Origin of the sequence: Falsibacillus pallidus, from assembly GCF_003350505.1 — a bacterium.
Classification (GTDB): domain Bacteria; phylum Bacillota; class Bacilli; order Bacillales; family DSM-25281; genus Falsibacillus; species Falsibacillus pallidus.
Genome location: NZ_QQAY01000001.1, coordinates 57672 through 115342 on the forward strand (window position 1 = coordinate 57672; position 57671 = coordinate 115342).

At 41.6% G+C, this 57671-nt stretch carries 59 protein-coding genes (2 of these 59 cut by a window edge); all 59 read right to left on the minus strand.

Features of this window, described 5'->3' with window-relative positions; genetic code table 11:
• A protein-coding gene (locus DFR59_RS00265; RefSeq protein WP_114743623.1) for a ribonuclease J crosses the window boundary here: on the minus strand, positions 1–1244 show its 5' portion. Its footprint begins 424 nt before the window's first position; only the first 1244 of its 1668 coding nucleotides appear in the window; the start codon lies at positions 1242–1244; its stop codon lies off the left edge, out of view.
• A gap of 141 nt (positions 1245–1385) precedes the next feature.
• Positions 1386–2261, minus strand: coding sequence for a 4-hydroxy-tetrahydrodipicolinate synthase (gene dapA, locus DFR59_RS00270; protein WP_114743624.1), 876 nt, complete (start codon positions 2259–2261; stop codon positions 1386–1388).
• A 26-nt stretch (positions 2262–2287) separates the two neighbouring features.
• A complete protein-coding gene (gene dapG, locus DFR59_RS00275) occupies positions 2288–3532 on the minus strand; it encodes an aspartate kinase (RefSeq protein WP_114743625.1) in 1245 nt (414 codons plus the stop codon).
• 192 nt (positions 3533–3724) lie between these two features.
• A complete protein-coding gene (asd, locus tag DFR59_RS00280; RefSeq protein ID WP_114743626.1) occupies positions 3725–4771 on the minus strand; it encodes an aspartate-semialdehyde dehydrogenase in 1047 nt (348 codons plus the stop codon).
• Between the two features lie 123 nt (positions 4772–4894).
• Positions 4895–5494 (minus strand): dipicolinate synthase subunit B, encoded by a 600-nt coding sequence (gene dpaB, locus DFR59_RS00285; RefSeq protein WP_114743627.1) that lies wholly within the window; start codon positions 5492–5494, stop codon positions 4895–4897.
• Positions 5495–5497: 3 nt separating this feature from the next.
• Positions 5498–6394, minus strand: coding sequence for a dipicolinic acid synthetase subunit A (dpaA, locus tag DFR59_RS00290; RefSeq protein ID WP_114743628.1), 897 nt, complete (start codon positions 6392–6394; stop codon positions 5498–5500).
• A gap of 159 nt (positions 6395–6553) precedes the next feature.
• Complete coding sequence (locus DFR59_RS00295; protein WP_114743629.1) at positions 6554–6790, minus strand: YlmC/YmxH family sporulation protein; 237 nt, start codon at positions 6788–6790, stop codon at positions 6554–6556.
• Between the two features lie 131 nt (positions 6791–6921).
• Positions 6922–8154, minus strand: coding sequence for a M16 family metallopeptidase (locus DFR59_RS00300; RefSeq protein WP_114743630.1), 1233 nt, complete (start codon positions 8152–8154; stop codon positions 6922–6924).
• A gap of 41 nt (positions 8155–8195) precedes the next feature.
• A complete protein-coding gene (locus DFR59_RS00305; RefSeq protein WP_114743631.1) occupies positions 8196–9182 on the minus strand; it encodes a polysaccharide deacetylase family protein in 987 nt (328 codons plus the stop codon).
• A gap of 473 nt (positions 9183–9655) precedes the next feature.
• Positions 9656–11782: a polyribonucleotide nucleotidyltransferase gene (gene pnp, locus DFR59_RS00310; protein WP_114743632.1), complete on the minus strand. Its 2127-nt coding sequence runs from the start codon at positions 11780–11782 to the stop codon at positions 9656–9658.
• 192 nt (positions 11783–11974) lie between these two features.
• The gene (rpsO, locus tag DFR59_RS00315) at positions 11975–12244 is read right to left on the minus strand and encodes a 30S ribosomal protein S15 (protein ID WP_114743633.1); all 270 of its coding nucleotides are present in this window, start codon (positions 12242–12244) and stop codon (positions 11975–11977) included.
• A gap of 143 nt (positions 12245–12387) precedes the next feature.
• Positions 12388–13341, minus strand: a complete 954-nt coding sequence (ribF, locus tag DFR59_RS00320; RefSeq protein ID WP_114743634.1) for a bifunctional riboflavin kinase/FAD synthetase — start codon at positions 13339–13341, stop codon at positions 12388–12390.
• 19 nt (positions 13342–13360) lie between these two features.
• Positions 13361–14266: a tRNA pseudouridine(55) synthase TruB gene (truB, locus tag DFR59_RS00325; protein WP_114743635.1), complete on the minus strand. Its 906-nt coding sequence runs from the start codon at positions 14264–14266 to the stop codon at positions 13361–13363.
• Between the two features lie 112 nt (positions 14267–14378).
• On the minus strand, positions 14379–14738 hold the full coding sequence (gene rbfA, locus DFR59_RS00330; RefSeq protein WP_114743636.1) for a 30S ribosome-binding factor RbfA: 360 nt from the start codon (positions 14736–14738) through the stop codon (positions 14379–14381).
• A gap of 15 nt (positions 14739–14753) precedes the next feature.
• Complete coding sequence (locus tag DFR59_RS00335; protein ID WP_114743637.1) at positions 14754–15032, minus strand: DUF503 domain-containing protein; 279 nt, start codon at positions 15030–15032, stop codon at positions 14754–14756.
• The gene (gene infB, locus DFR59_RS00340) at positions 15032–17248 is read right to left on the minus strand and encodes a translation initiation factor IF-2 (protein ID WP_114743638.1); all 2217 of its coding nucleotides are present in this window, start codon (positions 17246–17248) and stop codon (positions 15032–15034) included. Before infB ends, DFR59_RS00335 begins: the two co-directional genes overlap by 1 nt.
• Before the next feature lie 4 nt (positions 17249–17252).
• A complete protein-coding gene (locus DFR59_RS00345; RefSeq protein ID WP_114744222.1) occupies positions 17253–17570 on the minus strand; it encodes a YlxQ family RNA-binding protein in 318 nt (105 codons plus the stop codon).
• 7 nt (positions 17571–17577) lie between these two features.
• Positions 17578–17853, minus strand: coding sequence for an RNase P modulator RnpM (rnpM, locus tag DFR59_RS00350; protein ID WP_114743639.1), 276 nt, complete (start codon positions 17851–17853; stop codon positions 17578–17580).
• 28 nt (positions 17854–17881) lie between these two features.
• Positions 17882–19006 carry a transcription termination factor NusA gene (nusA, locus tag DFR59_RS00355; RefSeq protein ID WP_114743640.1) on the minus strand — a complete coding sequence of 375 codons (1125 nt, stop codon included), beginning with the start codon at positions 19004–19006 and terminating at the stop codon, positions 17882–17884.
• Positions 19007–19043: 37 nt separating this feature from the next.
• Positions 19044–19511, minus strand: coding sequence for a ribosome maturation factor RimP (rimP, locus tag DFR59_RS00360; RefSeq protein ID WP_114743641.1), 468 nt, complete (start codon positions 19509–19511; stop codon positions 19044–19046).
• A 295-nt stretch (positions 19512–19806) separates the two neighbouring features.
• Positions 19807–24126 (minus strand): PolC-type DNA polymerase III, encoded by a 4320-nt coding sequence (locus DFR59_RS00365; RefSeq protein WP_114743642.1) that lies wholly within the window; start codon positions 24124–24126, stop codon positions 19807–19809.
• Between the two features lie 145 nt (positions 24127–24271).
• The gene (locus DFR59_RS00370; RefSeq protein ID WP_114743643.1) at positions 24272–25966 is read right to left on the minus strand and encodes a proline--tRNA ligase; all 1695 of its coding nucleotides are present in this window, start codon (positions 25964–25966) and stop codon (positions 24272–24274) included.
• A 38-nt stretch (positions 25967–26004) separates the two neighbouring features.
• Positions 26005–27267: an RIP metalloprotease RseP gene (gene rseP / locus DFR59_RS00375; protein ID WP_114743644.1), complete on the minus strand. Its 1263-nt coding sequence runs from the start codon at positions 27265–27267 to the stop codon at positions 26005–26007.
• Positions 27268–27394: 127 nt separating this feature from the next.
• Positions 27395–28543 (minus strand): 1-deoxy-D-xylulose-5-phosphate reductoisomerase, encoded by a 1149-nt coding sequence (locus DFR59_RS00380; protein ID WP_114743645.1) that lies wholly within the window; start codon positions 28541–28543, stop codon positions 27395–27397.
• A 39-nt stretch (positions 28544–28582) separates the two neighbouring features.
• The gene (locus DFR59_RS00385) at positions 28583–29377 is read right to left on the minus strand and encodes a phosphatidate cytidylyltransferase (RefSeq protein ID WP_114743646.1); all 795 of its coding nucleotides are present in this window, start codon (positions 29375–29377) and stop codon (positions 28583–28585) included.
• Between the two features lie 3 nt (positions 29378–29380).
• A complete protein-coding gene (locus tag DFR59_RS00390) occupies positions 29381–30172 on the minus strand; it encodes an undecaprenyl pyrophosphate synthase (protein WP_114743647.1) in 792 nt (263 codons plus the stop codon).
• Between the two features lie 281 nt (positions 30173–30453).
• A complete protein-coding gene (frr, locus tag DFR59_RS00400) occupies positions 30454–31011 on the minus strand; it encodes a ribosome recycling factor (protein ID WP_114743649.1) in 558 nt (185 codons plus the stop codon).
• Complete coding sequence (pyrH, locus tag DFR59_RS00405; RefSeq protein ID WP_114743650.1) at positions 31011–31736, minus strand: UMP kinase; 726 nt, start codon at positions 31734–31736, stop codon at positions 31011–31013. Before pyrH ends, frr begins: the two co-directional genes overlap by 1 nt.
• Before the next feature lie 297 nt (positions 31737–32033).
• On the minus strand, positions 32034–32918 hold the full coding sequence (gene tsf, locus DFR59_RS00410) for a translation elongation factor Ts (RefSeq protein ID WP_114743651.1): 885 nt from the start codon (positions 32916–32918) through the stop codon (positions 32034–32036).
• Positions 32919–33042: 124 nt separating this feature from the next.
• Positions 33043–33750, minus strand: a complete 708-nt coding sequence (gene rpsB, locus DFR59_RS00415) for a 30S ribosomal protein S2 (RefSeq protein WP_114743652.1) — start codon at positions 33748–33750, stop codon at positions 33043–33045.
• Positions 33751–33902: 152 nt separating this feature from the next.
• Entirely contained in the window at positions 33903–34442 is a 540-nt protein-coding gene (locus DFR59_RS00420; protein WP_114743653.1) for a hypothetical protein, read from the minus strand.
• Positions 34443–34451: 9 nt separating this feature from the next.
• Positions 34452–34754: a hypothetical protein gene (locus tag DFR59_RS00425; RefSeq protein WP_114743654.1), complete on the minus strand. Its 303-nt coding sequence runs from the start codon at positions 34752–34754 to the stop codon at positions 34452–34454.
• Positions 34755–34819: 65 nt separating this feature from the next.
• A complete protein-coding gene (locus DFR59_RS00430; protein WP_114743655.1) occupies positions 34820–35587 on the minus strand; it encodes a FliA/WhiG family RNA polymerase sigma factor in 768 nt (255 codons plus the stop codon).
• Between the two features lie 177 nt (positions 35588–35764).
• On the minus strand, positions 35765–36073 hold the full coding sequence (locus tag DFR59_RS00435) for a hypothetical protein (RefSeq protein ID WP_114743656.1): 309 nt from the start codon (positions 36071–36073) through the stop codon (positions 35765–35767).
• A complete protein-coding gene (locus tag DFR59_RS00440) occupies positions 36073–36573 on the minus strand; it encodes a chemotaxis protein CheD (RefSeq protein ID WP_114743657.1) in 501 nt (166 codons plus the stop codon). Before DFR59_RS00440 ends, DFR59_RS00435 begins: the two co-directional genes overlap by 1 nt.
• Positions 36566–37207 carry a chemotaxis protein CheC gene (locus DFR59_RS00445; RefSeq protein WP_114743658.1) on the minus strand — a complete coding sequence of 214 codons (642 nt, stop codon included), beginning with the start codon at positions 37205–37207 and terminating at the stop codon, positions 36566–36568. Before DFR59_RS00445 ends, DFR59_RS00440 begins: the two co-directional genes overlap by 8 nt.
• Before the next feature lie 12 nt (positions 37208–37219).
• Positions 37220–37681, minus strand: a complete 462-nt coding sequence (locus DFR59_RS00450; RefSeq protein ID WP_114743659.1) for a chemotaxis protein CheW — start codon at positions 37679–37681, stop codon at positions 37220–37222.
• Positions 37682–37690: 9 nt separating this feature from the next.
• Positions 37691–39727 (minus strand): chemotaxis protein CheA, encoded by a 2037-nt coding sequence (locus tag DFR59_RS00455; protein WP_114743660.1) that lies wholly within the window; start codon positions 39725–39727, stop codon positions 37691–37693.
• Positions 39728–39743: 16 nt separating this feature from the next.
• Positions 39744–40850, minus strand: a complete 1107-nt coding sequence (locus tag DFR59_RS00460; RefSeq protein WP_114743661.1) for a protein-glutamate methylesterase/protein-glutamine glutaminase — start codon at positions 40848–40850, stop codon at positions 39744–39746.
• Positions 40847–41731 (minus strand): MinD/ParA family protein, encoded by an 885-nt coding sequence (locus DFR59_RS00465; RefSeq protein ID WP_114743662.1) that lies wholly within the window; start codon positions 41729–41731, stop codon positions 40847–40849. The genes DFR59_RS00460 and DFR59_RS00465 overlap by 4 nt, the downstream gene beginning before the upstream one ends.
• On the minus strand, positions 41728–42873 hold the full coding sequence (gene flhF / locus DFR59_RS00470; RefSeq protein WP_114743663.1) for a flagellar biosynthesis GTPase FlhF: 1146 nt from the start codon (positions 42871–42873) through the stop codon (positions 41728–41730). Before flhF ends, DFR59_RS00465 begins: the two co-directional genes overlap by 4 nt.
• Entirely contained in the window at positions 42870–44906 is a 2037-nt protein-coding gene (gene flhA, locus DFR59_RS00475; protein WP_114743664.1) for a flagellar biosynthesis protein FlhA, read from the minus strand. The genes flhF and flhA overlap by 4 nt, the downstream gene beginning before the upstream one ends.
• Before the next feature lie 35 nt (positions 44907–44941).
• A complete protein-coding gene (gene flhB, locus DFR59_RS00480) occupies positions 44942–46024 on the minus strand; it encodes a flagellar biosynthesis protein FlhB (protein WP_114743665.1) in 1083 nt (360 codons plus the stop codon).
• Positions 46021–46800, minus strand: coding sequence for a flagellar biosynthetic protein FliR (fliR, locus tag DFR59_RS00485; protein ID WP_114743666.1), 780 nt, complete (start codon positions 46798–46800; stop codon positions 46021–46023). Before fliR ends, flhB begins: the two co-directional genes overlap by 4 nt.
• A gap of 4 nt (positions 46801–46804) precedes the next feature.
• Positions 46805–47074, minus strand: coding sequence for a flagellar biosynthesis protein FliQ (gene fliQ, locus DFR59_RS00490; RefSeq protein ID WP_114743667.1), 270 nt, complete (start codon positions 47072–47074; stop codon positions 46805–46807).
• A gap of 17 nt (positions 47075–47091) precedes the next feature.
• Positions 47092–47757, minus strand: coding sequence for a flagellar type III secretion system pore protein FliP (fliP, locus tag DFR59_RS00495; protein ID WP_114743668.1), 666 nt, complete (start codon positions 47755–47757; stop codon positions 47092–47094).
• Positions 47758–48423: a flagellar biosynthetic protein FliO gene (locus DFR59_RS00500; RefSeq protein ID WP_114743669.1), complete on the minus strand. Its 666-nt coding sequence runs from the start codon at positions 48421–48423 to the stop codon at positions 47758–47760.
• A gap of 103 nt (positions 48424–48526) precedes the next feature.
• Complete coding sequence (gene cheY / locus DFR59_RS00505) at positions 48527–48889, minus strand: chemotaxis protein CheY (protein ID WP_114743670.1); 363 nt, start codon at positions 48887–48889, stop codon at positions 48527–48529.
• Between the two features lie 23 nt (positions 48890–48912).
• Positions 48913–50148 carry a flagellar motor switch phosphatase FliY gene (gene fliY / locus DFR59_RS00510; RefSeq protein WP_114743671.1) on the minus strand — a complete coding sequence of 412 codons (1236 nt, stop codon included), beginning with the start codon at positions 50146–50148 and terminating at the stop codon, positions 48913–48915.
• Complete coding sequence (gene fliM, locus DFR59_RS00515) at positions 50138–51136, minus strand: flagellar motor switch protein FliM (protein ID WP_114743672.1); 999 nt, start codon at positions 51134–51136, stop codon at positions 50138–50140. Before fliM ends, fliY begins: the two co-directional genes overlap by 11 nt.
• Before the next feature lie 44 nt (positions 51137–51180).
• Positions 51181–51609, minus strand: coding sequence for a flagellar basal body-associated protein FliL (gene fliL, locus DFR59_RS00520; RefSeq protein ID WP_114743673.1), 429 nt, complete (start codon positions 51607–51609; stop codon positions 51181–51183).
• Positions 51596–51817, minus strand: coding sequence for a flagellar FlbD family protein (locus DFR59_RS00525; RefSeq protein WP_114743674.1), 222 nt, complete (start codon positions 51815–51817; stop codon positions 51596–51598). Before DFR59_RS00525 ends, fliL begins: the two co-directional genes overlap by 14 nt.
• A gap of 49 nt (positions 51818–51866) precedes the next feature.
• Positions 51867–53069: a flagellar hook protein FlgE gene (locus DFR59_RS00530; protein WP_114743675.1), complete on the minus strand. Its 1203-nt coding sequence runs from the start codon at positions 53067–53069 to the stop codon at positions 51867–51869.
• A 72-nt stretch (positions 53070–53141) separates the two neighbouring features.
• Positions 53142–53534 (minus strand): TIGR02530 family flagellar biosynthesis protein, encoded by a 393-nt coding sequence (locus tag DFR59_RS00535; protein ID WP_114743676.1) that lies wholly within the window; start codon positions 53532–53534, stop codon positions 53142–53144.
• Positions 53535–53549: 15 nt separating this feature from the next.
• On the minus strand, positions 53550–54185 hold the full coding sequence (flgD, locus tag DFR59_RS00540) for a flagellar hook assembly protein FlgD (RefSeq protein ID WP_114743677.1): 636 nt from the start codon (positions 54183–54185) through the stop codon (positions 53550–53552).
• Between the two features lie 9 nt (positions 54186–54194).
• Positions 54195–55484 carry a flagellar hook-length control protein FliK gene (locus DFR59_RS00545; RefSeq protein WP_114743678.1) on the minus strand — a complete coding sequence of 430 codons (1290 nt, stop codon included), beginning with the start codon at positions 55482–55484 and terminating at the stop codon, positions 54195–54197.
• A gap of 29 nt (positions 55485–55513) precedes the next feature.
• Positions 55514–56119, minus strand: coding sequence for a MotE family protein (locus tag DFR59_RS00550; RefSeq protein WP_114743679.1), 606 nt, complete (start codon positions 56117–56119; stop codon positions 55514–55516).
• 5 nt (positions 56120–56124) lie between these two features.
• A complete protein-coding gene (fliJ, locus tag DFR59_RS00555; RefSeq protein ID WP_114743680.1) occupies positions 56125–56574 on the minus strand; it encodes a flagellar export protein FliJ in 450 nt (149 codons plus the stop codon).
• Positions 56571–57671, minus strand: partial view of a flagellar protein export ATPase FliI gene (fliI, locus tag DFR59_RS00560; protein ID WP_114743681.1) — the 3' portion only. It continues 225 nt past the right edge of the window; the window shows 1101 of its 1326 coding nt (coding positions 226–1326); its start codon lies beyond the right edge, outside the window — the gene reads right to left on this strand; its stop codon occupies positions 56571–56573. The genes fliJ and fliI overlap by 4 nt, the downstream gene beginning before the upstream one ends.

Here is a 57671-nt window from a genome sequence, read left to right on the forward strand (position 1 = left end):
ATGATCACTTGATTCTCTTTCATGCCCATAGAATAGGCCAATTTAGCATGAGCAACCAGCATCCGGTATTCGCCCTGAATTGGGATCAAATACTTTGGCTTCATCAAGTTCAGCATCAACTTCAATTCTTCCTGGCTTCCATGTCCGGAAACATGCACTTTTTTATAGCCGGAAAAAACGGAAGCTCCAGCACGGAAAAGCATGTCGATGGTTTTATACATCAAGATTTCAATGCCTGGAGTTGGTGTCGCTGCTATGAAAACGGTATCTCCCTTTTGAATATTAATCAGCTTATGCGCCTGCTTGGCCATTTTCTGAAGAGCCTCGATTGGTTCTCCTTGGATGCCGGTTGCTAAGATGACTACTTCTTTATCTTGATGCTTCTTTACATCCCCGATAGGAATGATTTGGTCCGGATCTACATTTAAATACCCAAGGGATACTGCCACATCCAGAACTCGTTGTATACTCTTTCCAACGACCGCTACTTTTCTTCCGTTTTCTTTTGCAGCATTAAAAACTTGCTGTATTCTAATAAGATTGGATGCAAAGCAAGCTATGATGATTCTGCCTGAAGCTTCGTGGAAGGCATCTGACATCTGGCGGGCAACCAACTCTTCTGATGTGGAATAGCCCGGACGTTCAGCTTCGGTGCTGTCTGACAAAAGGCAAAGAACTCCTTCATCTCCGATTGTCGCCATCTTTCCCATCTCAGGCTTGTACATTTCCGGTGCAGTGTGATCAAACTTAAAATCGCCGGTATGTACAATATTTCCTTCTGAAGTGTGTATGCAAATGCCAACTGAATCAGGTATTGTGTGAGTTGTTTTAAAGAAAGAAATGTCAGCGGTTTCGAATGAAAGCCTTGAATCAGAATGTATGGTGACAAACTTTGCCTTCCCTCTGAAATCATGTTCCTTCAGCTTTTCATTTGCAAGTGCTACTGTAAGCTTTGTTCCGTATACAGGCACGTTGATTTTTTTTAATACATACGGCAGGCTTCCAATTGCATCCTCATGACCATGTGTCAAGAATATACCTTGAATTCGGTCTTTATTCTCTACAAGATAAGTGATGTCTGGAATGACAATATCAATGCCAAGCATTTCGTTTTCAGGAAACATCAATCCTGCATCAATGACGAACATATCCTGATCTACTTCGATTACATACATGTTTTTCCCGGTTTCTCCAACACCGCCAAGTGCGGCAACTTTAATATTCTGCGTCTCTCTATTTAACAATTTCGTATCCTCCCATGTTGATTTTCCCGATCATTAATCAGTTATTTTCATTATACTTGATGATAAATTGGCATTACAACAAAATTCAACCAGTCAATCCATATTAAAAGGCTGGATCGTTTTGATCCAGCCTCATTTTTATCATGATATTGATTTTAGTAATTCCGCAACTTTTGAACGTTCCTGTTCAGTGAGAGGGATTAATGGAAGCCTCACAGAACCTACATCCAGGCCTTTCAGCTGCAATGCTGTCTTGACTGGTGTAGGGCTCGGTGCTGCAAAAAGCCCTCTCATCAATGGCAGTAATTTTTGGTGCAGAAGCGCCGCTTCTTTTAGTTCACCGTTAAAGAAAGCGTTAATCATTTCTTGCATCTCATTGCCCGCAACATGTGATGCCACTGAAACAATTCCAGTTCCCCCAACTGATAGCACCGGCAATGTTAATCCATCATCACCGCTGTAAAGGGCAAAATCATCGGCAGTATTGGCAATGATTTCAGTCATAGCATCTAAATCGCCGCTTGCTTCTTTCACCGCTACAATATTCGGGATTTTAGATAGCTTGACCACCGTATCTGGACTGATGCCAACTGCTGTCCGGCCAGGCACATTATATGCCATGATAGGCAGGTTGGTGGAATCTGCAATCGCCTTAAAATGCTGGTAAATTCCTTCCTGGCTCGGTTTATTGTAATAAGGGGCTACAATCATTACTGCATCTACACCAGCAGCCTCAGCCTTTTTCGTCAGCTCAATGGAAGCATGGGTGTTATTACTCCCTGTACCTGCAATAACAGGCACCCTTCCGTCTACCACCTTAACAACATGCTTAAACAGAGCAACCTTTTCTTCACTTGAGAGTGTCGGAGATTCACCGGTTGTTCCTGCGACCACTAGTGAATCCGTCCCATTGTCAATTAAGTAATTGACAAGAGAAGCCGTCTTTTCAAAATCTACATTCCCTTTACTGTCAAATGGTGTGACCATTGCTGTAGAAATCCGTCCAAAGTTAATCATTAGAAAACCCTCCATGTACAAAAAAATTAAAAATCCGTTGCTTCATATTCAAAAATGTCTTTTTGGAGTTCAAATGCATCATGAAGTGCATTTACTGCCTTAACCAAGTCGGCTTCTTTCACGAGGACCCAGATGGTTGTATGGCTGTCGGCAGATTGAAGGATCCTAATGCCTTCATCAGACAACGCAGTGACGATTTTGGATGTCACTCCTGGAACACCCGTGATCCCTGCTCCGACGACCGAAACTTTGGCACAGCCTTCTTCAACCTGAGGTTCATACCCAAGATTCTTTAATACTACGATTGCGCGCTCAAGTACATCCTGGGATACCGTATAAACTACGCCTGTTGGAGAAATATTGATGAAATCAACACTGATCTGTTCCCTGGCCATTGCACTGAATACTTCAGACTGCAAATTATACTGGTCTTTCTTAGCAAAGACCTTTATCTGGGCAACGTTGCCTACATGGGCGATTCCTGTAACCAGCCTCTCCCTAATATCAGATCCCTTATTCTGTTTGTTGACAGAAGTGACCAATGTCCCCAATCCATCTGAATAGGTTGAGCGGATTCTAATCGGGACCTTTGAGCCCATTGCAATTTCAACGGCCCTCGGATGAATGACTTTGGCACCTTGATAAGCCATATTGCAAACTTCGTTATATGTTACCACTTCGAGTGGACGCGCTTTTTCGGCTATGCGTGGATCTGCAGTCATGATCCCTTCAACGTCCGTAAAAATATCAATCCATTCAGCATTCAATGCAGCTCCTAAGGCAGCAGCTGAAGTATCGCTTCCTCCACGCCCAATGGTCGTGATATCCCCATTTTTAGCTGCACCTTGAAATCCTGCAACAACTACCACATCATGATGCTGGAGTTCACGAAGGATCCTGTCGCATTTCATTTCCATAATCTTAGCGTTTGTATGATCACTGTTGGTCCTAAAGCCAGCCTGCGCTCCTGTCAAAGCAGTAGCATTGATTCCAGATTCAAGCAGCATATTAGTAAAGACAACGCTGGAGATAATCTCTCCACAAGACAATAGAAGGTCTTGTTCTCTTTTTGAAATGGAAGAAGAAATGCCTCCTGCAAGTGAAAGCAGAGTATCCGTAGCGTATGGATCCCCTTTTCTGCCCATCGCAGAGACTACCACTACGACTTTATATCCTTCATTTAATCCTTTTTCTATCTGTCTTTTTGCCTGCTTGCGGCTTTCTTGATCCTTCACAGACGTACCGCCGAATTTCTGCACGATCAACTTCATTTGTTACACCTCTAAAATGATCTGGACCTGGATAGTCGCAGATTGATTGTTGTTAAATTCTTCGCTGTTTGTAAATCAGGCTGTTGAAATACTCCCAAAAATATACGGGAGGTGCCGGATGGCGCCCTGCTTTTATCGTATATTTACAGGGTATTCAATCAGCCTGGGATGTTTATCATACGTTAGTATATGTTATTTTACGATTTCGAGTTTCACTAGGCTCTCGGCAATCTGAACTGAGTTCCATGCTGCTCCCTTAAGGAGATTATCAGAGACAATCCACATATGGAAGCCTTTTTCTTCATCGAGATCTTTTCGAATCCTTCCGACAAATACCTCGTTCTTTCCAACTGCATAGGCAGGCATAGGATATACCTGTTCTTCCGGACTGTCTTGAAGGACTACTCCCGGAGCCTGCGCCATTAAGTCCTTGATGTCTGCAGCTGAAACTCCTTCTTTTTCCACTTCGATGTATACAGATTCTGAATGCCCGGTTTCCACAGGCAGGCGCACGCAAGTGGCAGCTACTTTTAAGTCAGGCATATGCATGATTTTCTTTGTTTCATTGATCATCTTCATTTCTTCGTATGTGTATCCATTTTCTTCGAATTTATCAATTTGAGGGATTGCATTGAAGGCAATTTGATAATGTTTTTCATCCGATTTTACCGGAAGGATAGTCGGATTTGCTTCTTTGCCATCCAATAGTTCCTGAGATTGCGTCCGCAGTTCATCGATTGCCGCTGCACCCGCACCTGAAACGGCCTGATATGTTGATACAACCACTTTGCTCAAACCACAATTTTGGCGAATAGGTTCAAGAGCCGCTACCATTTGAATGGTAGAACAGTTTGGATTCGCAATGATGCCTTTTTGCAGATGAAGATCCTGTTCATTTACTTCAGGAACCACAAGAGGCACTTCAGGATCCATTCTGAATGCACTTGTATTATCTACCACAATCGCACCTCTTTTAACCGCTTCTGGTGCAAATTCCTTTGAAACGCTGCCGCCTGCACTGAATAGAGCGATGTCCACTCCTTCAAAGCTCTCCGGTTTTGCTTCTTGGACAATGATATCTTGCCCTTTATATTTAACAGTAGTTCCTGCTGAACGAGCAGAAGATAATAATGTAAGTTTCTGTATAGGAAAATCGCGTTTTTCTAAAGTTTGTACCATTTGTTGTCCGACGGCGCCGGTTGCACCGACTACCGCAACATGAAAACCTCTTGATGACATGAGATATTCCCCTTCCGATTCTTTCGAAATTTAGTGTATTAATAAGTAATATCGTATATTTTAACACATTACGAATAGTTGCCCTATTATTTTATTAAGAATCCGGAAAAAGTTGAAGGGGAATTATTCCCCATCTAAAAATCGTTCTACAATAACCGGCTGGATCTGCTTTCCTTCCAATGCTGCCAGTATCGTTGGCTGAAGCATACTCATTCGTGCCACCATTGATTTTGGCTTCTTTTCAGGATCATCCTGGCCAAAAGGAATGAAGAAAATATCTTTGGCTCCCATTAGGGTCATTAGATTCACGCCATTCAGCCCCAGTGCATCATTTGTTGAGATGCCAAGGACCACTGGCCGATGATTTCTTATTGTGGCTTTAGCAGCCATTAAGACAGGACTGTCGGTAAGCGCATTTGCGAACTTGCTCATGGAATTGCCTGTCAACGGGGCTATGACCATGCAATCCAATGGATATTTGGGGCCGAGGGGTTCTGCCTTTACGATGGAATCGATAGCCTTATTTCCTGTCACCTCTTCTATCCTTTGAATCCAATCCTCACCTGCTCCAAATCGTGTTTCCGTATTTTGAACAGTAAAGGTAACGACCGGTACGACTTCTGCTCCTGCTTCAACCAGCTTTTTAATTTCAGGGAACACAGCATCGTAAGTACAATGGGAACCTGTTAATCCGAATCCAATTCTTTTTCCAGCTAAACTCATGTTTCAGGGCTCCTTCCTTTTTAAGAAATCCTCTTCCAGTAATTGAGCCAGTACTCCCGCTAATATCTGGCCAGCTGTTTTAGGGGCTACTATCCCAGGCAGTCCTGGTGCAAGCAGTGCTTTGATTCCCCGTTTTTCCGCATACCGAAAATCTGTGCCGCCAGGTTTGGAAGCCAAATCTATGATGAGTGTCTGCGAAGGCATCTTAGAAATGACATTTGCTGTGACGATCGGATATGGGATGGTATTGATGCAGATATCGACATCTGACACTTCCTTCGGCAAATCATTTAAATGGAATGGAGTCAATCCCATTTCTGTGATTCTCGCAATATGTTCTGATTTCCTTGCACCTACTTTGACTTTTGCTCCAAGGTGGGCGAACGCCCGGGCTACACTCATTCCGACCCTTCCAAGACCGAGTACGGCAACTTTAGATCCATGGATTGTAAAGTCCGTATGCTGAATCGCCATCATCATGGTACCTTCTACCGTTGGGATGGAGTTATAGATAGCGACATCATCACGCTCAAATAATTGCACCAAGCGCCGGTTTGTTTTCGTTGTAATGCCATCTAAATATGGATTACTTATTCCTGAATACACTGTACAGTGAGCGGGAGTCTTCATAAGGATATCTTCAGTAAGCAATACATTTTCATTTGAGAAGATGGTTTCTACCTTGCCCTCTCCGTTGGTCCCAGGCACTGGGAGGATGATGGCATCCATCACCGAGAAATCCACTTCATCGAGCTTTTCTTTCACTGCTCCTGTAAATGCATGGTCCAGCTGTTCAAATCCGATGAGCGAAATTTTCGCATCCAGTTCTGTCAGCCTTCGAATGATTTCCAGTTGACGAGCATCTCCGCCGATCACTGTGATCTGCATTCCGGTCAACATCAATGCATTCACCTTCTTTGTCCTTTATCATCTATCACATATAACCATTAATTCGTATTCACTTCCTCAGTTTATGAGTCATCGTTTCAATCGGTGAGTCATCCAACTAAAAAAGACTGCCGCAGGTAATCTGCAGCAGCCGATATTATTTATGGACAATTACTCTGGTACTTCTAAAATCATCATATCACTGCCAATGGTCCTGATATGATTCCAAGGAACCCTTATCTCCGCTCCACGCCCTCTGCTTCCAAACCATTTGCCTGTAGGGATGATAAGGGAAGATATCTCACCTGTCCGGACATCGATTTCCAAATCAGTATGCCCCAATATACCCAGTCTTTCCGCTTTCCGATAATCCACAATTTCTTTTCCGCTCAATTCACTCAGCCTCATTAGATCACCTCTGCATAATACCTATTACTACAATGTATAAGGAGTTGGCCCATTTTAGAAGCAAGTATTTAGTTTATAGGAATAAAAAAAAGGACCAGCAGCTTTTTTTCTGCAGGTCCCTTTCCTATTCATTATTGGCTAGGAAGATCATCATTCGGTCCGATCAAAGCAACCGAATATTCATCCTTAAAGATTTTATTGGCGAGTTCATTCACTCCTGAAATCGTTACACTGTCGACTTCATCGACAATTTCATCAAGGGTGCGATGCCTGCCCAAGAGCAATTCATTCTTCCCGTTGCGGCTCATGCGGCTATTAGTACTTTCAAGACTGAGCATCAAGTTTCCTTTTAATTGCTCCTTGCTGTTGTTCAGCTCTTTTTCTGTAATCCCTGTTTTCTTAAGCGCCGCCAGCGTCTCTTGAATGGTTTCAAATAGCTGATTCATTTGCTTGGAGCCTGTTCCACCATAAACTGTAACCATTCCACTATCTTTATAGGACGTATGATAAGAAAAAACAGAGTAGGCTAAACCGCGCTGTTCACGCACCTCTTGAAACAGTCTTGATGACATGCTTCCGCCCAGAATATTATTGAGAGTTATCAGGCTGTATACATCTTCATGTCCGATAGGAAGACCTTCGTAGCCAAGACATAAATGAGCCTGCTCCGTATCCTTTTTACGTGTTAATCGATTAGTGTGGAATGAAGGTTTTGTCTCCTCATTGCTTCTTTTTCCACCTTCATATGTACCGAAGCGTTCCTCAATTTTTTTAATGAATGATTCTTTAATATTTCCTGCAATCGAAATGACTACTTTATCAGGTGTGTACATATTATGCATGTACTCTTTTAATGTATTTTGATTGAAGGTTGAAAGTGTTTCCTCTGTACCCAGGATAGGATATCCAAGAGAATGTGTTTCATAAGCAGCTTTACTTAGCAGGTCATGGACAATATCATCGGGAGTATCTTCATACATCTTGATTTCTTCATAAACCACGTTTTTCTCTTTTTTCAGTTCTTCTTCGTCAAAAGTAGAGTTGAAAAACATATCCGCTAAAATGTCCAGAGCCATTTCAGAATGGGTATCAAGAACCTTTGCATAATAGCATGTGTACTCTTTTGATGTAAACGCGTTTACCTGTCCGCCTATGGAATCGAATGCTTCTGCAATTTCACGGGCTCCCCTGTTTTCTGTCCCTTTAAAGAACATGTGCTCTAGAAAATGTGAGATGCCGTTGTTCACGGGAGTCTCATCTCTCGAACCAGTTCCGATCCAGACGCCCAGAGCAACGGATCTGACTGTCGGTATTTCTTCTAGTACAATTCGTACACCGTTTTGGCAAGTATATTTCTTTATCAATTGTGTTCCTCCTGTTCTAGATGATCAAACCTAGTTTGTTTTTATTGTTTTTCGGAAAGTGGTGACGGCAGCTTAATGATCCGTTCTTCATTTACTAAATCAGAAACGGTCCCGAAACGCAATTGCTTCTTTTTGATTTCTTTAATCAAGGCATCAAGTGCTTGTGAAGAAGATTCAGTCGGGTGCATTAATATCATGGCACCAGGATGGACTTTTGATGTAACCCTCTGTAATAAAACCTGTGGAGATGGCTTTTGCCAATCTATCGTATCGACACTCCACATTATGGTGCCAAGATGTAGTCCAGATGCGATATTTACGACTTCTTCCCTGTAGCTGCCGCTTGGCGGTGCAAACCACTTTACTTTTTCCCCAGTTGTTGCCTCAATGACATCGTTGGTCTTTTGCAGTTCTTCCGTTATACGTCCGTTCGTCAATTTTTTCATATCAGGATGTGAATAGGAGTGATTCCCAACTTCATTTCCTGCTTCGACGATCATCTTTGCAAGGTTGGGGTTTTCTTTTACCCATCGCCCTTCAAGGAAAAACGTTGCCTTTACATCATTTTTCTTCAGGGTCGCAAGCATATCCGGCAAGTATTCATTTCCCCATGCGACATTTATCAGTAATGAAACCATAGGTTTGTCCGGATTGCCCTTATAAATGGGAGAAGGCGGCAAATCCTTCAAATGGACGGAAGGAGGTATTTGTTTAAAAATTAATTTTTGTTCATTGAATTTTTTTGATTTCTTCATTTTTTCATAAGAAGCCTTGATATCAACTTCCAGCCCATTATAACCCGGTATGGTTTTCCACACTTTATCAATTTTAGCATTTTGCGGCGGAATTGAAAATTGTTGAGCTGCTTTTTCTATATCTGAATAAAGCTGATTTTGAGAAACAGCCACCTCAAGCGCAGCATCCTTAAGCCCATATACATACTGTGATGACAAAGGATTCTGAATAACCGCTGCAGCGATCACCACAATCAGTCCAACCTCAACCAAACGTCTCTTATCCACGTCCATTCCTCCTTCAATAAAAAATATGAGAAAAAGGGACAAGGTAGAACGAAAAGCGGAAGCGGCTTGAAAGCCCCGACCAGCATAAGACGGAGCTCGAAGGAAATCCTGATTTCCGTAGAGGTACGGCTTATGACTCGAGGGGCTAGCCGCTGGAGCTGGACAATCGAAAAGCTCCACTGGCTGCCCAGAGGCGCCGAGGTTGGACTGAAGCGCTGCGAGATAAAGGAATCACGATGAGCTTTAGCGAATCGATGATGACTTATCGTAAGTGTGCTGAGCGAAGTCTCCCAGCCTCTAGGAGGCGGAGCTGGATTGAGAAAAGCGGAAGCGGCTTGAAAGCCCCGACCTGCATAAGACGGAAAACTTGGTGAGCAAAATAGGATTTCTTGATAAAAAAAGGCTGACTCCAAAAAAGCCGGCCTCTCTTCAAAATAGAAGAGAGAAATTGCTTTTTTCTTATGAGTCAGCCCTCTCGATTATTTCTGTTCTTGCTGTTCCTCTTTTTCGCGTTGTTCTTTAAGAACCACTTTTCTTGAAAGATTTACGCGGCCTTGATTGTCAATATCGATGACTTTCACCAATACTTCATCACCAAGCGCCAATACATCTTCCACTTTGCGAACACGTTCTTCAGCCAATTCAGAAATATGGACAAGTCCATCTTTACCGCTGAAGATTTCAACAAATGCACCGAATTTTTCAATGCGTTTGACTTTACCAAGGTAAATTTGTCCAACTTCTACTTCACGGACAATATCTTCAATGATTTTCTTGGCCTTTTTATTCATTTCCTCATCTATAGAAGAAATGAATACTGTACCATCTTGTTCAATATCAATCTTAACACCGGTTTCTTCAATGATTTTATTGATTTGTTTTCCGCTCGGTCCAATAACATCACGGATTTTATCAGGATTGATCGTCATTGTCAAAATCTTAGGCGCGTATTGAGACAGCGACTCACGCGGCTCGGAAATAGTGGAAAGCATGCTGTCCAATATCTGCATGCGGCCTTTTTTAGCCTGCTGCAATGCTTCTTCAAGGATTTCACGGGACAACCCATCAATCTTGATATCCATTTGAAGAGCAGTGACGCCTTTATCAGTACCTGCCACTTTAAAGTCCATGTCTCCAAGATGATCTTCCATGCCTTGGATATCGGTCAAAATCGTGTAATGTTCACCTGATTTAACAAGTCCCATTGCAATTCCCGCTACAGGTGCTTTGATTGGCACCCCGGCATCCATCATTGCAAGTGTGCTAGCGCAGATGCTTGCTTGTGATGTAGACCCATTTGATTCAAGCACCTCGGAAACAAGGCGAATCGTATATGGGAAATCCTTTTCGTTCGGGATGATTGGCTCAAGGGCACGTTCACCAAGTGCTCCATGACCGATTTCACGGCGGCCAGGACCACGCATTGGACCAGTTTCCCCTACACTGAATAATGGGAAATTATAATGATGCATGAAGCGTTTTGATTCTTCAAGTCCAAGACCATCAAGGATTTGAACATCTCCAAGAGCTCCTAGTGTACATACGCTCAATGCTTGAGTTTGTCCACGTGTAAATAAACCTGAACCATGGGTCCTTGCAAGAATTCCGACCATTGAAGAAAGCGGACGGATCTCAGCTACTCCACGCCCGTCAGGACGTACTTTATCCTCTGTAATTAAGCGGCGGACTTCACCTTTGACAAGCTTATCCAACACTTTTTTCACTTGTTTGATTGTCTCATCAGTAATGTCTTCACGCTCTTCGTAAGATGCCAGAACCTCATCTTTTACTTCCTTAATGGCAGCTTCACGTGCATGTTTTTCCTGCACTTGGATAGCTGGAATCAATTTGGATTCACACATAGCGCGGACTTCTGCTTCAATATCTGAATCAACGACAGAAAGCTCAACCGTCATCTTTTCTTTGCCGACCTTTGCTACAATCTCTTCTTGGAAAGCAATCAGTTTTTTGATTTCTTCATGCCCGAACATAATTGCTTCAAGCATAGTTTCTTCCGGAATTTCCTCAGCTCCGGCTTCAACCATGTTGATTGCATCTTTTGTACCTGCAACGGTTAAATGCATTTTGCTCTTCTCCAATTGTTCAACAGTCGGATTAATGACAAATTGATCATCAACCAATCCAACGATGACACCGGCAATCGGGCCATCAAAAGGAATGTCCGATACAGAAAGAGCCAAAGAAGAACCAAACATTGCTGCCATTTCTGATGGGCAGTCTTGATCCACACTCATGACCATACTGATTACTTGTACTTCGTTGCGGAAACCATCCGCAAATAATGGCCTGATCGGTCTGTCAATCAAACGGCTTGTCAAAACGGCTTTTTCGCTTGGTCGGCCTTCACGTTTGATGAATCCACCCGGGATTTTCCCAACTGCATAAAGACGTTCTTCGTAGTTTACAGTCAATGGGAAAAAGTCCAGATTTTTTGGTTCCTTTGATGCAGTTGATGTACTTAATACTGCAGTATCACCATAGCGGATAAGAACCGCTCCATTTGCTTGTTTTGCTAATTGTCCAACTTCTACTGTCAAATTACGGCCAGCCCAGTCGGTGGAAAAGATCTGTTTATCTTGTTCCATATGTTAACCCCTCTCTGATTAAAACTTTTCAATGTATATTGTTTCATTTTATCATAAAGCACATAGTGCTGATATAATCATTAAGTATAGACATTATGTATTTTAGTCAATATTCTCATTAGTAAGTCATAATTCTTAAAAGTTTTTTAAGCTAATAAAAAAGCGGGAAAAATCCCGCTTCTTTTACATGACTTATCGACGTAAACCAAGTTTGTTGATCAATTCACGGTAACGCTGAACGTCACTGTTACGCAAATAAGTTAACAAGTTACGACGTTTACCTACCATTTTAAGAAGACCGCGACGAGAGTGGTGGTCTTTCTTATGAGTACGCAAGTGATCATTCAAATTGTTGATTGATTCCGTAAGGACAGCAATTTGAACTTCTGGAGATCCAGTATCTGTGTCATGGATTTTATACTCATTGATAAGTTCATTTTTACGCTCTTGAGTGATAGCCATCCTGTTCACCTCCTATGTTAAATTAAAAGGAAATAAATCCTTTTTAATCCCCTGTTACTGAGCAAGCGTCGGAGACTCGACTTGCCAAGCAAAGGTTCATTTCACCTTTATTAGGATACTACTATCAGATTGAAATTGCAAGTCTAAAAAAGATCTTTCGCAAAGTATTCCTTTGCGGTCTCTTTATCTTTCGCAATCTGCTCGATCAATTGATCGATTCCACTGAATTTCATTTCATCCCGGATTCTTTTATGCCATTCTACCAAAACTTCCTCACCGTAGATAGAACGATCGAAATCTAATATATGGACTTCTATTGACATGGAATATTCATCGGGATTTTTAAATGTCGGCTTAAATCCAATGTTGCAAACACCATCATGCCATGTATTGTTTACATGGAGCCTGACAGCATAAACACCTTTTAAAGGTACAAGGAAATCATCATTGAATTCAATATTGGCTGTAGGAAAGCCGATCTTGCGGCCGCGTTTATCTCCATGAATGACAGTCCCTGCGGTCGTGTACCAGCGTCCAAGTAAACTAGGAATCTGTTCAACCTTCCCCGTATTAATCTTTTCACGGATCAATGTAGAACTTACTTTTTCTCCAAATTCATTAACCAGCTTTTCCACTGTAGTTTGAGAAAATAAATCACGGGAATGGAATGGCATCGTTTCCATTTTTCCTTCACCAAGTTTTCCATAGCTGTAGTCAAATCCGGCTACAACATGCTTTACATTCAGCCCAATCACATACTGATCAATGAACTCCTGAGGTGAAAGGCTTGCGAATGCAGAAGTGAAGCGGACTACAAAAACGTAGTCTATCCCTATTTCTTCAATCTGTTTCACTTTTTCCTTTAAAGGTGTAATGTATTGCAGATGTTTATGCTTATGTCCCAAAACCACTGACGGATGTGGATCAAATGTCATTACGGCACTCTTTATCCCTTTTTCCCTGGCAATTTCAAGGGCTGTATTCATGACTTTTTTGTGTCCAAGATGTACTCCATCAAAATAGCCAAGGGCCATAACTAGAGGAGGAAAGTCCTCGTTATTATAAGAATGTGGATGATGGATCATTATTTTCTTCAAGATTCCTCACCTATTTTCTCTATTCGATGCGGAGAACTTTCACCGGCTTGATCATGCCAGCCTTTGTAGGATGGGGTTGATAGATAGCCAATGCTTGGCCATGTTCTGTAAACACCCACTCATGTGCATCCGGTAAATCAGCCGTGCTTTCTAATACTGCTCCGTTTTTCACTTTCTCTGCTAATGTATCACTAATTTCCCTTATCGGCAAATGAGAAATACCTCTTTCCAAAGGGTATATTGCTTCTTCCACTATCCCTTTTTCAGTCATTTCTTTAAGCTGTTCAAGAGTAATACAATCTTCTTCTGTAAATGACCCCGAAGAGGTTCTCATTAAGTCAGACATGTGCGCGGGATAACCCAGCAGTTCTCCGATTGTCACCGCCAAGGTCCTTATGTATGTCCCTTTACTGCATGAAACGTTAAAGCGGAAACGGACAGTTTCCTCTTCCTGTTGAATCGGACCTATTAATTCAAGGCTGTATACATGAACGGTCCTGGTCGGACGCTCCACCTCGATGCCTGCCCGAGCATATTCATATAATTTTTTCCCATTTACCTTTACGGCAGAATACATAGGGGGTGTCTGTTGGATTTCCCCAGTCAGCTGCGATAGAACCCCTAGGACGGATTCCTTGGAAATTTTTTCATTAACAGTTCTTGAATCAACGATTTCTCCGGAGGCATCTTCCGTTGTTGTTGAGAATCCAAGGGTAACTTCGCCCTCATATGTTTTTCCTGCATTCATGATATAGTCAGAAAGCTTCGTCGCCCGTCCAAGGCAGATCGGGAGTACTCCGGTCACATCTGGATCCAAAGTGCCCGTATGGCCAACTTTTTTCATTCCAAGAATTTTCCTCACCTTAAATACACAATCGTGGGAGGTCATCCCTTTAGTCTTCCATAACGGTAAAATACCATCCATAATCTGTTCACCCTTTATCATCCAAGCAGCCATTCATTATTACCCAGAAGAGCCGGCCGCCCATGGTTTTGTCCATAAAAAAGGGATAGACATATTCGTCTATCCTATCCACTTATTCATTATCCCCATTGGTATCTTCTTGTATTCCTCTTAAAAGGTTCTCAATCCGATTACCATAGTCGATTGATTCGTCAAATTCAAAAATCAATTCAGGCGTTTTGCGGAGGCGGATTCTTTGTCCGATTTCAGAACGAATGAACCCCTTTGCTTTGGCTAAACCTTTAAGCGTATTCTCTTTCTGCTCTTCATCTCCAAGAACAGTAATGAATACTTTCGCCTGCTGCAGATCACCGGAGACTTCAACATCCGTAACGGTTACAAAACCGATGCGGGGATCTTTGATTTTCTTCCCGATGATATCGCCTAATTCTTTCTTCATTTGTTCGCCTACACGATTCATACGGTGGGCCATGATGATTCACCCCTTTTACAACCACTCAAAAGTTGTCTGTCCTCTTTCCCATTCTGGGAAGGAGTCCATGAATTTTAATGCACGCTCCAATTCCCTTTCAGAAGCTTCTTTAGATGAAGATACTGTGACAATTGCAATCTTAGTGCGCTGCCACATATCCTGATAATCCACTTCAGAGACCGAGACGTTATATTTTTGTTTGAGCCGCGTCAACACACGTTGAAGCACGGCTCTTTTTTCTTTAAGTGAATGGGCATCAAATATAAAACACTCACATTCAGCATAACCGATCATTAGCGAGCGATTTCCTCCATGATGTATGCTTCAATGATGTCTCCTTCTTTTAAATCGTTGAAGTTTTTGATTGTAATACCGCATTCATAACCACGGTTTACTTCTTTTGCATCATCTTTAAAGCGCTTCAATACATCGACTTCGCCTTCAAAGATGACTACTCCGTCACGAATCAAGCGGATTCCGCTGTCACGGGTAATCTTTCCTTCGGTAACGAAGCTTCCGGCAATTGTACCGACTTTTGAAACTTTAAATGTCTGGCGCACTTCTGCCTGGCCGATGATTTTTTCTTGGAATTCAGGATCAAGCATCCCTTTCATTCCAGCCTCGATTTCCTCGATTACCTTATAGATGATTCTGTGTAATCGGATGTCGACGCCTTCTGCGTCAGCAGCGCGCTTCGCATTGACATCTGGACGCACATTGAATCCGATGACAATAGCATTTGATGCTGCAGCAAGAGTAATGTCAGATTCATTAAGGGCACCGACGCCAGTATGAATGATTTTAACATTTACACCCTCAACTTCAATTTTTTGAAGGGCAGCTGCAACTGCTTCAACAGATCCTTGAACATCTGCTTTCAGGACGATATTCAAGTCTTTCATCTCGCCTTGTTTCATTTGTTCGAATAATGTATCCAGGGTAACCCTGCTCTTTTCTCCTCGGGAGGCCTGCAAAGCTTGCTGTGCTCTGTTTTCTCCAATTTGACGAGCAGTTTTCTCATCTTCAAAGACAACAAAACGGTCACCTGCATGCGGCACATCACTTAAACCAGTGATTTCAACCGGAGTTGAAGGGCCTGCTTCTTTGACACGGCGTCCAAGGTCGTTGACCATTGCACGTACGCGTCCAAAAGTATTACCAACAACGATTGGATCACCGATGCGGAGAGTACCATTTTGTACTAGTAATGTAGCAACTGATCCACGCCCTTTATCCAATTGGGCTTCAATAACAGTACCAATAGCATTTCTCTTCGGATTGGCTTTATACTCTTCAACTTCACCAACTAACAGAATCATTTCAAGCAAGTTGTCGATGCCTTCACCAGAAAGAGCAGATAGTGGAACAAAGATTGTGTCTCCACCCCATGCTTCAGAAACCAATCCATGTTCTGTCAATTCCTGCATGACGCGGTCAGGATTTGCTGCCTCTTTATCCATTTTGTTTACTGCAACGATGATTGGCACTTCTGCAGCTTTAGCATGGTTGATTGCTTCAACTGTTTGAGGCATTACACCATCATCTGCTGCTACCACTAGAATGGTAATATCCGTAACTTGAGCTCCTCGTGCACGCATTGTCGTAAATGCAGCATGTCCCGGTGTATCAAGGAACGTGATTTTCTTATCATTTACTTTAACTTGATAAGCTCCGATGTGCTGAGTGATTCCTCCAGCTTCTCCGGCGGTAACCTTTGTATTGCGGATAGAGTCAAGCAAAGTTGTTTTACCATGGTCGACGTGGCCCATGATTGTAACAACGGAAGGACGTTCAACCATATCTTCATCAGAATCTTCTGTGAAGTATACTTCAAGATCTGTAGTATCGATTTTGATTTCTTCTTCCACTTCTACACCGTATTCGTCTGCAATCAATTCAATGGCATCTTTATCAAGTTCCTGGTTGATTGTAGCCATGATGCCGAGCATGAACAGCTTTTTGATGATTTCAGAAGGCTCACGATGGAGTTTTTTACCTAATTCAGCTACAGTAAGGGACTCAGTGAACGTGATTTTCGCCGGCAGTTCTCTTTCCTTCTTCTTTTGAGGAGGAGCTTGATGAGACTGCTGTCTGCCTTTTGATTGATTTTGGTTCCTATTTCTATTGCCGCCCTTTTTATTGTTGCTGTTGAAGACTTTATTTTCTTTTTGCTGGTACTGCTGGTCGTGCTTTTTGCCTTCTTGGCTTTTAGGAGCGGATTTTACTTTAACCTTTGTTGGAGAATCCTCTCCATCATCAGTTTTTCTTGGTGCTGGCTTAGAAGGATTGCTCTTCGGCTGGTTTTTTGCATTTGATTGCGCCGGTTTGGAATCTCCCTTGCCGCTGTCCTGTTTAACATTAAAGATAGAATTCAATTTCACCAACACATCGTCATCAATTGTTGTCATATGGTTGGAAACTTCAACATTCATATCTTTTAATTTTGAAATGATATCCTTACTGGAAACATTATGTTTTTTTGCATATTCGTAAATTCGCATTTTACTCATATGTTCACCCCCATTGAGATTCATCGAGCAATAATGCAAGCTTTTTTGCAAAGCCTTCATCTAATAGAGCCACCACAACCCGGGCATCCTTGCCAATCGCTTGACCTAGGATTTCCCTGTTTTCAACCCTTTTTACGGGTACATTATAGTAATGGCACTTATCAAGTATTTTTTTCGAAGTATTATGCGATGCATCCTCCGAAAGCAACACAAGCTTTGCTCGACCGTTTTTAACATCTTTGACTACAAGCTCTTCGCCTGAAATCGTTTTTCTAGCTCTGTTGGCAAGTCCTAATAATGACATCCATTTTTTTTGATTCATCATTATATTATAAATTGCCTTTTTCTATTAATTGAAGAAGTTCTTCGTAGATGGAATCTTCAATTTTTGAACCTAGATGGTTTGCTAGTGTGTTTTTCTTTTTTGCCAGCAGTACTGCTTCTTTATTAAGTGAGAGATACGCACCCCTGCCTGATTTCTTGCCGGTAGGATCGATGGATACTTCGCCCTCTTTAGAACGAACGATCCTGATCATTTCCTTTTTCGGCTTCATTTCACCAGTGGCAACACATTTTCTCATAGGTATCTTCTTTTGAGATGCCATTTTCATTCACCTCTTACCCTATTGCCTATTATTCATAGTCCTCATCGGAAAAGTCATAGGCGTCTTCATCAATATTTTCTTCGAATGCAGGTGCATTGTCCCTAGGATAAATGCCTAGCTCCCTTGCATCCGTTTCACTCTTGATATCAATCTTCCAGCCAGTCAGTTTGGCTGCTAAACGAGCATTTTGGCCCCTCTTACCGATGGCAAGCGATAGCTGATAATCAGGAACAACCACTGTTGTAGCTTTTCCTTCTTCATCTACTTGTACATCCAATACTTTAGATGGGCTCAATGCATTTGCAACAAATACAACTGGATCTTCGGACCATTCGACAATATCAATCTTTTCGCCTTTCAGCTCGTTGACGATTGCCTGAACACGTGATCCTTTTGGCCCTACACATGCCCCTACTGCATCAACTTCTGAGTTCGAAGCAAAAACTGAAATTTTGGAGCGGTCCCCTGCTTCACGTGCGACAGATTTGATTTCCACTGTTCCATCATAAATTTCTGGAACTTCGATTTCAAATAATCGCTTCAAAAGACCTGGGTGAGTTCGGGATACAAAGATCTGTGGCCCTTTTGTAGTCTTCTCTACTTTTGTAATGAACACCTTCACCCTGTCATGCGGTTTATAAGTTTCATTTGGCATCTGCTCGCTTGGGGGAAGAAGCGCCTCTATCTTACCAAGGCTTACATAAATAAAACGCGGATCCTGACGCTGCACGATCCCTGTCATAATATCTTCTTCACGGTCCACATACTCGGAATAAATGATCCCGCGTTCAGCTTCACGTACTCTCTGAGTAACCACCTGCTTCGCTGTCTGTGCAGCAATGCGTCCAAAATCTTTAGGGGTTACTTCGATTTCCACTACATCCCCTACTTCATAGGCAGGGTTGATGGAGCCTGCTTCTTCAAGGGAGATTTCCAGGCGGGAATCAAATACTTCATCTACTACTTCTTTTCTGGCGAAGACCCTCATAGTCCCGGAACCCAGATTTAAGTCAATGCGCACATTTTGTGCCTGGTTAAAATTGCGTCGATAAGCAGAAATAAGCGCTGCTTCAATAGCTTCAATTAATACATCTCTCGAAATTCCTTTTTCTTTTTCGAGAATATTGAGAGCATCCAATAATTCTGTGCTCATGTTATTCATCCCCCTTCAATTAACAAAACGATACTTATTAAAAAGAGACGGCCAAACGTGCTATTGCCACTTTATCCATCGGCAAAACAACAGTCCTGGTCCTAGTCTTGATTCTGATTTCCATAGTTAAAGTATCGCCATTATATTCACGCAGCGTTCCTTCGAAGGTTTTTTCCCCGTCAATCGGTTCGTATGTCTTTACATTAATATATTTCCCGATGGCTTTTTCAAAATCCTTCTCTTTTTTCAAAGGACGCTCTGCTCCCGGTGAAGAAACTTCAAGGAAGTAATTGTGAGGTATTGGATCAAGTGCATCCAGTTTTTCACTAAGACGTTCACTGACAATTCCACAATCCTCAATATCAATTCCATTGTCCTTATCAATAAATACGCGAAGGAACCAGTTTTTCCCTTCTTTTACAAACTCGACTTCAACTAATTCGAGCTGCATTTCATCTAGAATAGGTGTAACGAGCTCCTCGATCATGTCCGTTACTTTACTCATAAATACCTCCTGGTCGTCTCGCAAATTCACTCAAAAATCCCTATAACAACACGAAAGAGCGGGTGCGACCCCACTCTTTGACTTGAGTTATCTTAGTATTTCCAATAAAAATATACCATAATCAGCAGTTTAATGCAAATTAGTAAAGCGGAAACGCCTTGCTCAGCCCCGACCAGCATAAGACGAAACTCGAAGGAAATCCTGATTTCCGTAGAGGTACGGCTTATGACTCGAGGGGCTAGGCGCTGGAGCTGGATCAAGTAAAGCGGAAGCGCCTTGCTCAGCCCCGACCAGCTTAGAACAGTGACAATTGGTTCTGTTCCGGCATAGATCCAAGGCAGCCATGGTTATCAAGGTATTCCATGATTGTCTTGGAGACCTTCCCGCGCTGCTGAAGATCTTCTTTAGATAAGAACTCCCCGTCTTTTCTTGAATTTACAATATTCATTGCAGCATTGGTCCCGAGACCAGGTATCGCATTGAAAGGCGGGATGAGTGTATCTCCTTCGATGATGAATTCATCTGCACTCGATTTATATAAATCGACCCTTTGGAATTTGAATCCCCTCTCGCACATTTCAAGCGACAACTCGAGTACAGTCAATAAGTTTTTCTCCTTTGTTGACATGTCGAGGCCCTTGGCATTTATTTCGTCTATTTTTGCCTTAATGGATTGAGAGCCCTTTACCATGGCATCCACATCGAAGTCCTCTGCTCTTACAGTAAAATATGCAGCATAGTAGAGGAGAGGAAGGTGGACTTTAAAATACGCAATCCGTACTGCCATCAATACATATGCGGCAGCATGGGCTTTCGGGAACATATACTTAATCTTCTTACATGAGTCGATATACCATTCCGGTACTTCCTTATCTCTCATCTCTGCTTCCATTTCTTCTGAAAGGCCCTTTCCTTTACGGACAGATTCCATGATTTTAAAAGCAAAGGCCGGATCCAGCCCCTGATAAATAAGGTAGACCATAATATCATCACGGCACCCAATAACTTCACTTAGTGTACAGATGCTATTATGAATCAATTCCTGTGCATTCCCGAGCCATACATCCGTTCCATGGGAAAGGCCGGAAATCTGTACTAGCTCAGAGAAGGTTGTTGGCTTCGTATCTTCGAGCATCTGCCTTACGAAGCGAGTCCCGAATTCAGGAATCCCGAGTGTTCCTGTTTTACACATGATTTGTTCTTGCGTGACCCCAAGGGACTCGGTGCCGCTAAAGATTTTCATGACTTCAGGGTCATCTGTCGGAATGGTCTTAGGATCAATCCCGCTTAAATCCTGCAGCATCCGAATCATGGTCGGATCATCGTGCCCAAGAATATCCAGCTTGAGCAGGTTGTCATGAATGGAGTGGAAATCAAAGTGTGTTGTTTTCCATCCTGATTTGCTGTCGTCTGCCGGGTATTGGATTGGAGAAAAATCAAAGATATCCATATAATCCGGTACAACAATGATTCCGCCGGGATGCTGCCCGGTAGTTCGTTTTACGCCTGTACACCCTTGGGCAAGACGCTCGATTTCCGCCCCGCGAAGCGTGAGATTGTTGTCTTGGGAATATCCTTTTACATATCCAAATGCCGTTTTATCCGCCACTGTACCGATTGTCCCTGCACGGTAGACATTGTCCTCACCAAAAAGGACTTTTGTGTAATTATGGGCATGCGGCTGATACTCACCTGAGAAGTTCAAATCGATATCGGGTACTTTATCCCCTTTAAATCCAAGGAACGTTTCAAACGGAATATCGTGTCCGTCTTTTTTATAGGTTGCCCCACAGTTTGGACATTGTTTATCAGGCAAATCGAATCCCGATCCGACAGAACCATCGTTAAAGAATTCAGAGTGCTTGCATTTAGAGCAGACATAATGCGGAGGCAATGGATTTACTTCAGTTATTTCCGTCATCGTTGCTACAAATGAGGAACCGACTGATCCACGTGATCCTACAAGATATCCATCATCGAGCGATTTTTTAACCAGCTTATGTGAAATCAGATAGATTACCGCAAAACCGTGGCCTATGATACTCTTTAATTCTTTTTCCAGACGTGCTTCTACGATTTCAGGAAGGTCTTCTCCATATATCCTTCTTGCCATACCATAGCTCATACTGCGCATTTCTTCATCTGCCCCTTCAATTTTAGGGGTGAAAAGATCATCCTTGATGACTTTGATGGAATCTATCATATCTGCAATTTTGTTGGAGTTTTCAACAACAATTTCTTTAGCCTTGTCTTTTCCTAAAAATGCAAATGCATCAAGCATTTCATTCGTTGTCCTAAAGTGAACATCCGGTAATTCATGTCTGTTGAGCGGATTGGCACCACCCTGTGAATTGACCAGGATTTTCCTATAAATTTTATCATTTGGATTTAGATAATGAACGTTGCCTGTTGCAACGACAGGAATATTTAATTCATCACCAAGTTTTACAATATTCCCTATGATTTCTTCCAATGCTCTTTCATCTTGAATCAGTTCCATTTCAATAAGGGGCGTATAAATGTCTTTTGGCATTACCTCAAGATAATCGTAGAAGGAAGCAATTTCCTTTACTTCTTCAGGAGCCTTCTGCATCATGCCTTCAAATACTTCCCCTTTATCACAGCCTGAACCTATCAATATCCCGTCCCGGTGTTTTTGAAGCAGCGATCTTGGAATTCTCGGAACACGAAAGAAATAATTCAAATGCGAAATAGACACAAGCTTGAATAGATTTTTTAACCCTTCCTCTGACTGTGCCAGCAGGGTGCAATGAGAAGGACGGGCCCTCTTATATGCATCGCCTTTTCCCATATAGTCATTGAATTGTTCGTGATATTCGATTCCTTTTTCAGATGCATCCTTCAGTAATTTGATTAAAATGTATCCTGTCGCTTCAGCATCATAAATGGCTCTATGGTGCTGGGTCAATTCCACATCGAATTTCTTAGCCAGTGTATTTAATCGGTGATTTTTGAATTCCGGATAGAGGAATCTGGCTAATTCCAATGTATCGATAACTGGATTAACGGCCTTCCCAATACCTATTTTCTTGTAGACAACATTTAAGAAGCCCATGTCAAATGACGCATTGTGAGCCACCAAGATCGAATCTCCTGCCCATTGGTGGAATTCTTCCACAACGACTTCTGGATCAGGTGCATTTTCGACAAGGTCATCTGTAATCCCCGTCAAATTGATTGTAGTAGCAGACAGCTTGTGATGCGGATTGGCAAAGCGCTCGAACTTGTCCACTATTTCACCATTATGGATTTTTACAGCCGCAAGCTCGATGATTGTATTGTATACAGCCGAAAGACCTGTTGTTTCCACGTCGAATACCACATAAGTATCCTCTTCCAGGAGGCGCTTCGCTTCGTTATACACAATCGGCACGCCATCATCAATCAAGTTTGCTTCAAGGCCATACAATACTTTAATGTCATTTTTTTTGCTTGCATTGAAGGCTTCGGGAAAAGATTGGACACCTACATGATCTGTGATGGCGATGGCTTTGTGCCCCCATTTTTTTGCTTGGCTTACTAAATCGGCAACTGAAGAAATGGCATCCATTTGGCTCATCGGTGTATGAAGGTGAAGCTCGACACGCTTTTCATCTTCAGGAGCGGTGTCTTTTCTGGTAATCGGTCTAATTTCATTGACATCATTCGCAATCATCACGAGGTCGCGGACAAACGTATCATTTTGTATGCTCCCGCGCACCCTTGCCCACATTCCTTTTTTCACGCGGTTGAACATAGCTGCATCCTCTTTATCTCGTGAGAACATTTTAACGAGCATTGAACTTGTGTAATCGGTAATTTTAAATGTGAGGAGTGTTCTGCCGCTGCGAAGCTCTTTTGTCTCAGCATCGAAAATATAGCCTTCGATGGCGATTCTGCGCTCTTCATCATGAATGTCAATAAGATTTCTGAAATCCGAGTCCTCTTTTATCATCAAGCCGATTTGGAGAGGTCCTGAATCCTGGGCAGCGTTATCTTTTTCAGAATCACGCTTTTGCATGTCAATGACAGCCTGTTTAGCGCGTTCTTCGTCTTCTTTCTTCTTTTGTTCCAAAAATTGCTGATACTCTTCCGTTGGTCCTTCTGCTTTTATTTCCGCATCTAAAACAAGCTTGGGAAAACCGAAGTTTTGATAAATCGAAGAAATCCATTCTCCATATTTCCTTTTCAGCGTTATTCCTTCAAGTTCATTTCCCGCTTTAATAATGATTTTATTGCCTTTCACCATTGGTTTTTGGCTATTTAATAGAGCTAAAAGCGGTGGTGATATCCCATCGATTTCTTTTATGCAGCTTTGCCAATAATCCAAGATCAGCTCTTCTGAAATGATTGGCTCCTCTGTTTCAATCGTAAAAGATACAGAAGCAATATGGGAAAAAGTCCTCTCGAGCTGCTGAGAAAAAAGAGAGAAAAGTTCACATGGAATGATTGATTTAAAACGGAAAGAAAAGTTCCATTTTTTTGCGGATCTGTCAGCTGTCAGCTTCGCAATTTCCGCCCCTTCGAAATGAGGCATATATTTATCATCCGTCAATTTTAATTGATCCAATAATAATCGAAAGCGTTCGCGCTTTTCGGATGGATTTCCATTCATTTAATCTCGCCCCCATCCTCGTTTCTTCTATTTGTTTATTTTATCATGTTCCGATATGTTGTTGTGCAATTAGAATCATTTTCTAAAGAAAGAAATCCAAGCATAAAAAAGCGCCTTTTTTATAGGCGCTTTTTATCAAATATTTTTAAGCAAGGATCGATTGGAGCTTTTCCAATAATTCAGCCTTAGTGTACTCAAATACTTCCCCGGTTTCCCTTAGCTTCACTTCGACAATTCCATCTGCAGCTTTTTTGCCCACAGTGATGCGGACAGGCAAACCGATCAAGTCAGAATCAGCGAATTTGACGCCCGGGCGCTCCTGGCGGTCATCGTGAAGAACTTCATATCGATGTTGAAGCAATGAAGCATAAAGTTCATCTGCCAGTTTCGTTTGTGCTTCATCCTTTACATTGACAGGGATCAAGTGGATATCATATGGTGTGATATTTTTCGGCCATACAAACCCTTTTTCATCATTAAACTGTTCGGCAACGGCCGCTAAAGTCCTTGATACGCCAATTCCGTAGCAGCCCATGATCATAGGCTGTGAACGTCCGTTTTCATCAAGATATGCAGCATTCATCGCTTCGCTGTAGCGGGTGCCTAGCTTAAAGACATGTCCCACTTCAATTCCTTTAGCGAACTGGATGATTCCCTTGCCATCCGGTGAAGGGTCACCCTCCTGAATGAAGCGAAGATCTGCATAATCCGCGTTGAAATCACGTCCTGGATTTACATTGATAAAATGTACACCTTCTTCATTTGCTCCGCACACACCATTCACAATGAACTCTACAGCAGTATCAGCAAGGATTTTCATATCTTCAATGCCAATCGGACCAAGAGAACCAACCGGACAATCCATTTTCTCTTTTGTTTCTTCCGGTGCAGCCAGCTCGACAGAAACAGCCCCTAACGCATTCTTTACTTTGATGTCATTTATTTCATGGTCTCCTCTGGCGAGAACAGCCACATATTCATTATCTACTTTAAAAATCATTGTTTTGATGCACTCTTCAGGTTTCTTGTTTAAAAATCCTGATACTTGATCGATTGATTTTTGATCCGGAGTATCGACTTTTTTCAGGCTGTCAGGCGCATCGCTGCTTTTTTCATATTTTACGTCTACCGGAGCCATTTCGATATTTGCAGCGAAATCTGATTCAGTTGAATAAGCAATCGTATCTTCTCCGATTTCAGAAAGCACCATGAATTCATGTGTATCTTTTCCGCCCATCGCACCTGAATCTGCTATGACAGCACGATAGTTCAAGCCGCAGCGTTCAAAGATATTAGAGTAAGCTTTGTACATTTTTTGATAAACGTCATCCAGGCTTTCCTGAGATGAATGGAATGAGTATGCATCTTTCATGATGAATTCCCTTCCCCGAAGCAGACCAAAGCGTGGACGTTTTTCATCACGGAATTTTGTTTGGATCTGGTAAAGCGTCAAAGGAAGCTTCTTATAAGATTTAACTTCATCTTTGATCAGACTTGTGATGACTTCTTCATGTGTAGCCCCAAGTGCAAATTCCCTATCATGGCGGTCTTTGAGCCTCATGAGTTCAGGACCGTAGGAGTACCAGCGGCCTGATTCCTGCCAAAGTTCAGCCTGCTGCAGTGCCGGCATCAATACTTCTACTGCCCCTGCAGCCATCATTTCTTCTCTTACGATTTGTTCAATATTTTGGAGTACTTTTTTTCCAAGAGGCAAAAAGCTGTAGATCCCGCTTGCATTTTGCCTGATGAATCCCGCTCTCAAAAGCAGCTGATGGCTCTTTACATCTGCATCTGCAGGAATTTCACGCATTGTTGGAATAAGTGTCATGCTTTGTTTCATACTGTGCACCTCAATCAATTATTTAAACTGTTCCTCAGTTATTGCAAAAAGAATCGTTGGATGTCATTCCATGTGACAATCAGCATCAATACCATCAGTAAGGCAAAGCCAATGAAATGGACAATCCCTTCCTTGTGGCGGTCAATTGGTTTACCGCGAAGAGCTTCAGCAGCAAAGAACATAAGTCTTCCCCCATCCAGTGCAGGAATTGGAAGGAGATTCATAATTCCAAGGTTTATGCTTAAGATGGCTCCCCATTTCATTAAATAGAAAATTCCTGATTTAGCTACTGTTTCCGTTGAAACATAGATGCCTACAGGGCCAGATAATGCATTAATCGAAAATTGGCCAGTGACCAGTTTTCCAAGCATGTGGAAAATCTCAACCGTCCATCCATATGTTTCTTTCGCGCCGTATGTTATGGATTTCAATGGGGATTTCTCAATCGGACTCATGACGCCGATCAAACCAATTTTTTTACCTTCTGCGTCTGTCGCCTTCGGTGTTACGGGAATATCCAAGGTTTTCTGATTGCGTTCAACAGTGAACATTACTTCAGTCCCCGGATGTTTCCTGACCACATCAACAACATCAGACCAGCTGTTAATCTCAGACCCTTCAATACTAAGTACTTCATCTCCTGCTTTCAGGCCAGCTTTTTGAGCTGCACCATCAGGAGAAATTTCACCTAATACAGGGTCATTCACCGGAATCCCCTGCATAAGTGCGATTAAAACAAAAACGACAAATGCAAGGATGAAGTTCATCATAGGGCCTGCAAAAATAGCCATCGCCCTCTGACCAAGCGTTTTAGATGCAAACTGGCGGTCCCAGGGGGCAATCTGCGTCTCCACTTTGTCCTCGACCATTACCGCCTTGCGTGACAATTTATAAGTTTTTAACACTTCATCATCGTCGTCTTCGAATCCTCTAATGATTAATTCCTTTTCCAAGTCGGCATATTCCACTTCGACGACCAATAAGTCTGCATATTTATCCCGGTTATTCAAAATGATTTTTTCAATCAATCCCTCTTCATTTTGAATAAGACCTACACGATGTCCTGGCTTCAGTTCAACCATTTCAGGGTCTTCACCAGCCATCCTCACAAAGCCTCCAATAGGCAAAAGGCGGATTGTGTAAATGGTTTCGCCTCGTTTTGCAGAAAACACTTTTGGTCCAAATCCAATTGCAAATTCACGGCAGAGAATCCCCGCCCTTTTCGCAAATACAAAGTGTCCAAGTTCATGGAAAAAGACTAATGCACCAAAAATGACGATAAAGGCTAATACTGTTTCCAATAATAAAACCACCTTTTAATAAAGTGACTCATCGAACATCCAATCATGATAAATCTGATTTTGTTCCTCCAAGTCCAATTGCATAGATGGGTATCTTTCATCTTGTATTAATTACGTATGGCAAGGTTTAAGATAGAAGTTCATGAATATAACTTCTAGTCTCTTTGTCAACTTCACGGATTGTCTCTAAATCAGGCTGATCGATTTTTTGATGCCTGTTTAGAGCTCTCTCAATGTACTCTTCTATTTCTAAGAAGCTGATCTTTCCTTTTAGAAAAGCTTCTACAGCCTCTTCATTTGCAGCATTTAAAACAGTTGGAGTGGTACCGCCAACAATTCCAGCCTGGTAGGCGAGTTTCAAGCAATAGAATCGATCCATGTCCATTTTTTCAAAGTGCAGCTTTCCAATTTCAGCAAGATTCAATCTGCTGGCACCCGGAAACGGCAATCGATCCGGATAGGTCAGAGCATATTGGATCGGTACACGCATATCTGGTGTCCCCAGTTGAGCAATGATGCTGCTGTCATGAAATTCTACCATAGAATGTATGATGCTCTCGCGATGCAGAAGGACATCTATACGATCATACGGCATTTGGAAAAGCCAGTGGGCTTCAATCACTTCAAGGCCTTTATTCATCATGGTAGCTGAATCAATCGTGATCTTTGCTCCCATTGACCAATTAGGATGATTGAGCGCATCTTTGACTGTAACGCCTTGTAATTCATCCCTGGTACGGTCACGGAAACTCCCGCCTGAAGCAGTCAGAATCAATTTTTCGATATTCTTTTCCTTTTCGCCTTGAAGAGCTTGGAATATTGCTGAATGTTCACTGTCAACCGGCAGGAGCAGCACTCCATTTTCTTTCGCTGCTTCCATAACCAGGTGTCCCGCAGTGACCAATGTTTCTTTATTAGCGATAGCAATGATTTTCTTTTCTTTGATGGCCTGCAATGTTGGGAATAACCCTACACTTCCCAATACTGCATTAACTAATATATCGGATTTGTGATAAACCGCTGTTTCTACCAATCCTTCTTCACCGTGGTAAAAAGAAGTGGAAGAACTGAATTCGCTCTTTAGTGCGAAACAATCATCTTTATCACTTACAGAGACCAGCTCGGGTTTGAACTCATCAATGATTTTTCTGGTTAATTCCATATTTTTGCCGGCACTGAATGCGGCAAGTCTATATTCTTCAGGATTTCTGCGGATCACATCAAGGGTTTGTGTTCCAATGGATCCCGTTGCGCCTAGAAGACTTATGTATTTCATATCTATCACTCCCCCGATGTCCTTGTCTTTATATTTAAGCTAGATTAAATGAATAAAATGCAGGATTGGAAGTACAACCAGCAGACTATCGAATCTGTCGAGTATTCCGCCATGTCCAGGAAGTATGCTGCCTGAGTCTTTTACATCAAAATGCCTTTTAAGCGCTGATTCAACAAGGTCGCCAATTTGTCCAAAAATAGAAAGGACAACCCCGGCAATTAGTAATTTCATCAACCCTGCAGGTATATCCGAAATCAATGCAAACAGCAAAGCCACTACCAGTGCACAAACCACTCCCCCTACAAAGCCTTCAACGGTTTTATTCGGGCTGATTTCTGGCCACAGCTTTCTTTTCCCCATCGCTTTACCAATAAAATAGGCTCCAGAATCTGTTGCCCAAATGATGAATAAAGCATAGAACAAATAGGTCAATCCACTGTCCGCACTTCGCGTTTCATTCATGTAGAAGAATCCTATTCCTACATATAGAACGGATAGAATCGAATAGGATGCATCCTCAAACGTAAATCTATTCTTTGACGCCACAGTAAAGGTCAGCATCAATAAGATCCCGATCATCATAAATTCGATTTTGGTATAGTGAAATTGTTGAATTATATTATTATATTGGCTCGGGACTAAAAAAATCCATAAAAGGACAATGGAAATGAAGCCCGGTATAGAAAAAATCGATTGCTTTTTCATCCTTAAAGCTTCATAAAGCCCAATCGTCGCCAGTAAATAGGTCAGAAGCAAAAAAGGCATGCCTCCGTAAAAAATAATAGGGAGAACAATCGCGATCCCTATAACTGCTGTAATTATCCTTTGCTTCATACACTATGACTCCTCACTATTAATGCCACCGTATCTTCTGGAGCGTTTCTGGAATACTTCAACCGCCTGAATCAGATGTTCTTCATCAAAATCAGGCCAGAGTACATCCGTAAACCAAAATTCCGAGTAAGCCAGCTGCCACAGCATAAAATTACTTAATCGTATTTCACCGCTGGTTCTTATCAACAAGTCAGGATCCTCTAATTCGGAGGTCATTAAATATTGTGCAAAACTAGTTTCATTAATATCATTAGGATCCATTATACCACTTTTTACATCTATTAAGACATCGCGCACCGCCTCAATGATTTCAGCCCTGCTGCCATAGTTCAAAGCAAAGTTCAATACGAGGCCAGTATTATGCTTCGTGGCCTCCATCGCTTTTTCAATAGCTGCACGTGTATGTTTGGGCAAATGTTCCTTATGACCCACCATCGTTACCCTTACGTTTTCTTCAATCAATTCAGGAAGGAAAGTGCCTAGGAATTCTTCTGGCAGTTTCATTAAGAATTCTACTTCCAGTTTAGGCCTTTTCCAATTCTCTGTAGAGAATGCATAAAGCGTCAGTGCCCCAACCCCTAAATGATTGGCTAACCTTGTAATTTTCCTAACGACCTTCATTCCTTCGTGGTGCCCTGCTACACGAGGAAGGGAACGTTTTTTTGCCCATCTCCCGTTTCCATCCATGATGATGGCAATATGCTTAGGCATCTTTTGTCTTTTTACAGACTCTATTCGTACTTCAAGATTTTCATTCGTTTTCCCGTTCTTCCATAACTTCTTTATATTCAACATGAACAAGTCCCCCACTTGATTGAACTTATTGGCATTTAGATTGTATTATCAGCAACTTCTATCATACCAAAAATATAAAAAGATATCTTGTTTATCCACAAATATGTATAAAAAATAAGCTTCAATAACAGTGAAGGGTACATCTTAAAGGTACCAGATCCAAAAATAAATGCCGGGCTTCCATCCCATTTTCCCCATAAATCATCATTGATAATGGGTATGGAAGGATGCCAGGCATTCATGAGCAAGCCGTATTTCATTTAAGTAATATGGCTGTTATGTCAAACTTCAAGAATTTCTTTCTCTTTTTCTTTCGCTACTTGATCGACTTTTACAATATGGTTGTCGGTTAATTTTTGAACGTCATCAGAGTACCCGCGTAAGTCATCCTCAGTCAATTCGCCGTTCTTCTCTAGTTTTTTTAGATCATCATTAATATCGCGCCGGATATTACGGATGGCAACTTTTGCTTCTTCAGCTTCTTTCTTCACGAGCTTCACTAGTTCTTTACGTCGCTCTTCTGTCAAAGCAGGAATGGCAATACGGATGATTGAACCATCATTGCTTGGCGTGATGCCTAAATCAGACTTCAAAATCGCTTTTTCGATTTCGCCAAGTACAGATTTATCATAAGGCTGGATAACCAATAGACGAGCTTCAGGTACAGAAACAGATGCCAGCTGATTTACCGGTGTCGGTGCACCATAATAATCCACTACGATTTTATCCAGTAATGATGCATTTGCACGGCCGGCACGGATTGAAGCCAACTCACGAGAAAACGCACTTACAGCTTTGGTCATTTTATCTTTTGCAGTATCCATTACTTGTTTTGTCATTATGCTTTCCCCCTAACAATTGTTCCGATTGTTTCACCTAAGACTACGCGCTTGATGTTTCCTTTTTCCATGACGGAGAAAACAATAAGCGGGATATCGTTATCCATGCAAAGCGATGAAGCAGTAGAATCCATGACCTGCAATCCTTCTTTGATAACATCCAAATAGGATAATTCATCGTACTTGACAGCATTTTCATCCAGCTTAGGATCTGCAGTATAAACACCATCGACATTGTTTTTAGCCATGAGGATCACTTCTGCATCAATTTCTGCTGCTCGAAGCGCTGCAGTTGTATCTGTAGAGAAATAAGGGTTCCCTGTTCCTGCAGCGAAAATAACTACGCGTTTTTTCTCAAGATGCCTCATTGCTCTGCGTCGGATATACGGTTCAGCTACCTGCCGCATATCGATTGATGTTTGTACACGTGAATCGATTCCTATATTTTCGAGGCTATCCTGCAATGCCAATGAATTCATGACAGTTGCAAGCATTCCCATATAATCAGCAGATGCTCTGTCCATTCCCATTTCGCTGCCGATCTTCCCGCGCCAGATATTCCCTCCGCCAACTACAACAGCAACTTCTATGCCCAGTTCAGCGACTTCCTTTACCTGCTCAGCGATTGATTTGATGACAGATGGGTTGATTCCAAAGCCCTGATCTCCTGCTAATGCTTCTCCACTTAATTTCAATACGACTCGTTTATACTTCGGAATGCTCATGTGAACCTCCATTATGTAAAGTTCTATTTTCTTCTTATTTTTTACCATGTTTTTACCCGTTAAGGCAAGCCTGGGCTTCGGTTTTCTTTTTCCAATTTCGGTTTTCTTTTTTGTCCAGCTTCGCTTTTCTTTGTCCAGCTTCAGCGCGCTTACGATAAGTCAACATCGAATCGCTTCGCTCTTCGTGTTTCCTTTATCTCGCAGCACTTCAGTCCAACCTCGGCGCCTCTGAACAGCCGGCTTCGCTTTTCTTATAAAATAGGGAACACTATGTGCTCCCTATTTTGGTTTTTGCTATTATTTTTTGTTAACTTGGCTCATTACTTCTTCAGCAAAGTTATCTTGGCGCTTCTCGATTCCTTCACCAACTTCATAGCGTACAAGCTCAACGATTGTTGCGCCTTTTGCAGCTACTACTTTACCTACTTTTTGATCTGGATCTTTTACGAACGGCTGATCAACGATGCAGATATCTTCGAAGAACTTGCTTAGGCGTCCTTCAACCATTTTTGCAACGATGTTTTCCGGCTTTCCTTCGTTAAGAGCTTGTTGTGTTAATACTTCGCGCTCACGATCAACTTCTTCTTGGGAAACTTGATCACGGGAGATGTATTTAGGGTTCAAAGCTGCAGCATGCATTGCAACATCTTTTGCAAGTCCAGCGTCAGTTGTTCCATCAAGGACAGTCAACACACCAATGCGTCCGCCCATGTGCAGGTACTCACCGAATGCAGCGTTGTCGCCTTTAGTCTTGATTTCAAAACGGCGAAGAGAAAGTTTTTCTCCGATTTTTGCAATTGATTCGTTGATGAAAGCTTCAACAGTTTTTCCGTTTTCCATAGTTTGAGCATTTGCTTCTTCAACAGAAGCTGGCTTGTTGCTCAATAGGTGAGCAGCCAATTCTTTAACCAGGTTTTGGAATCCTTCGTTTTTCGCAACGAAGTCTGTTTCAGAGTTCACTTCAAGGATTACTGCTTCATTGCCTGCGCTTTGAATGAAAGTAGTACCTTCAGCAGCAATGCGGTCAGCTTTTTTCGCAGCTTTCGCAATACCTTTTTCACGTAGGAAATCAATTGCTTTGTCCATATCGCCATTTGTTTCAGTCAACGCTTTTTTACAATCCATCATGCCGGCGCCAGTTTTTTCACGAAGTTCTTTTACCATTTGAGCTGTAATTGCCATAATGAATAATTCCTCCTTAGTCTATGTAGCCATATATATTCTTAGCGGCTTGAGCAGCCAAAATTCCAACCTTTAAAAAAAGGTGATAAGGGTGCTTCCCACTTATCACCTTTCAGTTCAAGGATTACTCAGCAGCTACAGCTGCTTCTTCACCTTGCTTAGTTTCAAGGATAGCATCCGCCATTTTACCAGTTAACAATTTAACTGCACGGATTGCATCATCGTTTGCAGGGATAACATAATCGATTTCATCCGGATCACAGTTAGTATCAACAATACCTACGATTGGGATGTTCAATTTGCGAGCTTCTGCAACAGCGATGCGCTCTTTGCGAGGATCGATGATGAATAGAGCGTCAGGAAGACCATTCATGTCTTTGATTCCGCCTAGGAATTTTACAAGACGTTCTTGTTCTTTTTTAAGCTGAACAACTTCTTTCTTAGGGAGTACTTCAAAAGTACCGTCTTCAGCCATTTTTTCGATATTTTTCAAACGTGTAATACGTTTTTGGATTGTTTCGAAGTTTGTTAGTGTACCACCCAACCAGCGTTGGTTGACAAAGTACATTCCAGAACGTTCTGCTTCTTCTTTAACAGACTCTTGAGCTTGCTTTTTAGTTCCGACGAAAAGGATTTTTCCGCCGTTTCCAGCTACTTCTCTTACAAAGTTATAAGCTTCTTCAACTTTGCGGACTGTTTTTTGAAGATCGATGATGTAGATGCCGTTTCTTTCAGTGAAGATATATTTCTTCATTTTTGGGTTCCAACGGCGAGTTTGGTGACCGAAATGTACACCAGCCTCAAGTAATTGTTTCATAGAAATTACTGACATGTGTGTTTCCTCCTAAATGGTTTTTATTTATCCTCCGCTTCAATCATCTTTAAACAGAAACTATTTTGCATAGCACCATCTGCTTTCATCCTGAAGCGTGTGTATTCACACCATGAATTAATATAGCACATTGAAAGAAGCCAATCAAGCTATTATTGATTTTTTTGACGAAATTTAAGTGAAAGCTCAATTTCTGTTTTACCTGTATTTAATTTTTCTGCTATTTCCTCCACGGTCATCCCTTGTTTCTTTAAAGAAATGACTTTCTCAGCAAAACTCACCTCGTGGTGTAAAGGTTCTTTTTCCTTTTTTGTTTTTGGCAGCTGAGGTTTTGCTTCGGCATTTTTTGCATATGCTTCCGCTGCTTTTTTTCGGCTGTAATGAAATTCTTGAACAACGGCTGACTCTTCATGCTCATGAGGGGGATTTGATTTGGCGGCATCTGCTGCAGGATTATCAGAATGTTGCTTCCTGCCGGAGGATTTCCTTCTTTCAATTTCAGAAATGAATTTTTCATTCTCCTCTTTCATTTCAATTAGGTAAGATGAGATGACATCTTCCATTTCCGCGATCATTTTCCTTTGTTTCTGCTCCATATCGACAAGTCTGTTCTGTCTCATGTAGAGAAGTACAATGGAAAAAAGGGCAATGATATTCATAATAAATAGAATGATGATAATAAAAGTAATCATGGCTGCTCCTTAACGGCTAAAGTCGATGGTATTTCCTTTATAAGGATGTTTTGCTTGATTCATTTCCTTTGGATTTTTATTCTCTCCTAAGGCTGCAGAATCTTTTTGTCCGGATAATTCATTACGATCAGATGTTTTATTGCTTTTAGCATTTTCTATCACTTGCCTGCTTTTTCTATCATACTCTTTTTCAAGTTCATTTGAAGCCTCATGGTTGATAACCGCTCCTTGCTTCAGCATATTTTCAGCTGCTTTGGAAGCATCTGCAGTCCTTGGAATGGCAACCTGCAATTCAACTAACTTAAGACTCATTTAAATCACCCCTGGGATCAAATACACTGCAAGTATCATTAGAGAGGTTCTGAATTGTCTGTTTTTCAATAGGAATTTGCTGTAAGGGTTTTTCTCAGTTTGAATAGTGCCTTTGAATGAATTTGAGATATCCTTGAAGTGGATAAATTTAAGATTTCACCGATTTCTGTAAGCGTAAGTTCCTCTTGATAGAAAAGACTGAGGACTAATTGTTCTTTTTCATTCAGTGTTAAAATGACCTTTGACAAATCCTCGATCCACTCTTCTTTTATCAGCTGTGCTTCGGGAGTCAATACCCTTTCATCTTTTATTGCATATGCTTGTCCATCTTTATCTTCATTCTCATATGTTTGCTCATCCATCGATAGGACGTTGGCAAAAAAATGCTCGCTCATGGTCTGAGTGACTTCCTCTTCCGGCATGTCAAGATAAAGCGATATTTCCTCAATTGAAGGTGTTTTCATATTTTTCTGTTCCAGATATTCAATGGTCTGTTCAATCTTCTTTGCTTTTTCCCTTGTGCTCCTTGGAAGCCAATCTTCTTTTCTTAGCCCATCCAGGATCGCGCCTCGTATTCTGAAAGAGGCATATGTATCAAATTTTAAATCCCTTGTTGGATCGAATTTATTCAATGCGTCCAGCAGTCCCATCATCCCAAGGCTTTTTAAATCTTCCTTTGAGACGCTGCGGGGAAGTCCGGCAGAAATTCTCTGTACATGAAAAGAAACGAGGGGCAAGTATTTTTTGACTAGAATATCACCGGCATCCGTGTCTCGATCATATATCCATGCATTCCAAAGTTTGTGTTCTTCTAAAGTAGATACATGTGTCATAGTAATCCTCCCCGCCCCTTTTTAAAATAATAAGAAAATTTAAAAATTTAGAGTCGATTTCTGTCCAGCTCCAGCGCCTAGCCCCTCGAGTCATAAGCCGCACCTCTACGGAAATCAGGATTTCCTTCGAGTTCCGTCTTATGCGGGTCGGGGCTGATCAAGGCGCTTGCGCTTTTCTTATTTCAACAACTCTTTAATAACATCTGCTGCCTTTTCAGCATCGAAATCATCTATTGAATTAAGGTCCATTCCTTTTTCATCATCTACAAATTTTGCATCTGCTGAATTATCTAAAGAATCAACGGGACCATCAGCAATCTCTCCAATTATAAATCGGAAAACAAATGCAATCAGTAAAAACAGAAGGGCTGAAATACTTGACCCGATCATTACATATGAAGGTGTATGGTGTGCTATTGATAATGCAAAAAAGAGCGTGAACCCTAATATGGCAGACCACAAGTTCCAGACGAAAGATCCGGCCATTATATTTCTGCAGCTCCTTTATTCACAGTACGCACATGCAAAATGAATGTTTCAGGGTCAAATTCAATAGTGCGTCCGCTGCTTCCACCAATATCCTCCGCAACGAGTGTTATATTAAATCTTTGCAGTTCACTCTTAACAGCCTCTGCATTCCTTGGTCCAATCCGCATGACATCACTTTGAGATGAAAAGTGGAACATTTGGGAGCCGCCTGCAATCTTCGCTTTTAAGCGATAAGAATCACAGCCGCACTTCAGCAGGCTCTCACGCAGATATTCGATTCCAGTATCTGCGAACTTCGCCTTATTGAGGTCAGCTCCACCTTTGCCTAAATGGGAATCTGGCAGCATGACATGTACCAACCCGGCAATCTTTTTGAATTCATCATAGATGACCACACCGACGCAAGAGCCGAGTCCCGATGTCCGGATTGTCTGCGGGGCAGCGGCTATTTTCATATCAGCAATTCCAACCTTCACGACTTCCATGACACTAACCATTTTGAGGAACTCCTAATGATCGAAAAATGGTTTCAAAAGAATCCGGATCAGGCAAAAGGAAAAAATGGCCATTGAAACCAAAATCAAATCCTGACTCAGCGTCTTTAAAAGAAGTGTCTATTACGATTGCATAATCGCTTTTCTGCGAAAGTTCAATCAGTCCATAGCTGACAATGGCTCCAGCCATATCAATGCTTAAAGCCGGTACAGACGGTGCAAGTGTCAAGTTTGTAAAATTGGCTAAAGAAGATAAATACGACCCTGAAAGTATATTCCCCACTTCCTGCATTGCAGATAGGCCCATTTCCGAGTATGGAGGTTCATCAAATGTAATGGTGTCATCCCCGGTCAATTGATGGACAAATGCAGCTGCTTGTTCAGTGGGCAATAAGAAGAACATATTCCCAGGCGCATCCCCTTCAATCCGAAGGAATACGCTGACGACAATATTCTCATCACCGCCTGCTAATTCCATCATTTCATCAAAAGATACAATCCTTACATCCGGAACCTTCATATCCACTTTACGATTCAACAGTTTGGAGAGAGCAGTTGCTGCATGTCCCGCGCCAATATTTCCTATTTCCCTCAATACATCCAGATGCATACTGGTGATGCTATTCGTATAGTTCATTTTCAACTTCCTTTAGCTAATAGGGTTCAGAACGTTTTCGAGCTTGATCAGAATCAATAATCTCTTATCAAGTTTCGCAACTCCGCTTAAGTATTCCGCTTCCAATGCTCCTACTACCTCAGGCTGAGGTTCAATTGAGTCTGCAGGCAAATCCAATACATCATTGGCAGCATCAACGATAAAGCCGACTTCCATTTCATCCATGGCTACAATGATGATTCTTGTACTCTCTGAATATTCCGTTTCACCAAGGTTAAACCTTTGATTTAGATCGATGATCGGCGTCACTACACCTCGGAGATTGATGACTCCCTTGACGAACCCCTTTGTTTTAGGAACACGTGTTATATGCTGCATCTTCTCAATGGATCGAACTTGGCCGACAGGAATGGCATATTCCTTATCAGCTAATTGAAAAACGATCACTTTTACTTGGGAAGGTGAATCAATTAGTATTTCACTCATCTCAATCATCCTCATTTCCTATTTAATTAAAGCATTGCAGTCAAGAATCAAAGCAACTTGTCCATCTCCAAGAATAGTAGCACCGGAAATGGCAAAAACATTCGTTAAATAGTTTCCTAGAGATTTGAGTACGACTTCCTGCTGGCCAATAAAGGAATCTACTACAAGAGCCGCCATTTTATCTCCTTTTCTAACGATGACGAGAGACATAAATTCACTTCCATCTTCTTCCCCTGGCACTTCAAATACTTCTTTTAATTGAACGACCGGCACTACACGTCCACGGAAATCGATGACTTTTTGATTATGAGCATTCATGATTTCAGACTTTCTGATGATAGCCGTTTCGATGATTGAAGAAAGCGGTATAGCATACTTTTCCATCCCCAGCTCTACAAGCATGACCGAAATGATTGATAGAGTGAGTGGCAGCTGAATTGAGAAAATAGATCCACTGCCTTGTGTCGAATCGATTGTGATGCTTCCTCCCAAAGATTCGATTGTCGACTTTACAACATCCAAACCAACTCCGCGTCCAGAGATATCAGAAATGATGTCCGCAGTCGAAAAACCAGAAGCAAAAATGAGTTCATAAACCTGTTTGTCTGTTAGTGTATGAGCAGTCTGTTCTGAAACAATCCCTTTAGATATCGCTTTTTCTAATACTTTGTCACGGCTGATTCCTGCACCGTCATCTTCAATTTCAATGAATACATGGTTGCCGCTATGATAGGCCTTTAATAGGACAGTACCTTCCTCCGGCTTTCCTTTTGCTTTTCGTATTTCCGGGGTTTCAATTCCGTGATCCATTGCATTTCGAAGCAGATGCACCAGCGGATCTCCTATTTCGTCAATAACTGTGCGGTCTAGTTCTGTCTCTGCACCGATGATTTCCAAATTAATTACTTTATTTAGGTCCCTCGCTAATTGCCTTACCATTCTAGGGAATCGATTGAATACCGTTTCAACCGGTACCATCCTCATATTCAAAATAATATTTTGCAAGTCTCCTGAAATACGGGACATTCTCTCAACTGTTTCATGTAATTCAGTATTGTCCAACTCTCGGGAAATCTGTTCGAGTCTCCCTCTGTCAATAACAAGTTCTTCAAAGAGGTTCATCAGACTGTCTAAGCGATCAATGCTGACACGGATTGTTTTATTCCCTGCTGCCTGTTTCGCAGAAGTCTGTTGAGTCGATTCTACAGGAGTCTGTTTTTTCTCCGTTAATCCTGGTTTTGTTTCAGGCTTTTTCTCTTCTTCTTTTACTTCCTCTAAAGGCTCATCAAATGTAAAAGCAGAAATTTCTACTTCATCCACTTCTGAGACTTTCATTATCTTGCTATGTAGGTCAGATACATTCTCTTTCGTTATCAGAGTTACTGTGAAATACTGGTCAAATTGTTCTTCTTCCAATTTCTCCACTGAAGGATTCGATTTAATGACTTCTCCGCATTTCTCAAGGACTTCGAATACCATGAATACCCTTGCAGCTTTTAAGAGGCAGTCAGGTCTTAAAGAAACGGTTATTTCAAAGCACTCAAACCCTTGATCTTTTGACTGCTTAATGACTGTCTGTTCAAACTGATCGTATTGAGTTTTCGGTCTATTTACTTCATATGGTTCAGCCACAGCAGCCGCAGCTTCGGCACTTGCCTGAGATTGGCTGATTGTTTTTCCATCTTCAATCATTTGGAGTTTCAGAGCTATCTCCTGTATATCTCTTTTTCCATCCCCGCCTGCAGCAATGGATTCAACCATGGATTCAAGGGCATCAATGGAGAGAAAAACAACATCAAACAATTCAGGTGTCACTTTGATTTTTTCATTGCGAATCGCATCCAGGACGTTTTCCATCACATGCGTCAAATGAGCGATATCTTCATAGCCCATTGTTGCAGACATCCCTTTTAATGTATGAGCAGAGCGGAAAATCTCATTCACAATTGAAAGATCATCAGGATTTTTTTCCAGTGCTAAAATATTTTCATTGCAGGACTGCAGATGCTCCCTGCTTTCTTCTATAAACACTTCTAAATATTGATTCATTTCCATCTTTCCCCACACCCCTCTATGGCATATACTTCATAACCGAATAAGCAATCTGGCCGAGATCTTCTACATCATCAACCAAGTTGGTTCCGATTGCGGCTTTTGGCATTCCAAATACGATGCAAGTATTTTGGGACTCTGCAATCGCTCTGGAATTACCATTTTCTTTTAATTTTACCAAACCTTTCGCTCCATCAGAACCCATTCCTGTCATAATGACACAAATTTTGTCGTAATCGGGAATTTCACTGACTGATTCGAGCATTACATCTACAGAAGGGCGATGTCCGCTGCGAGGCGGTTCTTCGCTTAAATGGACGGCAAGGCTTGTACCGACCCTTCTTGCGTTTAAATGGAATCCACCCGGGGCAATATACGCAACACCCTGTTTGATGATCTCTCCATCTTCAGCTTCTTTGACAGAAATATCACAGAGTTGATTCAGTCTTGCCGCCAATGATTTAGTAAATCCCGCCGGCATATGCTGGACAACCAATATCGGCGCCTTAATATCTGCCGGGAAGTGGGACAATACTTCCTGGAGCGCCCTTGGTCCCCCGGTGGATGTACCGATGCAGATTAATTTTGGACTATTAAGGTTCCATTTTGCCTGCTGTATATTGGATGCCTTTTTGTGTATAATCCGATGCGCTGAAGCAGGCATCTCTGCTTGAATTTCTATTTTCCTTTTTTCAACAGGTTTATATTTCAGTTTGGAAACAGGAACCCTGCTCGCTGAATGCACCTTTTGAAGCAGCTCATCCTTAATTTTGTGCAAATCAAGCGAAATCGTCCCGGAGGGCTTTGCAACAAAATCCACTGCACCGTTTTCCATAGCCTCCATGGTCTGATTTGTCCCATGTTCCGTCAGGCTTGAAAGCATGACAACAGGTGTAGGGATCTCATCCATGATACGCTTCAATGCATCAAGGCCATTTAAAATCGGCATTTCGACATCAAGAGTAATAACGTCCGGACGAAGCTTTTTGGCTTTTTGAAGAGCATCCTCACCGTTGCGGGCAAAACCTGCAACGGTAATGGCAGGGTCTTCATCTAAAAAATTTATGATTAATTTCCGCATAAAGGCCGAATCATCTACTACAAGAACACTGATCGTTTGATTCATAGATTTCCCTGCCTTTCAAACAATAGATGTTTTAGTTTTGATAGAAAGCCAGCTTTTTGCATTGTGTTTTGCCCGGCACCTTCCCCGGACAAATAATTCTGAACAATCACATTAAAAGATTGAGCAGCTTTAGAAAGAGGAAACTCAACTGTAAATGGCCTCTGATTAAGAACGCTTTTTTTGACAAGTGAATCTTCAGGCAGCATGCCCAAAGGACGTACATCCACTTTAAGGAACTTTTCAGCAGCCAGCCTCAATCTCTTAATAGTCTCCCGTCCTTCTGATTCTGTTTCCACACGATTGCAGATGATCGAAAAATGAAGCCCGGAATCTTTCTGAGTCATGAATTTGATCATGGAGTATGCATCCGTAACCGAAGTCGGCTCCGGGGTAGTCACAACAATGATGTCATCAACTGATAGAAGGAACTGGAGGGACATATTTGTTGCTCCTGCCCCCATATCAAAAAGAATGTAGTTATATTCCTTCTGAAGGAGTTCCATGGCCTTCAATAATTTACTTAATGCATTCTGATCCATTTCAAAAAAGCTGGACAATCCATTTCCTCCAGAAATACACGTGAAATTATCGGCAGCTCTGACTTTTACATCCTCAATATCAATGTCGTCAGACAGCATATAATCAACAATGCTTCGTTCTGAAGAAGTTCCAAGGAGCAGATGGATGTTTCCCATTCCTATATCCATATCCACCAGGAGGACTTTATGCCCCTGCTTGGCCAGCTTCAATCCGAAATTGACAGAAATGTTCGATTTCCCAACACCGCCCTTGCCGCTCACGATGGCAATGGTTTTGGCAGACTTCCCTGTCTCTTCTGTCTTCATCATTCTCTCTCTTAATCTTGCAGCTTGATCGTTCATGGCCGATTACCTTCTATCACATAATCAATAATCCTAATTGGATCTGCCTCAACGATATCATCCGGGACATCTTGCCCCATTGTTAAATAGGCCCCTCCGATTTCATATTTTTTAATCAAATTAATCATCATTCCATATGAGGAGGTTTCGTCAAGCTTCGTGAAAATGAATTTGTCTATTGGAATCGTCTTGAATTGATTGATCATATTTTCCAAGTCCCGTTGTTTAGCCGTCATCGTCAAGACTAGGAACGTTTCCATCTCTGAATCAAAGTCAATTACCTCGCGCAGTTCTTTCACATATTTTTCATCTTGATAATTTCTGCCTGCAGTATCAATAAAAATGAGATCATAATCCTTGAATTTTTCAACTGCCTGTTTAAAATCAGCAAGCTTATATACAACTTCAACAGGGACGTTCAGTAAATTTCCATACGTTTTTAGTTGTTCGATTGCCGCTATCCGGTACGTATCTGTCGTGATGAACGCAATCTTTTTTTTATTGTTCAAAACAGCGTTTGCGGCTATTTTGGCAAGAGTGGTTGTTTTTCCTACACCTGTCGGGCCAATGACATTAATGAATTTTTTCGTATAGCTGATCCCTCCAAACTCAACAGATGAGATCTCTTCCATCAATTTCACTTTTGTCCATTCAATTATCCGTTCCCTTGTGACCGCATCCTTTGTCTCCCGCCAGTTGTGAAGCAGGGAATCCCCTAATTTAGAAACAATTTCCCCTTCTATTTCCTGTGTATATAATTGGCTCAGGATGATTCTAATATCTTCCGGGTATTGATTTATTTCAGGCATGCTTTGACTGGAGAGCTTTAAGATCATATTCTTTAATTCTTCCATTTCCTTTTCCATGATACTTGTCTTTTCAGGAGTCGGCTGGATTGCCTGGTCTGCTTTCTTCGGTCGACGTTCAACCTTCTCTAATCTCCCTTTGGCTTCGATCGGAGTCGTTGCTGTATTAGGATCGACGGCAGCGATGACTTCAATATTCTTTTTTTTGAAGAGCCCCAGGAATCCACCGCTATAAACAAGCTTTGAATTTAAAATAACCGCTTCGTCGCCTAAATCCAAACGAACTTTGTTCATGGCTTCATTCATGGAAGGAGCAATATATTTTTTTACTTTCACTCAACATTCACCACCCCTACACTCTGTACTTCCACATTCGCTTCTAATTCATTATAGGATAGAATTGGAACTTGAGGAAAATATCTTTCAGTCATTTGTCGAACATACATCCTCACAGCCGGAGAACAAAGAATGATGGCGGACTGTTCCATAAGCGAAAGCTGTTCAATTTGATTCGCAATGGATTCAAGGATCCTTTGGGAGTCGTTGGGATCTAGGGATAAATAATTCCCATGCTCCGTCTGCTGGACCCCTTCTGCAATCATTTTCTCGATTCTTCCTGATAATGTAATCACTTTCAATTGGGATCCCTGATCAGCATATTGTGAAGTAATTTGCCTTGCGAGGGACTGCCTCACATATTCCGTTAATAGATCAGTGTCCGAACTCATTCTTCCGTAATCAGCCAGCGTCTCAAAAATGACTGGCAGATTACGAATCGATACATTTTCTTTAAGTAATTTCGCCAATACCTTTTGGACTTCTCCAATGGATAACGGAGATGGCGTCACTTCTTCCACAAGGATCGGATAGCTTTCCTTGAGGTGATCAATCAGCTGCTTTGTCTCCTGTCTTCCGAGCAGGTCATGAGCGTGTGAGCGGATTGTTTCCGTTATATGCGTGGATACAACTGAAGGAGGATCAACAACTGTGTAGCCGAATATCTCTGCCTGTTCCTTCGTTTCTTCTGTAATCCATTTTGCAGGGAGTCCAAAAGATGGTTCAAAAGTATCGATTCCTTCAATTGCATCATCATCCCCACCAGGGCTCATTGCTAGATAATGATCCAAAAGGAGCTCTCCTCTCGCCAGTTCGTTCCCTTTGATCTTTAAACGATATTCATTTGGCTGGAGTTGGATATTGTCCCTGATTCGCACCACAGGGATTACAAGTCCTAATTCAAGCGCCAGCTGCCTTCTGATCATTACGATTCGATCCAGTAGATCTCCGCCTTGATTTGCATCTGCCAATGGAATCAAACCATAGCCAAACTCAAATTCAATCGGATCGACATTCAATAGACTCACGACACTTTCAGGACTTTTCATCTCATCCTTTTCAATTTCTTCCTCATTGATCAGTTCTTCTGACGGATCAATTTTTGGTACTCTTGAGAGCATCAATCCACCGATGGCTAAACCCGCTGCAACCGGTATGGTCAAAATATCATTGATCGGCGTTGCGATTCCAAGTAAAAAGATTGTTCCTGCGGCAATATAAAGCATCTTCGGATAGGCCATGAGCTGTGAAACGATATCAGATCCTAAGTTCCCGTCTGAAGCCGCTCTTGTGACCACGATTCCAGTAGCCGTGGAAATCAGCAGTGCAGGGACTTGAGAAACAATCCCATCCCCTACAGTCATTAATGAATAATGGGTGGCTGCATCTGCAATCCCCAGTCCTTGCTGGGTCATTCCGATGATGATCCCGAATATGAGGTTTATGATAACAATGATGATTCCAGCAATGGCGTCACCTTTAACAAATTTGCTGGCACCATCCATTGCCCCATAAAAGTCAGCTTCTCTTCCGACTTTTTCCCTGCGCTGTCTTGCATCGTGCTCTGAAATCATCCCTGCATTCAAATCTGCATCAATGCTCATCTGCTTTCCTGGCATTGCATCAAGGGTAAAGCGTGCAGCAACCTCAGAGACACGCTCCGCCCCTTTTGTTATGACCACAAATTGAATGATGATCAAGATTAGGAATACAACTAGTCCGACTAGTACATTCCCTCCGACCACAAACGTTCCAAATGTTTCGACAACGCCGCCTGCTTCACCTTTACTTAGAATAGACCTCGTTGTCGAAACATTCAGCCCTAATCGAAAAAGGGTAAGAAGGAGCAGCAATGATGGAAAAATGGAGAACTGCAATGGCTCCTGCATATTCATGGAAGTAAGCAGCACAAGTAATGCGAGAGAAATATTGATAATGATTAAAACGCTCAACATCCACGTTGGCAGCGGGATAATTAACATGGCAACAATCAGGATGACACTGAGCAATACGGAAATATCTCTTGCTGACATTTATTTTCTCTCCTTACTTAAGAACAACTAGGTTGCTAGATTTTATTTTTGATTCTATATACATAGGCTAATATTTCTGCAACAGCTTTAAAGAAATCCTCCGGTACTGCCTGGCCGATTTCAGCCTGGTCGTATAGAGCTCTTGCAAGTGGACGATTTTCAACAGTGATCACTTCATTTTCTTTCGCGATCAATTTTATTTTCTGTGCCATGAAATCAACGCCTTTTGCAATAACATACGGTGCATCCATTTTTGATTCATCATATTTCAATGCAATGGCATAGTGCGTTGGGTTTGTGATGACGACATCTGCCTGCGGAACTTCCTGCATCATTCTTCTCATCGCCATTTCACGCTGCCGTTGTTTGATTTTTGATTTGATGAGGGGGTCGCCCTCGGAGTTTTTATGCTCGTCCTTGATATCCTGTTTCGACATCCTTATGCTTTTTTCAAAATCATATTTTTGATAGAGATAATCCAATATTGATAAAAAAAGCAGTGCAATGGAAGCTGCAATCCCCATCTGGATCGCTAATGAACCCATTGTTTTTGCGATGTCTCCTGTTGATTTAAAAGATAAACCAAGCACGACATCGATCTTTGACCATAAAACAAAAAAAGTCACTGCTCCTACAAATGATATCTTTAGGATGGATTTAAAAAGTTCAACGATTGCCCTTATTGAAAAGATCCTCTTGAATCCTTTAATCGGATCAAGTTTTTCCAATTTCGGCATGAGCGGTTCTGAAGTGAACATGATTCCAACTTGGGCATAATTGGCTGCAACGCCCGCCAATAATGCAACAAGCATCACCGGCCCCAGCAAGAACGCTGTTTCTTTTAGGACTTCAAGCATGACAACTTTAATATTGCTTTCCGTTAAATCCATCAGCATATATGTTTGAAAGGAATGGGTAAACAGATGATACACGTTCTTCGCAATGTAGGATGAACCAAACAGCAGAAATGAAAATACAGCAAGCATGATGACCGATGTACTGACATCTTGACTCTTTGCCGTTTGTCCTTTTTTCTTTGCATCTTCCCTTTTCTTCGGTGTAGCCTTTTCAGTCTTTTCACCTGAAAAGAATTGAAGGTCGAGCATCAATTGCTTCATTTTGAACCACCCACCAGTTCCATTACGTTTCTCATGGTATTCAACATCGTTCCGAACAGGCCTTCAACAACGGTCATCATGACTCCGAAGACTATGATCAGGACGATGAAGCTGACCCCGATTTTAATCGGAAAACCGACCACAAAAATATTCAGCTGCGGGACAGTCCTGGCCACGATGCCTAAGGCTGTATCTACAAGGAACAAACAGGCAACGATCGGAATGGACATTTGAAAGGCAATGACAAACATTGAACCAAAAGCACGGATCATATATTCGACCAAATGACTGCTCCCAAAATTAAGCCAAGGCTGATCAATCGGTATGAATTGGTAGCTGTAATAAATTCCGTCGAGAATCAGATGATGGCCATCAAGCGTCAGCAGCAGCAATAGTGAAAACGTATATAGATATTGTCCCATCAGTGGACTTTGCGCCCCTGTCTGTGGATCAATGACATTTGCGATTGCGAAGCCCATCTGAAAATCGATGAATCCCCCGGCAATCTGAATAGCAGCCATCATCATGTAGGCAGCAAACCCGATAAGCAAGCCGACCAATGCTTCCTTCATGATAAGCAGTATATAAAGCCCATTGATTTCAAGTGCCGGTGCATCGACGGTATAGTACATGATCCAGGCAAGAAAGAAAGCTAGTCCAATTCGATGCTGAGCAGGTATGGTCCTATAGGAAAACAGCGGCATTGTCACAAAAAAAGTCGAGACCCTGACGAATACTAGTAAAAAAACGGATATCTTAGGAAGCAATTGATCCATTCTGCTATCCTACGAATCTATTTAAATTAGTGAATATTTCTGTTGCATAGGATAAAAGATGGCTTAGCATCCAAGGGCCAAAAAAAACGACTCCTATGAGTACCGCAACGATCTTTGGAATAAACGCCAATGTCTGTTCCTGAATTTGTGTGGTGGCCTGAAATATACTGACAATCAGACCGACTGCCAATGCCAATAGAAGGAGTGGACCTGTAACGATCAGGGTAGTATAGATCCCTCTTTCTGCAATGGAAATGACCATTTCTTCATTCATGATGATTCACCCATTTCTCAAAAACTCTCTAACAGCGATTTAACGACTAAGTACCAGCCGTCGACTAAAACAAACAAAAGGATTTTAAACGGCAATGAAATCATGACCGGAGGAAGCATCATCATCCCCATCGACATGAGGACGCTTGCCACAACCATATCGATCACTAAAAATGGGATAAAAATCATGAAACCTATTTGGAACGCCGTTTTGATTTCACTGATGGCATATGCAGGAACCAATGTTGTCAATGGTATATCCTGAATGGTTTTCGGCTGTTTGGCATGTGAATAGTCAAGAAACAACTGAAGATCCTTTTGCCTTGTATGTTCGCTCATGAACTCTTTAAATGGCACAGAGGCTTTATCGTACGCTTCTTCCAGATTGATTTTCCCATCAAACAAAGGTGTCAATGCCTGCTCATTAACCTGGCTGAAGGTCGGAGCCATAATAAAAAAAGTCAGGAATAAGGCAAGCCCTACAAGCACCTGATTCGGCGGCATCTGCTGAGTGGCAAGGGACGTCCTGACAAAGGATAAAACGATGATGATCCTTGTAAAACAAGTCATCAAAATCAAAATGCTCGGAGCCAAAGAAAGAACAGTCAATACTAATAGTAGCTTGACAGCAGTTGAAACATCATCAGGTGCGCTGCTATTGAAATATTGCATGAAATCATTCATTTATTCCTGCTCCTTTTTATCCATTTCATCCAGAACTTTCTTTCGCCCTTTCCTTAACTCCATCATTTGCTCTTTCAGCATGAGCTGAAATGAAGAATTCGGCTGACTCTCTGATTCGTTCTTTTTTGTGAAAGTAGTAATCCATTTTGTAACGAAATCTACCGGCTGTGTTCTGCCTTCGCTTCTTTCATTGAAATGCGCCATCATTTCTTCAAATTCTTTTTTTGAATCAATATCCTTTAATAACTGGATATTCTCACCCACACCAAGGATTAAAATCCGGCCATTCACTTTCACCAATTGAACCGAACGATTCCCTCCGAGAGAAGTTCCCCCAAGGTTCTCTACCATCTTGGATTGCTGAAAATTCTTGCTTCGCTTATTGATAAACTTCAATAATCCATATAAAAGTGCAATGACAAACAATAATGCGAAAATCATTTTAATGAAATCCCAGATGGTAATCATCGGTGAAGAAGATTCAGAAGCCGGTTCTTCTTTTTTGGTCATGCTTTTCTCATCTTTTCCTGAGCTGCTTCCGCAATCTTTTCCAATACAATCTTTTACTGTTTGATGTGAAATTTCCGCAAATGCATATTGCTCACCTGCTTGAGCGGAAAATAGAAATATGAATAGAACAATTGCGATCTTTGCTATTTTCGCCAATGGTGCGACACCTTCTTTAATTCTGACTCTTTCGGTCTGCAGACAAAGCCAAATGGATTTAATTTAAATCTCATTCAGGACATTTGTCTGCATTCCTTTTTATTTATGCCAATGTTTTTTGAATTGCCTCGATGACTCTGTCTGCTTGGAAAGGCTTTACAATAAAATCCTTTGCCCCTGCCTGGATCGCGTCAATAACCATCGCCTGCTGGCCCATGGCTGAACACATGATAATTTTTGCATTTCCGTCGATTTTTTTGATTTCCTTCAAAGCAGTGATTCCATCCATTTCAGGCATAGTAATATCCATAGTGACTAAATCAGGTTTTAGCTCTTTGTATTTTTCAACTGCCTGTGAACCATCAGCTGCTTCAGCTACTACTTCAAAGCCATTCTTAGTCAAAATATCCTTTACCATCATTCTCATAAATGCTGCATCATCAACGATTAATATACGGTTACCCATCAAAAACTACCTCCATAGACTCTCTATTTTAATTTTTGTATACGATCTCTCTGGCTTACAATATCTGTAATTCTCACACCGAAGTTTTCATCAATTACAACGACTTCCCCTTTAGCAATGAGTCTGCTGTTGACAAGAATATCTACAGGTTCACCGGCCAGCTTATCAAGCTCGATGATCGAACCGGAAGTCAATTCCAAAATGTCTTTGACAGAACGGTTAGTTCTTCCCAATTCAACAGTCACCTGAAGAGGGATATCCATCAGCATGTTAAGGTTCTTAGGTTCCTGGGTACTGAATGGCGCTTGTTCAAAATTAGAAAACATCGCTGGCTGTACATTCGGCATCGCCTGCGCTCCTGAAGCGTATCCTCCAAAGTGCTGCGGCTGGCCGCTTGGCTGGTTATATTCTTGATAATTTTGATAGCCGGCAGGCGGCGCTTGCATATTCCCATGTTGAGATGGAGCTTGATAAGGAGGCTCTTGATAAGACTGATTGGATGTCTGCTGAACAGGCTCGCTTGAAGGCTGACTCATATGCATTTCCACAGCAGGTTCTGGAGCAGACGGTGCAGGATTCATCAATTCATCTACAAGGCTTTTGGCAAACTCCAGCGGCAGGAGCTGCATGATACTGGAATCTATTAAACTGCCAATTTTTAAACGGAACGAAATCTTTGTGAGCAATGCTTGTTCAGGCAGAGTATCTGTCCCCTGGCCGCTCTCGATATTTAATAAATCGATTGTCGGAGGAGAAATATCCACTTTCTTGCTGAAGACAGTGGACATGGAAGTAGCAGCTGAACCCATCATTTGATTCATGGCTTCCTGCACTGCGCTTAGTTGAATATCCCCCATTAACTCATCAGGACTTGTCCCATCTCCACCGAGCATTAAGTCAGCAATAATAGCAGCATCCGACTGTTTAATGACAAGAAGATTTGTACCAGAAAAACCTTCAGTATATTCCACTTCAATAGCAACATATGGATGCGGGAACTCTTCCGCCAGCCTGCTTTTCTCGATGACTGAAACGGTAGGTGTAGTGATTTCAACCTTTTGATTCAATAATGTTGATAAGGCAGTTGCTGAACTGCCAAATGAGATATTTCCAATTTCGCCTAAAGCATCTTTCTCCATGGAAGTAAGATAGTCTTCGTCGTTTAATGGTTTTTCTTCAGGTACTTCTTCTTCTGTATCTGCTGTCCCCCGAAGAAGCGCATCAATTTCATCTTGTGAAAGCATGTCATCACTCATCATCTTCTTCTCCCCCCTTCAAGGTGTCTAATATCTGTACAGCCAGTTTTTTATTCATTTTGCCAGGCTGGGCAGTGAATTTAGGGCTTGTTCCTATTTTGATCGTCAGAGGTTCATCGATTTTTTGCTGAAGCTCAATAATATCTCCAACACCAAGCATTAAAAAATCCTCTACTGTGATGCCTGCATCTCCGAGTTCCGCCACAACAGGTACAATTGCATCTTTCAGGCGATTTTCAATCCTCTCAACTTCCCCAGGCTTTCTTTCTTTCTTTTGATTCTGCATCCAATAATGAACAGAAAGCTTTGGAATGATGGGTTCAAGAACAACGTGCGGAATACAGATATTAATCATTCCACTGGTGTCGCCTATTGTGGTGTTCATGGAAATAACGACTACCGTTTCATTCGGGGAAACCATTTGCAAAAATTGAGGATTCACTTCAAATTCAGAAAGAATCGGATCAATTTGGGTGACATTTCCCCAAGCTTCCTGGTAATTTTCAAATGCTTTTTCGAATAGGTTGGTCATGATTTTTGTTTCAATCTCAGTAAGGTTTTCTACTTTATTGACGCTTCCTCCAGCACCGCCCATGACACGGTCGATCATCGCATAGGCTATGTTTGGATTCACTTCCATTAATATGTGTCCATCGAGTGGAGGAACATCAAAAACATTTAAAATGGTCATTTTCGGAATCGACCGGATAAATTCTTCATATGGAATCTGGTCTGTCGATGCAACGGTGATCTGCACGAAATTTCTTAACTGGGCTGAAAACATCGTGGTTAATAATCTAGCGAAATTTTCATGGATACGAGTTAAGCTTCGAATCTGATCTTTCGAAAAACGCAGAGCCCTTTTAAAATCATAGACTCTTACTTTTCTTTCTTCCTCTTCTTTTTTCAGTTCATCCGCATCCATTTCTCCAGTGGAAAGCGCAGATAACAGAGCATCAATTTCGTTCTGGGAGAGGACATCTCCTGCCATTCTGTTCACCTCCTTAATGTGTCAGTGGTATCATGCTGAAAAAATTATTGAATGATATAGGAGGTGATGTACACTTTTTGTATTTTGCCTTCCTGCATCAATGAGTTGGTTCGATTTCTTATCATTTCCTGAAGCTTTACTTTCCCTGTTTTTCCATCCAGATCTTTTGATTGCATTTCCGAAAGTTCCTCAATCAGAATGTTTTTGATTTGGAAATCCCTCTTTTGAAGTTCTTCCTTGGCTTTCTTGCTGTCAGTCTGCATTTTCAGAGAGATTTTCACATACTTATCATCTTTTAGATTGGTTGTAACTTCTGGTATATCCACTGACATTTCAATAATATCGTCAATGGTAGGCTCTTGGTTGGGATCATTGGCTGAAACCTTCCAAATGACCACTACAGCAACGGCTCCAACCAGCGTGATGGAAATCAATAGAACCAGCATAATGGTGAGTAATCTATTCTTCATCATTCATTCCCTCCAAATCATATTTTCCAAGGAGATTAATCGATTGATAAAACTGCAGGATGAACATTCTCACCTGTTCCACTGATTCTGTGACGACATATTTTTTGCCATTAGTCAGCGTGATTGTTGTGTCAGGAAAGGCTTCGACTGTTTCTATGTAAAGTGCATTCAAAACAAATGTTTTTCCATTGAGCCTGGATACGTTAATCAATTTATGTATCAGGACTGGACGTCATCCAGCCCTGTTTCCCCCCTTGCCATTATCGTTTAAGATTGACTAATTCCTGAAGGATTTCATCGGAAGTCGTAATAATGCGTGTATTTGCCTGGAATCCGCGCTGCGCAACAATCATCTCAGTGAACTCTTCAGATAAATCTACGTTTGACATTTCCAGCGACCCCGATGCAATGTTTCCTCTTCCTTCACCTGGAATATTGATATTCGCTGTACCTGAGTTGATGGACTCCTGGAACGTATTGTTTCCTGTTTTAGAAAGCCCTGAAGGATTGCTGAATTTTGCCAAGGCAAGGACTCCTAATGTTTTGACAAGTCCGTTAGAGTAGACCCCATTTATTTCGCCACCGGCACCGATATTGAAGCTTTCCAAGGAACCTTCGAGGTTGCCGTTAGGGTTCGCCATTGCTGCAATTGATTCGTTGTTTCCTTTTACTAAATTGGTCAAATTGAAACTGATATTATCATTTGCATCAGACAACCCTAGTGAGGTATTAAGGTCAAGAGTTCCAGAAGTGCTGTATTTATTTGTACTAGAATTATAATTGATTGTAATATCTTGAGACTTAGGTGCTGTGCCTTCGTTACTTGTAAAAGTTGCTTTCCAAGTAGATCCATTGGGCTCAAATTTAACATCTAATGTATGCTCTTTTCCTTTTGTATCTACTATCTTTATCTGCTGTACTGCTCCTGCAGTTCCTGAAGTGAATGGGAAACTAAGGTCTGGAAGACTTCCTTCAAGATCAATATTCTTGGTTGATACTGCCGGCAATGCAGCATTTACGTTTACAGTGATGTCTTTCAACACTCCATTGCTATATTGCTGTACTTTCAAACCATCCCCATTTACTAGGGTTCCATTGTCATCCAAATAGAGATTCCCTGCACGTGTGTAAAATTGTGCGTTTCCTTGTTTCACGACAAAGTAGCCGTCGCCATTGATGGCTAAATCAAGTGGCCGTCCTGTTGTCTGGAGACTGGCTTGTGTAGTGATTGTGTCTACTGAAGCCAATGTTCCTCCCAGACCTACCTGCATAGGGTTGATTCCCCCGCGGTTATTTTGGGCTGCGCTTGCCCCTGAGATTGTCTGGTTCATCGTGTCTTTGAATGTAACGCGTCCTTTTTTGAAGCCATACGTATTCACGTTGGCAATGTTATTCCCAATTACGTCAAGTTTTGTTTGGAAGTTTTTTAATCCACTGATTCCAGAATACATTGAACGAAGCATTATTCGTTTCCCCTTTCGTATTCAGCTGCTTCTATCATTCCGCAGCTATAGGCTTCCTTTTGAAGGTCCGGCCTATTTATCTATTAATATAGTTCCATTGATATTAGTGAAAATCTGCGATTGTGCTTCCTGTCTAGTCATGGCTGTAATAACTGTTTTATTTTTTGCACTGACAATCAGTGCTGCATTCGGCAGGATCACAAGTGAATCCGTGACGCCTTTTTGCTTTGCCTCCTGAACCTTTTGGTTGATTTCTCTCCATTGATTCGTTGGGATTTCGATGCCTCTCATCTGCAGCCTTTGTCCAGCATGCTTGCTGATGGTCAATTCGTTCTTATGTGAATCGATCATGGTTTGAAGCTGCTGTTTAAACATCCCATTTGAAGGCATCTGCTGTTTAGGCAGTCTGTTTACAGTTGACGTAATGGGCTGTGATGGAAGACCCTGAATGAACTTCCGGTCCATACAACCACTCCTTCATTATTCAATACTGGTAATATTCTTTGCTTCGATTAGCTTACCGTCCTGATCGGTGATCATCAATTTACCATCTTTAAGAGAAACGGCTTTGACGATGGTTGAAACCTGATTGTCTCCATCCATCCAACTTACTTTTTTCCCGATTAAATAGCTTGCCTGAATCAAAGGGTTTTCTTTTTCAGAAGGATCCACGACCTCTGAAATATTAGCAGGACTTAGAATGGTTCCATCGCTCAAAATGATATCCACCGTATCTTCTTTAAATTGAATGGACTTAACCAATCCTGTTCCCTCTGTAACAACCGGTTCTTGAGTTTGATCTTCTGGCTGTGAAACCTTGTGCCAATGAACTTCCCTTCCTACGAACTGATTAAAGGAGATCAATTGGTTTTGTTGTTCTGTCTTTACAAACTGTTCGATGGACTTATTCATATTGGTCATTTGTTCAAGACTGGAAAAAGTTGCCATTTGTGCAATGAAATCTTTATCCTGCATCGGGTTCATCGGATCTTGATTTTGCAGCTGTGTCATAAGGATCTTTAAGAAGTCGTCTTTCCCTAAAACACCGCTGGAATTCTTTCTGGGATCGTTTTGATTGTTTGTCAGAAATAAATTCGAATTGATTGAGTTTGTCATTTTGCCCACCTATATATTAGTGTTGAAAAGCAATTCCTGTAATTCTTCAGCAAATTCCAATCCACTCTCCGGCTTTTGCTGATCAGTTCCTGATTGATCTTCTCGCCTGTGCTGCTGATGCTGCTGTGGATTCTGTTGTTTATCGAATTTCTGCTGTTCGGTAGAATTCGTATAGATATCGATTTTATCCACTTGAATATGCTGTTGGCTGAAGGCATTTTTTAAACTGGAAAGGCTGCCTTCAAGAAGATCTTTAGCTGCATTGGTTGAAGCTAAAAGCTTTGCTGTGATGACTCCATCTTTCTGCAGTAATTCAATCCTCAATGACCCCAATTGTTCAGGGTAAAGTTTTATAAGCAATTTATTGCCATTTGGTAATGGACTTACCTGTGATTTAGCTAGAATGTCGCTGAATTGCTTCACAAAGGATTCAAAATTAGGCGCTTTAGCATCCTTGTTTGTAAAGATAGCGAATTGCTCTTGTATTGTCATATTCAACTGAACAGGATTAGCTTCAGCTGTTTCGGTGTGGGTCCCTTCCGAAATTGAACTTTGTGTTGACTGCGGTTTTTCACCCTTTGTCTGGCTCACTGCTAAAACTCGTGAAAATGCAGTAGTTATTATCTCTTTTTGTTTCAATTTCGGCATATCACTTTGCAAACCGTTAATTGTGTCTTTAATCTGTTTTAAACTGTCTTTCAGGTTGATGGCTTTTTTGATTCCCTGTGAATCTAAATCTGTTGCCATTAGTTGGGCTTCCAATGATTTCCCTGCCTTAAGGATCATTACGATATCATCTTTTGGAAGCTGTTTAAATGCTTCTTTGGATAACTGAGATAATTGGGAAATTAAATTCATGAGCATGTCCATCGGATCTTGCTTTTTCCCCTTATCAACCGGAGTTGAATTGCCTGGTGTTAATTCTTTTAATTTGTCTGAAATGCTCTTTAAAACATTTATCAGCTTATCTTTTGTTATACCAAGTATTTTTGCGATCCCTTGCAAGGTGATTCCCTCATTTTCCTGAACCGATGCGTGTGACAGATCATTTGATACATTCAATGGCAAAGTTGTGCTTTGGTTCAAAATTTCCAGCAACTCTTTTAAAGCATCCATCGTGTCCATCGCATCTTTATTATAGTCTTCACTCTTGGTGGCGGATGCATCCTTTCCCAAAGTACTTTGATATACCGCACCAAGCAGATTTTTAAAATTCCCTGAAGGGATTTCGGACTTCCTATTAACAGATGGGGAGCTCTTTCCTGCAGCACTCGATGGCATAGTTCCAGCCACGTTCATTTTTTCACCTCCTTTCAAAATGTAAGGTATCAATTTGTTTGAAGTGCTGAAAGCTTCTCCGTATACTTAGCTGCATTTGCAGGAGGCATTTGCTCCAATATCTGTGCCAAAGATTCATTGCTTATTTGCGATAGGATGTGAACAGCTTCATCATCTTTCATTTTCAAAATGATTGGAGCAGCGCTTTTTGGTGACATCGTTTCATATGTATGGACGATTTCTTTAAACGCTTTTTTATTATCATCTTGAATCTGCTTCAGTTCTCCAATTTCCTGCTGCAGCCTTTCCTGCTCCAGCAGAAGCTTGTCCTTTTCATCCGCCTGGGCTTCAATTTTATTGGAAAGCTGATCAATTTGACCTTCTTTATCCTTGATTACTGCCTCTAGACTTGTCATTTTACTCTCATATTCTTTTATCGCAGTATTTGAATCCTTATTCAGCATGCCACTGATGAAAGGAATGTGTTCACCAATCTGCTTGCCTTTTTCGAACACATTCACACCGGCAAATGTCAAAACGATAAGCGCAATGGTGATGGCAAATAGTACAGGGATGAAGATGACCATTACAAACCATTGAAATTTGTTGTTTTTTTCCCGTTTATCCTCTAATCCTTTTTCAAGAGTTTTGCTCATCCTCTTCACCTAGTTCCATTGCGAAAGGAAAATTGCATCGTGGAGATCTCATCCAATTGTTTGGATTCAGTGTGATTCATCCACTCCTTGTACTGGATAAGGTCCCTTTCGCGTATTTTTTCGTATTTTTTCACTTCTACATTTCGATCCTGCAGGAGCTGTTCATTCCAATTCATTCGATTCCTCGCATTAATAACAAGCTCTTGATAATAAGAGATGGTCTTCTCAATATTCGTGAGGAACTGCTGATTATGGCGGATCTCTTGGATAGATAATCCCCTTTCCAGCTGGTCTGATTGAAAAGTCTGCAAATCTTCCTTCTTTTTTAAAAGCTGATACAAATGATCCGCGACTTCCCTGAATTTTTTTACAGAATCCTGATAGACTGTCTGGGCTTCATCTTTTTCCCGTTCTTTTACAGTCAATAATTTAGAGAACTTAAATTGATAGCTCAAGTCCAGTCACCTTCTCTTGCCAGTCTAATCAATGATTGAATCGCTTGCTCTTTTGTAATAGAGTCATCCGTTTTTTGTTTCAGGAATGATATGATCCTAGGGTAATAGTCAATGGCTTCGTCAATCTCTTTTGAGGAACCCTTTTTGTAGGCTCCAATATTAATTAAATCCTCAGAGTTAAGATAAATGCTTAGGAGCTCCCTAATTCTTTCAGCTGCCTCTTTATGCTCTTGTCCTGCAAGATGATTCATCAGCCTGCTGACACTTTTCAAAATATTAATGGCTGGAAACTGTCCTTTATTTGCTAAATCCCTGTCTAGGACCAGATGGCCATCTAATATTCCACGCACTGTATCTGCAATGGGTTCATTCATATCATCACCGTCTACCAGAACAGTGTAAAACGCAGTAATGGACCCAAATTCATTTGTCCCTGTCCGTTCAAGCAATTTTGGGAGGATGGCAAATACAGAAGGTGTGTATCCCCTTGTGGCAGGTGGTTCACCTACAGCGAGCCCTACTTCCCTTTGTGCCATCGCAACCCTAGTAACCGAGTCCATCATGAACATAACATTGAGTCCCTTGTCCCTGAAATATTCCGCCACAGCGGTCGCAGTGAATGCACCCTTGATTCTCATTAACGCCGGCTGATCAGATGTTGCACATATGACCACGGATTTTTTCAATCCTTCAGGCCCCAGGTCTCGCTCGATGAATTCCCTTACTTCCCTCCCACGCTCACCTATCAATGCAATGACATTGATGTCTGCATTGGTATTGCGTGCGATCATTCCAAGCAATGTGCTTTTTCCAACACCACTCCCGGCAAATATTCCGATTCTCTGGCCTTTCCCAACTGTCAGCAGACTATCGATCGGCCTTACCCCAACCTCTAACGATTCATCAATCGGCGGCCTCTTTAAAGGGTTGGGAGGGGATTGATCTGTTGGAATCGATGCGAGTCCTTTTGGCAATATACTGCCATCCATCGGTTGGCCTAGTGAATCTATGACACTTCCAATCAGCTCATTGCCCATTTTAATTTCCAAAGGCCGGCCAGATGCTTCGACTATGGATCCTGGTGAGATGTCATTGAT

Coding starts and splice junctions, on each gene's coding strand:
- rbfA (WP_114743636.1), bottom strand. CDS start 14,738: ATGGCCCACCGTATGAATCGTGTAGGCGAACAAATGAAGAAAGAATTA.
- DFR59_RS00295 (WP_114743629.1), bottom strand. CDS start 6,790: ATGAGGCTGAGTGAATTGAGCGGAAAAGAAATTGTGGATTATCGGAAA.
- DFR59_RS00545 (WP_114743678.1), bottom strand. CDS start 55,484: ATGAACGTGGCTGGAACTATGCCATCGAGTGCTGCAGGAAAGAGCTCC.
- flhA (WP_114743664.1), bottom strand. CDS start 44,906: ATGTCAGCAAGAGATATTTCCGTATTGCTCAGTGTCATCCTGATTGTT.
- pyrH (WP_114743650.1), bottom strand. CDS start 31,736: ATGAGCATTCCGAAGTATAAACGAGTCGTATTGAAATTAAGTGGAGAA.
- DFR59_RS00450 (WP_114743659.1), bottom strand. CDS start 37,681: ATGATTGAGATGAGTGAAATACTAATTGATTCACCTTCCCAAGTAAAA.
- rpsB (WP_114743652.1), bottom strand. CDS start 33,750: ATGTCAGTAATTTCTATGAAACAATTACTTGAGGCTGGTGTACATTTC.
- fliR (WP_114743666.1), bottom strand. CDS start 46,800: ATGGATCAATTGCTTCCTAAGATATCCGTTTTTTTACTAGTATTCGTC.
- DFR59_RS00390 (WP_114743647.1), bottom strand. CDS start 30,172: ATGTTGAATATAAAGAAGTTATGGAAGAACGGGAAAACGAATGAAAAT.
- DFR59_RS00305 (WP_114743631.1), bottom strand. CDS start 9,182: ATGGACGTGGATAAGAGACGTTTGGTTGAGGTTGGACTGATTGTGGTG.
- fliM (WP_114743672.1), bottom strand. CDS start 51,136: ATGGCAGGAGATGTCCTCTCCCAGAACGAAATTGATGCTCTGTTATCT.
- flhB (WP_114743665.1), bottom strand. CDS start 46,024: ATGAAGCAATTGATGCTCGACCTTCAATTCTTTTCAGGTGAAAAGACT.
- DFR59_RS00430 (WP_114743655.1), bottom strand. CDS start 35,587: ATGACACATGTATCTACTTTAGAAGAACACAAACTTTGGAATGCATGG.
- DFR59_RS00435 (WP_114743656.1), bottom strand. CDS start 36,073: ATGGCCGGATCTTTCGTCTGGAACTTGTGGTCTGCCATATTAGGGTTC.
- dapG (WP_114743625.1), bottom strand. CDS start 3,532: ATGAAGTTGATCGTGCAGAAATTCGGCGGTACGTCTGTGAAGGATCAA.
- DFR59_RS00440 (WP_114743657.1), bottom strand. CDS start 36,573: ATGGTTAGTGTCATGGAAGTCGTGAAGGTTGGAATTGCTGATATGAAA.
- DFR59_RS00380 (WP_114743645.1), bottom strand. CDS start 28,543: ATGAAATACATAAGTCTTCTAGGCGCAACGGGATCCATTGGAACACAA.
- cheY (WP_114743670.1), bottom strand. CDS start 48,889: ATGGGTAACCGTATATTAATCGTTGATGATGCAGCATTTATGAGAATG.
- DFR59_RS00385 (WP_114743646.1), bottom strand. CDS start 29,377: ATGAAGCAAAGGATAATTACAGCAGTTATAGGGATCGCGATTGTTCTC.
- DFR59_RS00455 (WP_114743660.1), bottom strand. CDS start 39,727: ATGGAAATGAATCAATATTTAGAAGTGTTTATAGAAGAAAGCAGGGAG.
- pnp (WP_114743632.1), bottom strand. CDS start 11,782: ATGGAACAAGATAAACAGATCTTTTCCACCGACTGGGCTGGCCGTAAT.
- DFR59_RS00345 (WP_114744222.1), bottom strand. CDS start 17,570: ATGAATCAAAAAAAATGGATGTCATTATTAGGACTTGCCAACAGAGCT.
- rpsO (WP_114743633.1), bottom strand. CDS start 12,244: ATGGCTATCACTCAAGAGCGTAAAAATGAACTTATCAATGAGTATAAA.
- rnpM (WP_114743639.1), bottom strand. CDS start 17,853: ATGGCATCTCAAAAGAAGATACCTATGAGAAAATGTGTTGCCACTGGT.
- fliQ (WP_114743667.1), bottom strand. CDS start 47,074: ATGAATGAAGAAATGGTCATTTCCATTGCAGAAAGAGGGATCTATACT.
- fliL (WP_114743673.1), bottom strand. CDS start 51,609: ATGATGAAGAATAGATTACTCACCATTATGCTGGTTCTATTGATTTCC.
- flgD (WP_114743677.1), bottom strand. CDS start 54,185: ATGACAAACTCAATCAATTCGAATTTATTTCTGACAAACAATCAAAAC.
- nusA (WP_114743640.1), bottom strand. CDS start 19,006: ATGAGCACAGAATTATTGGATGCTCTCAATATTCTCGAAAAAGAAAAA.
- asd (WP_114743626.1), bottom strand. CDS start 4,771: ATGTCATCAAGAGGTTTTCATGTTGCGGTAGTCGGTGCAACCGGCGCC.
- truB (WP_114743635.1), bottom strand. CDS start 14,266: ATGGATGGTATTTTACCGTTATGGAAGACTAAAGGGATGACCTCCCAC.
- frr (WP_114743649.1), bottom strand. CDS start 31,011: ATGACAAAACAAGTAATGGATACTGCAAAAGATAAAATGACCAAAGCT.
- DFR59_RS00425 (WP_114743654.1), bottom strand. CDS start 34,754: ATGAGTCTTAAGTTAGTTGAATTGCAGGTTGCCATTCCAAGGACTGCA.
- DFR59_RS00535 (WP_114743676.1), bottom strand. CDS start 53,534: ATGGACCGGAAGTTCATTCAGGGTCTTCCATCACAGCCCATTACGTCA.
- dpaA (WP_114743628.1), bottom strand. CDS start 6,394: ATGTTGACCGGAATGCAGATCACAGTGATCGGCGGAGATGCTCGTCAA.
- dapA (WP_114743624.1), bottom strand. CDS start 2,261: ATGATTAACTTTGGACGGATTTCTACAGCAATGGTCACACCATTTGAC.
- DFR59_RS00335 (WP_114743637.1), bottom strand. CDS start 15,032: ATGATCGGTTATGCTGAATGTGAGTGTTTTATATTTGATGCCCATTCA.
- fliP (WP_114743668.1), bottom strand. CDS start 47,757: ATGAATGATTTCATGCAATATTTCAATAGCAGCGCACCTGATGATGTT.
- DFR59_RS00465 (WP_114743662.1), bottom strand. CDS start 41,731: ATGAACGATCAAGCTGCAAGATTAAGAGAGAGAATGATGAAGACAGAA.
- tsf (WP_114743651.1), bottom strand. CDS start 32,918: ATGGCAATTACAGCTCAAATGGTAAAAGAACTTCGTGAAAAAACTGGC.
- DFR59_RS00445 (WP_114743658.1), bottom strand. CDS start 37,207: ATGAACTATACGAATAGCATCACCAGTATGCATCTGGATGTATTGAGG.
- dpaB (WP_114743627.1), bottom strand. CDS start 5,494: ATGAGTTTAGCTGGAAAAAGAATTGGATTCGGATTAACAGGTTCCCAT.
- DFR59_RS00370 (WP_114743643.1), bottom strand. CDS start 25,966: ATGAAACAAAGCATGACACTTATTCCAACAATGCGTGAAATTCCTGCA.
- DFR59_RS00530 (WP_114743675.1), bottom strand. CDS start 53,069: ATGCTTCGTTCAATGTATTCTGGAATCAGTGGATTAAAAAACTTCCAA.
- DFR59_RS00420 (WP_114743653.1), bottom strand. CDS start 34,442: ATGATTACTTTTATTATCATCATTCTATTTATTATGAATATCATTGCC.
- DFR59_RS00365 (WP_114743642.1), bottom strand. CDS start 24,126: ATGAATGGAAATCCATCCGAAAAGCGCGAACGCTTTCGATTATTATTG.
- rimP (WP_114743641.1), bottom strand. CDS start 19,511: ATGAGTAAAGTAACGGACATGATCGAGGAGCTCGTTACACCTATTCTA.
- DFR59_RS00460 (WP_114743661.1), bottom strand. CDS start 40,850: ATGAATCAAACGATCAGTGTTCTTGTAGTAGATGATTCGGCCTTTATG.
- fliY (WP_114743671.1), bottom strand. CDS start 50,148: ATGATGAGTGATGACATGCTTTCACAAGATGAAATTGATGCGCTTCTT.
- DFR59_RS00550 (WP_114743679.1), bottom strand. CDS start 56,119: ATGAGCAAAACTCTTGAAAAAGGATTAGAGGATAAACGGGAAAAAAAC.
- infB (WP_114743638.1), bottom strand. CDS start 17,248: ATGAGTAAAATGCGAATTTACGAATATGCAAAAAAACATAATGTTTCC.